General features: G+C 62.1%; 49 protein-coding genes. 32 read left to right on the plus strand and 17 right to left on the minus strand.

Features of this window, described 5'->3' with window-relative positions:
* Positions 1-76: 76 nt before the first annotated feature.
* Positions 77-994 (plus strand): SPFH domain-containing protein, encoded by a 918-nt coding sequence (locus tag ACQY6C_RS01215; protein WP_427963788.1) that lies wholly within the window; start codon positions 77-79, stop codon positions 992-994.
* 4 nt (positions 995-998) lie between these two features.
* The gene (locus ACQY6C_RS01220) at positions 999-1199 is read left to right on the plus strand and encodes an Arc family DNA-binding protein (protein ID WP_427963790.1); all 201 of its coding nucleotides are present in this window, start codon (positions 999-1001) and stop codon (positions 1197-1199) included.
* Here ACQY6C_RS01220 and metK read toward each other — a convergent pair.
* The 6 genes from metK to hisS all read right to left on the minus strand — a co-directional run bounded on the left by metK (position 1196) and on the right by hisS (position 8208).
* Complete coding sequence (metK, locus tag ACQY6C_RS01225; protein ID WP_427963792.1) at positions 1196-2425, minus strand: methionine adenosyltransferase; 1230 nt, start codon at positions 2423-2425, stop codon at positions 1196-1198. The two genes, ACQY6C_RS01220 and metK, sit on opposite strands and share 4 nt — an antisense overlap.
* 58 nt (positions 2426-2483) lie before the next feature.
* A complete protein-coding gene (gene lnt, locus ACQY6C_RS01230; protein ID WP_427963794.1) occupies positions 2484-4070 on the minus strand; it encodes an apolipoprotein N-acyltransferase in 1587 nt (528 codons plus the stop codon).
* Between the two features lie 34 nt (positions 4071-4104).
* Positions 4105-4812, minus strand: a complete 708-nt coding sequence (locus tag ACQY6C_RS01235; protein ID WP_427963796.1) for a DUF4167 domain-containing protein — start codon at positions 4810-4812, stop codon at positions 4105-4107.
* A 245-nt stretch (positions 4813-5057) separates the two neighbouring features.
* Complete coding sequence (prmC, locus tag ACQY6C_RS01240) at positions 5058-5879, minus strand: peptide chain release factor N(5)-glutamine methyltransferase (protein WP_427963798.1); 822 nt, start codon at positions 5877-5879, stop codon at positions 5058-5060.
* Complete coding sequence (prfA, locus tag ACQY6C_RS01245) at positions 5876-6943, minus strand: peptide chain release factor 1 (RefSeq protein WP_427963800.1); 1068 nt, start codon at positions 6941-6943, stop codon at positions 5876-5878. Before prfA ends, prmC begins: the two co-directional genes overlap by 4 nt.
* A gap of 2 nt (positions 6944-6945) precedes the next feature.
* Entirely contained in the window at positions 6946-8208 is a 1263-nt protein-coding gene (gene hisS / locus ACQY6C_RS01250) for a histidine--tRNA ligase (protein WP_427963802.1), read from the minus strand.
* Between the two features lie 160 nt (positions 8209-8368).
* Here hisS and ppa point away from each other — a divergent pair, with 160 nt between their 5' ends.
* Positions 8369-8899 carry an inorganic diphosphatase gene (gene ppa / locus ACQY6C_RS01255; protein ID WP_427963804.1) on the plus strand — a complete coding sequence of 177 codons (531 nt, stop codon included), beginning with the start codon at positions 8369-8371 and terminating at the stop codon, positions 8897-8899.
* A gap of 77 nt (positions 8900-8976) precedes the next feature.
* On the opposite strand, the gene ACQY6C_RS01260 is transcribed toward ppa, so the two are convergent.
* Positions 8977-9357, minus strand: coding sequence for a hypothetical protein (locus ACQY6C_RS01260; protein ID WP_427963806.1), 381 nt, complete (start codon positions 9355-9357; stop codon positions 8977-8979).
* Positions 9358-9554: 197 nt separating this feature from the next.
* Between ACQY6C_RS01260 and lptB the strand changes: the two genes are divergently transcribed.
* Both lptB and rpoN read left to right on the plus strand, forming a co-directional pair.
* A complete protein-coding gene (gene lptB, locus ACQY6C_RS01265) occupies positions 9555-10346 on the plus strand; it encodes an LPS export ABC transporter ATP-binding protein (RefSeq protein WP_427963808.1) in 792 nt (263 codons plus the stop codon).
* A 174-nt stretch (positions 10347-10520) separates the two neighbouring features.
* Positions 10521-12017 (plus strand): RNA polymerase factor sigma-54, encoded by a 1497-nt coding sequence (rpoN, locus tag ACQY6C_RS01270; RefSeq protein WP_427963810.1) that lies wholly within the window; start codon positions 10521-10523, stop codon positions 12015-12017.
* A gap of 9 nt (positions 12018-12026) precedes the next feature.
* Here the strand turns inward: rpoN and ACQY6C_RS01275 are convergent, their stop codons facing one another.
* Both ACQY6C_RS01275 and lgt read right to left on the minus strand, forming a co-directional pair.
* Positions 12027-13925, minus strand: a complete 1899-nt coding sequence (locus tag ACQY6C_RS01275; RefSeq protein ID WP_427963812.1) for an SAM-dependent methyltransferase — start codon at positions 13923-13925, stop codon at positions 12027-12029.
* A 62-nt stretch (positions 13926-13987) separates the two neighbouring features.
* Positions 13988-14890: a prolipoprotein diacylglyceryl transferase gene (lgt, locus tag ACQY6C_RS01280; RefSeq protein WP_427963814.1), complete on the minus strand. Its 903-nt coding sequence runs from the start codon at positions 14888-14890 to the stop codon at positions 13988-13990.
* Between the two features lie 163 nt (positions 14891-15053).
* Between lgt and ACQY6C_RS01285 the strand changes: the two genes are divergently transcribed.
* The 3 genes from ACQY6C_RS01285 (at position 15054) to ACQY6C_RS01295 (ending at position 21948) form a co-directional block, all read left to right on the plus strand.
* A complete protein-coding gene (locus ACQY6C_RS01285) occupies positions 15054-16751 on the plus strand; it encodes a class I adenylate-forming enzyme family protein (RefSeq protein WP_427963816.1) in 1698 nt (565 codons plus the stop codon).
* A gap of 23 nt (positions 16752-16774) precedes the next feature.
* Positions 16775-19537, plus strand: coding sequence for a [protein-PII] uridylyltransferase (locus ACQY6C_RS01290; protein ID WP_427963818.1), 2763 nt, complete (start codon positions 16775-16777; stop codon positions 19535-19537).
* Positions 19538-19611: 74 nt separating this feature from the next.
* Positions 19612-21948 carry a TonB-dependent receptor gene (locus tag ACQY6C_RS01295; protein ID WP_427963820.1) on the plus strand — a complete coding sequence of 779 codons (2337 nt, stop codon included), beginning with the start codon at positions 19612-19614 and terminating at the stop codon, positions 21946-21948.
* Between the two features lie 55 nt (positions 21949-22003).
* Here ACQY6C_RS01295 and ACQY6C_RS01300 read toward each other — a convergent pair whose 3' ends face one another.
* The gene (locus ACQY6C_RS01300; RefSeq protein ID WP_427963822.1) at positions 22004-22678 is read right to left on the minus strand and encodes a YggS family pyridoxal phosphate-dependent enzyme; all 675 of its coding nucleotides are present in this window, start codon (positions 22676-22678) and stop codon (positions 22004-22006) included.
* Here ACQY6C_RS01300 and ACQY6C_RS01305 point away from each other — a divergent pair.
* From ACQY6C_RS01305 to ACQY6C_RS01325, 5 genes are all read left to right on the plus strand, one after another.
* Positions 22662-23234 carry a thiamine phosphate synthase gene (locus tag ACQY6C_RS01305; RefSeq protein ID WP_427963824.1) on the plus strand — a complete coding sequence of 191 codons (573 nt, stop codon included), beginning with the start codon at positions 22662-22664 and terminating at the stop codon, positions 23232-23234. The two genes, ACQY6C_RS01300 and ACQY6C_RS01305, sit on opposite strands and share 17 nt — an antisense overlap.
* Before the next feature lie 76 nt (positions 23235-23310).
* Entirely contained in the window at positions 23311-25668 is a 2358-nt protein-coding gene (locus tag ACQY6C_RS01310) for a DNA translocase FtsK (protein WP_427963826.1), read from the plus strand.
* 68 nt (positions 25669-25736) lie between these two features.
* Positions 25737-27488, plus strand: coding sequence for a copper resistance system multicopper oxidase (locus tag ACQY6C_RS01315; RefSeq protein WP_427963828.1), 1752 nt, complete (start codon positions 25737-25739; stop codon positions 27486-27488).
* On the plus strand, positions 27485-28468 hold the full coding sequence (locus ACQY6C_RS01320; RefSeq protein ID WP_427963830.1) for a copper resistance protein B: 984 nt from the start codon (positions 27485-27487) through the stop codon (positions 28466-28468). The genes ACQY6C_RS01315 and ACQY6C_RS01320 overlap by 4 nt, the downstream gene beginning before the upstream one ends.
* 269 nt (positions 28469-28737) lie before the next feature.
* Positions 28738-30090 (plus strand): aldehyde dehydrogenase family protein, encoded by a 1353-nt coding sequence (locus tag ACQY6C_RS01325; protein WP_427963831.1) that lies wholly within the window; start codon positions 28738-28740, stop codon positions 30088-30090.
* Between the two features lie 86 nt (positions 30091-30176).
* Here ACQY6C_RS01325 and ACQY6C_RS01330 read toward each other — a convergent pair whose 3' ends face one another.
* Entirely contained in the window at positions 30177-31220 is a 1044-nt protein-coding gene (locus ACQY6C_RS01330) for a substrate-binding domain-containing protein (protein ID WP_427963833.1), read from the minus strand.
* Positions 31221-31320: 100 nt separating this feature from the next.
* The gene (locus tag ACQY6C_RS01335) at positions 31321-32700 is read right to left on the minus strand and encodes an OprO/OprP family phosphate-selective porin (RefSeq protein WP_427963835.1); all 1380 of its coding nucleotides are present in this window, start codon (positions 32698-32700) and stop codon (positions 31321-31323) included.
* Positions 32701-32896: 196 nt separating this feature from the next.
* Between ACQY6C_RS01335 and ACQY6C_RS01340 the strand changes: the two genes are divergently transcribed.
* The gene (locus ACQY6C_RS01340) at positions 32897-34645 is read left to right on the plus strand and encodes a sensor domain-containing diguanylate cyclase (protein WP_427963837.1); all 1749 of its coding nucleotides are present in this window, start codon (positions 32897-32899) and stop codon (positions 34643-34645) included.
* Between the two features lie 16 nt (positions 34646-34661).
* Here ACQY6C_RS01340 and ACQY6C_RS01345 read toward each other — a convergent pair whose 3' ends face one another.
* Both ACQY6C_RS01345 and ACQY6C_RS01350 read right to left on the minus strand, forming a co-directional pair.
* A complete protein-coding gene (locus ACQY6C_RS01345; RefSeq protein WP_427963838.1) occupies positions 34662-35057 on the minus strand; it encodes an acyl-CoA thioesterase in 396 nt (131 codons plus the stop codon).
* Positions 35054-37189: a S9 family peptidase gene (locus tag ACQY6C_RS01350; RefSeq protein WP_427963993.1), complete on the minus strand. Its 2136-nt coding sequence runs from the start codon at positions 37187-37189 to the stop codon at positions 35054-35056. The genes ACQY6C_RS01345 and ACQY6C_RS01350 overlap by 4 nt, the downstream gene beginning before the upstream one ends.
* Positions 37190-37386: 197 nt before the next feature.
* Between ACQY6C_RS01350 and ACQY6C_RS01355 the strand changes: the two genes are divergently transcribed.
* From ACQY6C_RS01355 to ACQY6C_RS01380, 6 genes are all read left to right on the plus strand, one after another.
* Complete coding sequence (locus tag ACQY6C_RS01355; protein WP_427963995.1) at positions 37387-39219, plus strand: aminopeptidase P family protein; 1833 nt, start codon at positions 37387-37389, stop codon at positions 39217-39219.
* A gap of 68 nt (positions 39220-39287) precedes the next feature.
* A complete protein-coding gene (locus ACQY6C_RS01360; RefSeq protein ID WP_427963997.1) occupies positions 39288-39680 on the plus strand; it encodes a VOC family protein in 393 nt (130 codons plus the stop codon).
* The gene (locus ACQY6C_RS01365) at positions 39677-40072 is read left to right on the plus strand and encodes a cupin (RefSeq protein ID WP_427963840.1); all 396 of its coding nucleotides are present in this window, start codon (positions 39677-39679) and stop codon (positions 40070-40072) included. Before ACQY6C_RS01360 ends, ACQY6C_RS01365 begins: the two co-directional genes overlap by 4 nt.
* Positions 40073-40322: 250 nt before the next feature.
* Positions 40323-41039: a hypothetical protein gene (locus ACQY6C_RS01370; RefSeq protein WP_427963842.1), complete on the plus strand. Its 717-nt coding sequence runs from the start codon at positions 40323-40325 to the stop codon at positions 41037-41039.
* Between the two features lie 49 nt (positions 41040-41088).
* A complete protein-coding gene (locus ACQY6C_RS01375; protein ID WP_427963843.1) occupies positions 41089-41829 on the plus strand; it encodes a response regulator in 741 nt (246 codons plus the stop codon).
* Positions 41830-41831: 2 nt separating this feature from the next.
* Entirely contained in the window at positions 41832-43247 is a 1416-nt protein-coding gene (locus ACQY6C_RS01380; protein ID WP_427963845.1) for a sensor histidine kinase, read from the plus strand.
* Between the two features lie 18 nt (positions 43248-43265).
* On the opposite strand, the gene ACQY6C_RS01385 is transcribed toward ACQY6C_RS01380, so the two are convergent.
* Complete coding sequence (locus tag ACQY6C_RS01385) at positions 43266-44867, minus strand: helicase HerA-like domain-containing protein (protein WP_427963847.1); 1602 nt, start codon at positions 44865-44867, stop codon at positions 43266-43268.
* Between the two features lie 161 nt (positions 44868-45028).
* On the opposite strand from ACQY6C_RS01385, the gene pabB reads away from it, so the two are divergent.
* The 5 genes from pabB to ACQY6C_RS01410 all read left to right on the plus strand — a co-directional run bounded on the left by pabB (position 45029) and on the right by ACQY6C_RS01410 (position 48955).
* A complete protein-coding gene (gene pabB / locus ACQY6C_RS01390; RefSeq protein WP_427963849.1) occupies positions 45029-46843 on the plus strand; it encodes an aminodeoxychorismate synthase component I in 1815 nt (604 codons plus the stop codon).
* On the plus strand, positions 46840-47508 hold the full coding sequence (locus tag ACQY6C_RS01395) for an RluA family pseudouridine synthase (protein WP_427963850.1): 669 nt from the start codon (positions 46840-46842) through the stop codon (positions 47506-47508). Before pabB ends, ACQY6C_RS01395 begins: the two co-directional genes overlap by 4 nt.
* Complete coding sequence (gene arfB / locus ACQY6C_RS01400; protein ID WP_427963852.1) at positions 47501-47917, plus strand: alternative ribosome rescue aminoacyl-tRNA hydrolase ArfB; 417 nt, start codon at positions 47501-47503, stop codon at positions 47915-47917. The genes ACQY6C_RS01395 and arfB overlap by 8 nt, the downstream gene beginning before the upstream one ends.
* A 136-nt stretch (positions 47918-48053) precedes the next feature.
* Complete coding sequence (rpmG, locus tag ACQY6C_RS01405; RefSeq protein WP_315726131.1) at positions 48054-48221, plus strand: 50S ribosomal protein L33; 168 nt, start codon at positions 48054-48056, stop codon at positions 48219-48221.
* 68 nt (positions 48222-48289) lie between these two features.
* Positions 48290-48955: a LolA family protein gene (locus ACQY6C_RS01410; RefSeq protein ID WP_427963854.1), complete on the plus strand. Its 666-nt coding sequence runs from the start codon at positions 48290-48292 to the stop codon at positions 48953-48955.
* 249 nt (positions 48956-49204) lie between these two features.
* Here the strand turns inward: ACQY6C_RS01410 and ACQY6C_RS01415 are convergent, their stop codons facing one another.
* On the minus strand, positions 49205-50632 hold the full coding sequence (locus ACQY6C_RS01415; RefSeq protein ID WP_427963856.1) for an alkaline phosphatase: 1428 nt from the start codon (positions 50630-50632) through the stop codon (positions 49205-49207).
* A 109-nt stretch (positions 50633-50741) separates the two neighbouring features.
* Between ACQY6C_RS01415 and ACQY6C_RS01420 the strand changes: the two genes are divergently transcribed.
* Genes ACQY6C_RS01420 through ACQY6C_RS01430 form a run of 3 tightly spaced genes read left to right on the plus strand, consistent with a single transcriptional unit; the run spans position 50742 to position 53112 of the window.
* Positions 50742-51536, plus strand: coding sequence for an exodeoxyribonuclease III (locus tag ACQY6C_RS01420; RefSeq protein ID WP_427963858.1), 795 nt, complete (start codon positions 50742-50744; stop codon positions 51534-51536).
* A gap of 14 nt (positions 51537-51550) precedes the next feature.
* Positions 51551-52618, plus strand: a complete 1068-nt coding sequence (ribA, locus tag ACQY6C_RS01425) for a GTP cyclohydrolase II (protein WP_427963860.1) — start codon at positions 51551-51553, stop codon at positions 52616-52618.
* On the plus strand, positions 52615-53112 hold the full coding sequence (locus ACQY6C_RS01430) for a GNAT family N-acetyltransferase (RefSeq protein ID WP_427963862.1): 498 nt from the start codon (positions 52615-52617) through the stop codon (positions 53110-53112). Before ribA ends, ACQY6C_RS01430 begins: the two co-directional genes overlap by 4 nt.
* Here ACQY6C_RS01430 and ACQY6C_RS01435 read toward each other — a convergent pair.
* Positions 53109-54092 carry a right-handed parallel beta-helix repeat-containing protein gene (locus ACQY6C_RS01435; protein ID WP_427963999.1) on the minus strand — a complete coding sequence of 328 codons (984 nt, stop codon included), beginning with the start codon at positions 54090-54092 and terminating at the stop codon, positions 53109-53111. The two genes, ACQY6C_RS01430 and ACQY6C_RS01435, sit on opposite strands and share 4 nt — an antisense overlap.
* A 152-nt stretch (positions 54093-54244) precedes the next feature.
* Here ACQY6C_RS01435 and ACQY6C_RS01440 point away from each other — a divergent pair, with 152 nt between their 5' ends.
* The 4 genes from ACQY6C_RS01440 to ACQY6C_RS01455 all read left to right on the plus strand — a co-directional run.
* On the plus strand, positions 54245-54604 hold the full coding sequence (locus ACQY6C_RS01440; RefSeq protein ID WP_427963863.1) for a hypothetical protein: 360 nt from the start codon (positions 54245-54247) through the stop codon (positions 54602-54604).
* 120 nt (positions 54605-54724) lie between these two features.
* Positions 54725-54982 (plus strand): hypothetical protein, encoded by a 258-nt coding sequence (locus ACQY6C_RS01445; RefSeq protein WP_427963865.1) that lies wholly within the window; start codon positions 54725-54727, stop codon positions 54980-54982.
* 42 nt (positions 54983-55024) lie between these two features.
* On the plus strand, positions 55025-56203 hold the full coding sequence (locus tag ACQY6C_RS01450; RefSeq protein ID WP_427963866.1) for an acyl-CoA dehydrogenase family protein: 1179 nt from the start codon (positions 55025-55027) through the stop codon (positions 56201-56203).
* 144 nt (positions 56204-56347) lie between these two features.
* Positions 56348-57589, plus strand: a 1242-nt coding sequence (locus tag ACQY6C_RS01455; protein WP_427963868.1) for a CoA transferase, incomplete at its 3' end; no start/stop codon positions are given.

A 57589-nucleotide genomic window follows, 5' to 3' on the forward strand; every position in this document is an offset into this window, starting at 1 on the left:
AAAGAGGTTGCTCTTGAACCTCGCCCGAGCTTCACTAAATATGATATCATAATTATATCATATAGGAGATTCTCTGATGGATGGTGGCCAATCCGAAATGCGCCGGAGCACCGAGCACAAGGCACAGACGTTCAACGGATATTTCTTTCTGATCGGCCTGCCGATCTTTTGGTTCCTGAGCTACTTGCTGATCGCCAATGCCCTCCCTGGCCTCGACGGCGGCAAAGCAGGCAAGGTTACATTTGCCTTTGTGCTGGTCAGCACGGTTATCCTGAACGTGATCTTCGTCACCGGCTTCTTCATGGTCCAGCCAAACGAGACGCGTGTGATCACGCTGTTTGGCAAGTATTCGGGGACCGAACGAACCGACGGTCTGCGCTGGATATGGCCATGGATGGGCAAGACCAAAGTCTCCGTTCGCGCGCACAACATCCACTCGGAACGGGTGAAGATCAACGATCTGCGCGGCAATCCGGTCGATATCGCCTGCAATGTCGTGTGGCGCGTGCGCGACACGGCGCAAGCGGTGTTCGATGTCGATGACTATCGCGAATTCGTGAATATCCAGATCGAAGCCGGTCTGCGCACCGTGGGCGCGCGCCATCCTTACGACGACATGAGCGAAGACGATCAGACCACGCTGCGCGGAAGCGCTGACGTCATCAATTCGGAATTGCAGGCCGAACTGAATGACAGGCTGGCCGTTGCGGGCATCGTGGTCGACGAGGCAGGGCTGACTCACCTCGCCTATGCTCAGGAGATTGCCGGCGCGATGCTGCGCCGCCAGCAGGCAGACGCGATCATCGCAGCGCGCACGAAGATCGTCCTGGGCGCAGTGAGCATGGTGGAAGACGCGCTGGACAAGCTCAGCAAGGGCGGAACTGTCGAACTTGACGACGAACGCCGTGCCGCCATGGTCTCAAACCTGATGGTTGTGCTGTGCGGCGACCGCGAAGCGCAACCCGTCGTCAATGCCGGAACCCTGTACCAGTAGTCTCATGTCCGCTTCCAATCGCAAAGCCTTCGCATTGCGGCTCGACCCGGCGCTCCACGATGTTGTGGAGCGCCTGGCCGCAAGCGAGCTTCGCTCGGTCAATAGCGAGATTGAGATTCTGTTGCGTGAAGCGCTGGCCAAACGCGGGATCGAGGTTTCACATAGCAAGCGCCCGCGCCGGGGTCGCCCGCCAAAGAAGAATTAACCCACGGCCGCCTTCAGCGCGTCGACCAGGTCGGTGCGTTCCCACGGGAACAGATCGCCTTCCGGTTTGCGACCGAAATGGCCATAGGCCGCGCTGGTGCGATAGATCGGCTTGTTGAGGCCAAGATGCGTGCGGATGCCGCGCGGAGTCAGCCGCACCAGCGATGGCAGCACTTTCTCGAGCTGCGCTTCGGTCACACCCTTGCCGGTGCCATGCAGGTCGACATAGAGCGAGAGCGGTTCCGACACGCCAATGGCATAGGCGATCTGGATCGTGCAGCGACGCGCCAGGCCAGCCGCCACCACGTTCTTGGCGAGATAGCGCGTGATATAGGCCGCGCTGCGATCGACCTTGGTCGGATCCTTGCCGCTGAAGGCGCCGCCGCCATGCGGGGCCGCGCCGCCATAGGTATCGACGATGATCTTGCGGCCGGTCAGACCGGCGTCGCCATCGGGCCCGCCGATCTCGAAACAACCGGTAGGGTTGATGTGATAGACGGTGTTTTCGGTCAGCAGTTCGGCCGGCAGCACATCGGCGATCACGCCTTTCACATAGGCTTCCAGCTCGGCATATCTGGCTGCGTCGCCTTCACCATTGTGGAAGTAGTAACCGGGCGCGTGCTGGGTCGAGACGACGATGGCAGTCGCTTCGACCGGCTTCTCGTTTGCATAGCGCAAGGTCACCTGGCTCTTGGTGTCGGGCTCAAGGAAAGGCGCCGCGCCACTCTTGCGGTCGGCCGCCATGCGCTGAAGAATCTTGTGGCTGTAATCGAGCGTTGCCGGCATCAGGTCGGGCGTCTCGTCGCTGGCATAGCCGAACATGATGCCCTGATCGCCCGCACCTTCATCCTTGTTCGAGCCGTCCTCGCCCGCATCGACGCCCTGCGCGATGTGCACCGACTGACCGTGGAGGTAGTTCTCGAACTCCAGCGTCTCCCAGTGGAAACCGTCCTGCTCGTAGCCGATTTCGCGCACCGTGCGGCGCACGACATCCTCGATTTCCTTGTCTGCCCCGCCGATCCAGGCGCCGTTCTCGTAAACACCCTTGCAGCGGATCTCGCCTGCCAGCACGACACGCTGCGTTGTGGTGAGCGTTTCGCAGGCGACGCGCGCTTCGGGATCCTTCGACAGAAACAGGTCCACAATCGCATCTGAAATCTGGTCCGAAACCTTGTCGGGATGGCCTTCGGAAACGCTTTCCGACGTGAACAGGAATTCGCTGCGCATGGAACCTCTGAAGTTGGAGAACTGGATATAAGGATTTCTTTATGTCTGCATCCGACCCCTAGACGCGGCGGCGCCTCATGGCAACCGCGGATGCAAGCGCCAGCAGCAATGCCCAACCCAGCGGGAGCGCATTGCCGAGCCGGGAGAACAAAGTGGGCGATTTTGCGGGAGGGAGCAGACCATCGATCCGTCCCTCGCGATTTCTCCCGATCGCGCGGCGCACCACGCCATTGGCATCCACCACCGCGCTGACCCCGGTTGTCGTGGCGCGCAACGTCGGAAGGCCTTCCTCGATTGCACGCATCCGCGCCTGACCGAGAAATTGCGGCGATGCCCAGCTGCCGAACCAGCCATCGTTCGAGGGGTTGAATATATAGTCGGGCCGGCTGGCACGATCGACGACTTGCCCGGAGAAGACGATCTCGTAGCAGATCTGCGCACCCGCCTTTCCGAACTCGCCCAGATCCAGCGTGCGCGGACCAGGGCCAGGCAGGTAATCGATCGATCCCGCCACCAGCCGCGAAAGGCCGATCGGTTCGAGCAGGCTACGCATCGGCAGATATTCGCCATAGGGCACCAGATGCGCCTTGGCATAGCTAAGCTGGATGTCGCCCTGACCGTTCATCGCAATCACCGAATTGCGCGCACTGACCGCTCGGCGCACGCCATCCTTCTCGCCAATGTCGAGATTGACCACGCCCGCCAGCAAGCGTGAATCGGCGCCGATGACATTGCCGATCCGCTCACGCGCAAACTTGGGATTCCCGGCCGCAGTCATGCTCGTATAGTAGCGCTGCGGATATCCGTCTTCGAGATAGTCCGGCACCGCGCTTTCAGGCCACAGCACCAGCCGCTTCTCATCCGATCCGGGCACGGTAAGCCGCGCGATACGGGCGAATTGCTCCTCGAATTTCGATGGATCGTTCAGCTCGTCCTGCAGCAACAATGGCTGGATCAAGGCGAAGCGAATCGTGCCTTCGCGTTGCGCGGGCGAAGGCAGCAACATTGCAGCAAAGATCGCGGCCACACAGGCGAATGCGGCAGTCCAGCGCTGTCCCGCCACAAGCCAGCCGAGCAGCGCCGCAAGCAGGATTGCAAGGCCTGACAGCGCATAGGTTCCCAGCCACGGCAGCACCAGCGCAATGCCCGGGCTGCTCCACGGGCCCAGCAGCATCAGTCCAAGCGGCGGCCAGGGGTATCCGGTGAAGAGCCAGCTCCGCAGCCATTCGGTCACGATCCAGCCTGCCGCCAGCGCGGTCCCGAAAGCGAGCGATCCGGCCTTGCGGCCCGCCAGATGCGCGATGAGCGCTGCCAGCGCAGGATAGATTGCAAGATAGACGCACAACAGCGGCACGGCGACCCAGCCGAGTGCAGCGGGCATTTCAGCCTGATAGGTAAAGGCGGTGGCTATCCAGTTGTTCGCCAGCGTCAGATGCGCCCAGCCGAACAGCCAGCCCAGCACGGCGGCGCGGCGCCAGTTGCCAGCTTCGCGCAACAGCGCAATGAAGATCGCCAGCGCTGCGAGGCCGACTGGCCAGAGATGCAGTGGCGGGTAGGCACAGGCTGCGAGCAGGCCCAGTCCGAATGCTGAAAACCGTGGCCACGCCACGATCCGTTGCCAGAGCGGTGCAAGCTGATCGGTCATCCCGCTCGCCATTCCCACTCTGTCTGCTGAACTCTCAGCCTACCGCCTGCAGGCCGTCATCGCCCCTGTTTTCTCCGACAGCGCCTTCTTCGGCAGCGCCTTCGTCGCGCTTGGCCGTCGTACGGCGGCGACGAGGCTTGGGCGCGGGCTCATCATCGTCATCGGTGCTTGCCGCGCTGATCGCTGGCGGAAGCACACCGGCGTCGATCTCGCCTCCGGTATCGTCCGAATTCTCGCGCGGCTTGCGGCGCGAACGTGCGCCATCGGCACGGGCCCGGCGCGGTTTGCGTGTTTCGCCACCATCGGAATCGTCCGAAGCCTGATCGATCGCTTCGCCTTCGGTTCCGGGCGTACCTTCAACCGGGCCATCGCCACGATCGTTGCGGTCATCCCGCCTATTGCGCGGCCGGCGATTGCTGCTGCGACGGCGATCATCGCCATCGTCATAGCTATCTTCGTCGTCATTCGCCTGGTCGCGCTCATCCTGGCGCTTGGCGCGCGCTTCGTCCTGGCGCGCCTTGTTGTCGGCGATCACACGGAAATAGTGGTCGGCAAACTGCAGGTAGTATTCCGCCTGCACGCGATCGCCATTATGCTGCGCGTCCTGAGCAAGCTTCTTGTACTTGTCGAGCAGCTGCGGAGCATTGCCCCGTGCGCGGCTGTCGATACGATTGGCGTTGTTGCCACCGCCCTGATTGCGATTGCCGCGACCGCGGCGACGATTGCTACGATTGTTATTCAAGGAGAGTTCTTCCTCATCCGCGACCGCGCGCGACAAAAATTTGCACTGCGGTCCATAGACCCCTTGTCATGCGTTGCGCCCATGCGGCAACGCTCCCTATCCGCATAATCCAGCAAGCACCCATGTGCCGCCGGTTGATCCGAAAATGCGGAGCTTGGCCAAGTGGTCGCCACACAGAGCAGACCAGAGGCCGCAATCAGAGGTAGACGTCCGAATCGGTTTTGCCAAGTGTTTATGTCAGTTCTTTAGGTCAATACTATTGCGCGGGGCCGATCGGCGAGGTCACGCTGCAATTCGACTTGAAAACCCGATAGTTGTGCGATTTCCGTGACCATCTCGGCCTGGTCCCGCCCAATCTCCAGGACACAGACACCCGTTTCGGTTAGTAAATCACGCAGTTGTGGAATAATAATACGATAATCGTCGAGGCCCTCCGGCCCGGCGAAAAGCGCCGTAGGTGGCTCGAAGTCGCGCACATCCGGGTCGAGTTTTGCACCGCTTTCGACATAGGGCGGGTTGGCGATGATGAGCTCGAAGCGCCCCAGCCCCTCGGCCCAGCCTTCCTCGCGCCAGTTGTGCCGCAGGATTCGCGCCCGGCCCGCAAGTCCCAACCGCGCAGCATTGGCGGCAGCAACGGGAAGCGCGGCGAGCGAGGCATCGATGCCTACGCCGGTAAGGCCTGTCCGCTCCGCCAGCAGGGTGAGCAGCAGCGCGCCGGAACCCGTGCCGAGATCGAGCACACGCCCTTCCTGCGGGGCATGATCGAGCGCGACCTGCACCACGCTCTCGCTGTCCGGGCGCGGGATCAATACACCGGGATCGACCAGGAAGCTGCGGCCGAAGAACTCCGCTTCGCCGAGGATATAGGCAATTGGTTCGTGGTGCGCGCGCCGCTCCACCAGCGCGGCGAATTCGGCGGGCTCTTCCGCATCCATATGGCGCAGCAGCATGTCCGAACGGCCCACACCCAGTGCATGGGCCATCAGCAGTTCGGCATCGAGCCGCGCCGTATCGCTGGTCTCCGAAAGCCGCGCCGTGGCCTCGCGCAAGGCCTGCGCCACGCTCATTCGCTAAGCGCCGCCAATCGCTTGGCTTCGTCCTCGGCGATGAGCGCGTTGACCAGTTCGCTGAGGCCGGGCCCGGCGAGTACCTCGTCAAGCTTGTGCAGGGTCAATCCGATGCGGTGATCGGTCACGCGGCCCTGCGGAAAATTGTAGGTGCGGATGCGTTCTGAACGGTCGCCCGATCCAACCATGGCCTTGCGCGCTTCTGCCTCGGCCCCCTGCGCTTCGTCGCGCATCTTCTCGTAGAGCCGCGCGCGCAGAACCTGCATCGCCTTGGCGCGGTTCTTGTGCTGGCTGCGCTCGTCCTGCTGGGTCACCACGATCCCGCTGGGAAGATGCGTGATGCGCACTGCGGAATCGGTGGTGTTGACGTGCTGTCCGCCCGCTCCGCTCGCGCGGTAGATGTCGATCTTGAGGTCCTTGTCCTCGATCTGCACATCGACTTCGCTGGGCTCCGGCAGCACCGCGACGGTGGCTGCCGAAGTATGGATGCGCCCGCCACTTTCAGTCACGGGCACACGCTGCACGCGGTGGACGCCGCTTTCGAACTTGAGCTTGGCGAAGACACCTTGCCCGGCGACGTTGGCGACCACTTCCTTGAAGCCGCCGACTTCGCTTGCGTTCATGCTGACCGGCTCGACCTTCCAGCCCTGCTCCGCCGCATAGCGCTCATACATGCGGTAGAGATCGCCTGCGAAAAGCGCCGCTTCGTCGCCGCCGGTACCGGCGCGGATTTCGAGCATGGCGGGGCGCGCATCGGCAGCATCCTTGGGCAACATCGCGATGGCGAGCTTGCGCTCCGCCTCGGGCAGCTTCTCGCGGATCGCCGCAAGCTCCTCTTCCGCCATCGCCTTCATTTCGGGGTCGGAGAGCATCTCCTCCAGTCCCGCAGTTTCCTCGCGCATGGCCTTGATCTCGGCCGCGACCTTGGCGACGGGCTCAAGCTCGGCATAGTCGCGGCTTGCCTGGACGAAGGCCTCGCCCTCGAGCGTACCCGAAGCCATACGCGCTTCAAGCTCGGCGAAGCGATGGGTGATCTGGTCAAGGCGTTCGGCGGGTATTTGCATTTTTAACCGAGAGTCCGAGCCGCGAAGATCTCAGTCGCATCAGCTTCACGATCAAAATCCTGCGCGATCGCGCTGAAATTATTAGAATTCGCTCCATCACGGACGTCGAGCGAGATCAGTATAGCTGGTTCGGCTTTACGAGCCTTGTCGTATCGCTTTCGCGGGCTTCCACTTGCGAAGAGCTCTGTCGAGAATCCCGCCCGGCGGAAAATGGCTGCCATTTCGGCTGCCTCATCTTCTCTGTCGGCGTTCTCAGCTGCAATCGCGACTTCGAGTTTCTCAGCGCCGCTTCCTTCGCAAAGCATCGCCAGCCGTTCGATCCCGGCGGCCCAGCCGACCGCAGGCGTAGGCGCGCCGCCGAGCGATTCCATCAGCCCGTCATAGCGCCCGCCGCCGAGCACCGTGCTCTGGCTGCCGAGCTTGCCCGCTGCCTCCGAGCCCTCGTCAGGGATGAACTCGAATGCAGTATGACGGTAATAGTCGAGCCCGCGCACCAGGCTTTCGGCGCGTTGCCATTTCACCCCGGCAGCATCCAGACCAGACGTCACCGCGTCAAAGAACGCGCGCGCCTCATCCGACAGGAAGGCGTCGATCTTGGGCGCGCCCGCCACATGCCCGCGGTCGCGCGGGTCCTTGCTGTCGAGGATGCGAAGCGGGTTCTTCTCCAGCCGTTCCTGAGAATCCTCGGATAGCTCGCCCTTCACCGCGCGGAAGTGTTCCACCAGCGCGGCGCGCCAGGCATCGCGGCTTTCGGCATCACCCAGCGTGTTGAGGTGCAAAGTCACACCCTCGATCCCCAGCTCCTTCAAGAGCTGATCGGCCATGGCGAGCAGTTCGACATCGGCCTGCGGTTCCGCCGCACCGATAATCTCGGCATCGATCTGGTGGAACTGGCGATAGCGGCCCTTCTGCGGCCGTTCGTAACGAAACAGGGGCCCATGCGTGGCGAGTTTCAGCGGCGCATGCTGCTGCCAGCCATTGGTGAGATAGGCACGGGCAATCCCGGCGGTGAACTCAGGGCGAAGCGTCAGGCTTTCCCCACCGCGATCCTCGAAGGAATACATTTCCTTCGAGACCACGTCGGTCGTCTCGCCGATCGCGCGGCTGAACACCTCGGTCTTTTCGAACACCGGCATTTCCGCCCGGCGGAAGCGATACAGCTTGCGCACACGCTCGAAGGTCTCGACCACGAAAGCGAAAGCCTCGGCATCGGGCCCGAAAATATCCTGCGTGCCGCGAATGGCCTTGGGAGTGTTCTTGCTCATGGGATGCGGCGATTAGGCGAGTGCGGCGTAACCCGCAATATGCTCGCTTTAGACCAATTGGTGGTTGGCCAATGGCGGTCATCCCGCTAGGGCGCGGGGAAATTCACAATGTGTCGCCGGTCCGGGGGAGAGGAGCCGGCGCACCGAAGCGAGAAAAGACATGCAAATCGACAAGATCCCCGCAGGCAGCAATCCCCCCGACGACCTCAATGTCATTATCGAAGTCCCGGCTGGCGGCGAGCCGGTGAAATACGAGTTCGACAAGGAATCGGGCGCGCTGTTCGTCGACCGCATCCTGCACACGCCGATGCGCTATCCCGCCAACTACGGCTTCGTGCCGCATACGCTGTCACCCGATGGCGATCCGCTCGACGCTTTGGTGATTGCGCGCAGCCCCTTCATCCCCGGCTGCGTTGTCCGTGCGCGCCCCATCGGCGTGCTCAATCTCGAGGATGAGCATGGCGGCGACGAGAAGCTCATCTGCGTGCCCGTCGACACGACGTTCCCCTATTATTCCGATGTCGGCGAGACGAAGGATCTGCCTTCGATCATCTTCCAGCAGATCGAGCACTTCTTCACTCACTACAAGGATCTGGAAGCCGAAAAGTGGGTGCGGATCGGCAAATGGGGCGACCGCGAGGAAGCGCGGCAGATCGTCGTGGAAGCTATCGAACGCTACAAGGCGAATTAGAGTCCATCGGATAGAGGGCGCGCTAGCGCCCTTCGCCCGAACTCCAGTCAATCAGGTGTGGCCTGCGCCCGAAGCGTTCAGGCCATAACCGCTATCAGCTTGAACAGGCCCGTAAGGATGATGGGCAGGCCGATCGCCAGGCTCCACAGCATTGTTATGTCGCGGCGGAAGCTCACCAGATAGGCAGGATCGGCGGCCTGCTCGTCAGACAACCAGTCCCAGCGCTTCTCGAACCAGCGGCACGCCGGGATGATACCGGCCACCAGGACGATCAGGGCAAAATAGGGCAGGATCGAGGAGAAACCGCTCTTGAGCGCGTGCACCGTCACAAAGATCTGCAGCGCAGTATAAACCAGCAACGCGTAGGCGACATGGTCGCTCGCCGATTTACGCCAATCACGCGTACGCGATTTGTCTGCGTTCCCGTGCGTCTCGCGACGTGGCAGGACTTCGCCCATCAAGTTTCCCCTCGATTCCCTCTCCGGAAACGGAGTATTTCACTTGTGCGCGCTGGTGACAAGGGGCGTAACTATATTGCGCAGGCAGGCAAGGCCGGGCCGATCCTAAGTGCCCCAATGCTGCACCATGCAGGAATCCTGCCAATTTGCGACGAACGGGGCTTTTCTGCGCTGCAAGGGCTGCTAGAACCGCGCGCATGAGCGATGCCCAGACAGTGACGCAACCTTCGACGCATTCCCATATCGATGCCACCGCACCGCTGCCCCATGGCGGGCTGGAGGTGATCTCGATTGCCAAGAGCTACGACAAGCGCAGCGTGCTGTCGGACATCTCCTTGACGGTCGACAAGGGGGAAGTCCTCGGCCTGCTCGGCCCCAATGGCGCGGGCAAGACGACCTGCTTCTATTCGATCATGGGGCTGGTGCGCCCCGATGCGGGGCGGATCCTGATGGACGGCGAGGATGTGACCCACCTGCCGATGTATCGCCGCGCGATCCTGGGCCTGGGCTATCTGCCGCAGGAAACCAGCATCTTTCGCGGAATGACGGTGGAACAGAACATCAACTGCGTGCTGGAAATGGTCGAGCCCGACCCTGAGACGCGCGCGCAAGAGCTCGAGCGATTGCTGGAAGAATTCCATATCGAACGGCTGCGCAATTCGCCCGCCATGGCGCTTTCGGGCGGCGAACGGCGACGCTGCGAGATCGCCCGCGCGCTGGCGGCGAAACCTTCAATCATGCTGCTGGACGAGCCCTTCGCCGGGATCGACCCGCTCTCCATCAGCGATATCCGCGATCTGGTTAAAGACCTCAAGAAGCGCGGCATCGGTGTTCTGATTACCGATCACAATGTACGCGAGACGCTCGATATCGTGGACCGCGCCTGCATCATCTATGGTGGCCAGGTACTTTTCGCCGGGACGCCGCATGATCTGGTCGCGGACGAGAATGTCCGTCGACTGTACCTAGGCGAGGGATTCACGCTGTGATTTTCCGGCGGGTGGATATGTGATGCTGTGGGGCGGATCTCGGTCCGCCGGGCTCGGCACCGGCCCGCTCCCCCTCCCAACCACCCACGGGATTATCCTGTCGGGCGGCTGGGAGGAGGAGCAGGCTGGCATCGCCCTTCCCGGGTCGCGAAGCGACCCAAAGGAAGCGAACTGATGGCACTCGGTCCCAGGCTGGATCTTCGCCAGTCGCAGTCACTGGTGATTACGCCGCAGCTGCAGCAGGCGATCAAGCTGCTGGCGCTGTCCAATCTCGAGATTGAGACCTTTATTGGTGAAGCTCTGGAAGCGAATCCGCTGCTTGAAGCCGGCGAACAGGCGCGCGAAGACGCCAGTGACGCCGAGCCAACCGGTTCACTCGGCGAAAATGCGACAAGCGACGAGTCGATGGCGCTCGGCCAGGGCGAAAGCGACGCTCCGCTCGACATTGATCCCGATGCACTCGACCGTGACCGCGATACGGGCGACAGCACGCAATCAGCAGGCGCGGGAGCGGGCGAATGGGGCGCCGCCAGCGCCTCCGTCTCCGGCGAGGACTGGCCCGATATCGAAAGCCAGGGTGCGGGCGGGCAAACGTTGGCCGAACATCTTGGGGAACAGGTTGGCGCCATGGCCTACAGCCCAGGCGAGGCCTTCATCGCGCGCCATATCATCGGCCTGCTCGACGAGGCCGGTTATCTTCCGGTCGATCTGCGCGCCATCGCCGCCGAACTGGGCGCACAGATTGGCGAAGTCGAAGACGCACTCGAACTGGTCCAGTCGCTCGACCCGACCGGGGTCGGCGCGCGCAGCCTGGGGGAATGCCTGGCACTGCAGGCACGCGAAGCGAACCGCTACGATCCCTGCATGGCCCGCCTGATTGACAATCTGGAACTGGTCGCGCGCGGCGATCTTTCGCGGCTCAAGCGCATGTGCGGAGTGGATGAGGAAGACTTCGCCGACATGCTTACCGAACTGCGCGGATATGACCCCAAACCGGGCCTCGCCTTCAGCCGCGATGCCGCGAGCGCGGTGGTACCTGACATCTTGCTCAGCGAAGGAAGGAAAGGCGGCTGGGACCTTTCGCTCAATGAAGACACGCTGCCGCGGCTGGTGGTCAACCGCAGCTATTACCTAGAACTGAGCGCGGGTTCGCCGGGCAAGGAAGCGCAGAGCTGGCTCAAGGAAAAGCTGGCCGACGCCAACTGGCTCATAAAGGCGCTAGACCAGCGGCAAAAGACCATCCTCAAGACCGCAGCCGAGATCGTGAAGCGGCAGGAAGGATTCTTCCGTCACGGTGTCTCGGAACTTAAGCCACTGACCTTGCGCGAAGTGGCCGAAGCGATCGACATGCACGAGAGCACGGTCAGTCGCGTCACCAGCAACAAATATCTGCACTGCGACCGCGGAACATTCGAGCTGAAATACTTCTTCACCAGCGGCGTGGGATCATCTGACGGCGAAGGCGCATCGTCCGAAGCGATCAAGGCGCGGATAAAGGCGCTGGTCGATGCCGAAGATGCGAAGAAGGTGCTGTCGGACCAGAAGCTGGTCGATCTGCTCAAGGACGAAGGCTTCGATCTCGCCCGGCGCACCGTTGCCAAATATCGCGAGGCGATCGGCATTGGCAGCAGCGCCCAGCGCCGGCGCCAGAAGAAGCTGCAAAACTACTAGACTGGCACCCTAATCGTCGAATCCGACGCCCATGGGCCATTCGGGCGAGGCAATCCCCATCACCTTGAACAGCAGGCCCATCTGGTCCTCTGCAATCAGCCGGTTGAGCTGCCGGTCGATCACGTCCTTCTTGTCGGGCGAGCGGCGCTGCAAGGCTTCGGTGCGCGTCTCGATACCCAGCGCCGTCAGCCAGTCGCCCTGCATCTCGACACCCATGACCCTGGCGCCCTGCCGCTCGACCACCTTGCCGAGCATTTCGAAATCGACATGCGCAGTGATATCGGATTCGCCTGGCGCATCGAAAATGTCGATCTTCTTGTGCGCGCGGATCGCCTGGATGGTCGAGCCCGAGCGCAGTTCGCGCGGGCCATAATCGATCACCAGGCCGGCACCGCCCTGCGCCACCAGCCGATCAGACAGGTCGGAGATGATGGCGGCTGAGGCGGGGCTGCTTTCAACCATCGTGCCTTGCCGCGCGGTGCGCCAGCTTGAAGGGACGATCGAATCCATCGGCTTGTCGCCGCCCACGAATACGAAGCGATCTCCGTCAAGCCCGATCATCCGTTCATGCCAGCCCTGCGCAGAACGGATCAACTGGTGGATCGGAAGCGCATCGAAGAACTCGTTCGCGACCAGCAGCAGCGGGCCGTCGGTGGGCAAGGAGGTGACATCGTCATGATGGATCGCGTCGGGCACCGCCTTCAGCTGAGCCTCGCGCAAGGTCGGCGAGGCTTCGACGAAATGGACCTGCGGCATGAGTTCGTAGCGCGCGGCGGTGCGCAGCGCGTCCTGCGCCAGCGTGCCACGGCCCGGGCCGAGTTCGACGAAATAGACAGGGTCCGGCCTGCCCGCCTTGACCCAGACATCCGCCATCCACAGCCCGATCAGTTCGCCGAACATCTGGCTGACCTCGGGCGCAGTGATGAAGTCCCCTTCCTCGCCCAGTGGGTCGCGGGTGGAATAATAGAGCGCGTTGCTCTCGGCCATGAACTGCGCGAGCGATATCGGCCCCGTCTCGCGGATCAAGCGGCGGAACCGCTTGACAGGATCCTCGACCGGCTTGGGCGGCGGAGCCGGCTTTGGCTCGGGTTTCTTAGCTTCGGTTTTCTTAGCTTCGGACTGCTTGGGTTCAGGCTGTTTGAGTTCGGGCTTGGCAGGCTCCGGTTCTGCAGCCGCGGCAGGCTTGGCTTCCGGTTTTTTGGATTCCTGCCTGGGAGGCTCTACCTTTTCAGCCTTGGCCTTTTCGGGTTCCGGCTTTGAAGGCTCGGACTTCTTGGCTTCGACATCTTTCGGCTGCGCCTTGGCGGCTTCGCTCTTCTCGCCCTGCGCCTGCTTCGCGTCCGGCCGGGGCGGCGCATCCTTCTCGACCGCCACCCCTTTTGGTTCTGCCTTGGGTGCTGCCGGTTTCTTGGCCTCGACCTGCTTGGGTTCGGGCTTCTTCGCCTCAGGCGCCTTAGGCTGCTCCGGCTTCTTCGCGTCAGCCTTCTTCGCCGCGGCGGCCTTCACCTGCGGCTTGGCAGGCTCGACCTTGGCGGCTTCGGCTTTCTTCGGCGCCTCTTTGGAGGAATCCGGTTTTTTGGCCTCGACCTTTTTGACTTCAACCGGCTTGGGTTCCGGCTTTGGAGTTGCCGGTTTGGGCGGCTCAGCCTTCTTGGCCGCAGGTTTGGGAGGCTCCGGCCTTGGTTCCGGCTTTGGAGATTCGGGCTTCTTGGACGCAGGCTTGGCGGCCTCTGTCGCAGGAGGTGCACCGGGCTTGGCCCCGTCCTTCTTGGGTTCGGCCTTCTTGGGTTCTGCTATTGCCGGCGCAGGCGCTTTCGCCTCGACCACCTTCGCTTGCGGCTTCGCAGGCGCAGGCTTCTTGGCCTCCGCCGGTTTCTTGTCCGCCGTCTTGGCGGCAGCAACCTTCACCTCCGGCTCATCGACCTCGGGATCGATGAGCTTCAGGCGCGATCTTGCGCGCTGGTTGTCGTTCAGTCCGCCGTCGCGATTCGCTCGCCCGTTCCGAGCGGCTTTCTCAGCACTGCGTAGATCGTGACAATTAATCCAAGTATTATCAGCGGTATTGTGAGCCATTGCCCCATCGATAACCCTGTTTCTGCCGCGAACTCTGCCAATTGTGCATCGGGTTCGCGGAAAAATTCGTTAACAAACCGGGCAGCGGCGATGCCCAGCGTGAATATCCCGACCAGCAATCCGGGACGATAGCGCGCCCGCGTCTTCCAGAACAGCGGGATCAGGACAACTGCCAGCAGCAATCCTTCCAGGCCCGCCTGGTACAGCTGGCTGGGATGGCGCGGAAGGTCGCCTGCGCCGGGAAAGACCATTGCCCAGGCTACGTCGGTGGGCCGCCCCCACAGCTCGCCATTGATGAAATTGGCCAACCGCCCCAGCATCATGCCTACCGGCACGTTTACCGCGATATAATCGCACACCCGCAGGAAATTGAGCTTGCCGCGCCAGGTGACCCAGGCGATTGCCGCCAGGACGCCCATCACGCCGCCGTGAAAGCTCATCCCGCCATCCCACAGCCGCAGCAAACGCCAGCTAACGAAGCCGGGGCCATCGAAACTGGTGAACAGGCTGGGTTCGCCCGTTTCGCCGCCGGTATAGAACAAGGCGTATCCGATTCGCCCGCCGAGAATCACGCCAAGTGTGCAATAAAAAAACAGATCATCCACATGTCGTTGAGCCATCGGAGCGCCCGGAGACTTGATCATTTTCGACACGTGCCAATAGGCAAAAATGACGCCGCCAAGGTACGCGAGCGAATAAAACCGTAGCGTAAAGAAGCCCAGATCAATGCCCGGCCTCAGGCCCAGATTTTCCCAATAAATCGGCTCTGTGACGCCTGAATTGGCGAGTAGTGACAGCACGAAGCGAACCCCTTAATGGTAATGCGCGCCGCGCCGGCACGCTTGTCGCGCGGCTTTTGGCACAGCAGGGGATTTGGGGAAAGCCTGCGAAACCGGCGAGCCGCGTCATTCCTGAAAAGGGAAGGCGTGAGCGCCTATTGTGATGGAGAGGAGATGGCAATCCATGCCAACCGAGCTCGATAAAGCCCTTGATGCGATCATGGACAAGCTCACCGAGGCCGGCGGACCGGCCGAAACAATCATGATCGATCGCGGCGGCGTTGACATGCCGGCGCTCAAGAACGCCCCGCCCAGCCTGATCCACTATTTCGAACATTACTGCAGCGAACATGCCGATGCCTGTTTCCTGGTCGATGGCGATGTGCGGCTGAGCTTTGCCGAAAGCTGGGATGCGGCGCGCCATGTCGCAGCCGGGCTGGTGAAGGATCACGGGGTCGAGCGCGGAGATCGCGTGGGTATTGCGGCCCGCAATTCGGCCAACTGGATCGTCGCCTATATGGGCGTCCTCATCGCCGGCGGTTGCGCGACCCTGCTCAACGGATTTTCCAGTGGCGAAGAGCTCGCCGATCAAATCGAATTGGTCGGCTGCAAACTGCTGCTCGCCGATGCACAGCGGGCCAAGCGGCTTGACGGGCAAAGCCACGGCGCCAGGATCGTTCTGTTCGATCACTGCAACGATCCTGCCGATGGGCTCGGCGCAATATGGGGCGATCCGGCCTCGGCCAGTTTCCCCGAAATCGGGCCGGACGACTATGCAACCATACTTTACACCTCAGGCTCGACCGGCAAATCCAAAGGCGCGTGGTCCGATCACCGCGGGGTGGTCCACGGCGCACTGAGCTATGCGATGCAATCGCTGATGGCTTTCACCTATCTCGACAGCAGCGGTGACGCGCCGACCACGCAAGCCTGCGCTCTGGTCGCAGTGCCGCTGTTCCACGTTACCGGTGAAGTGCCGGTGTTCCTCCAGAGCTTCGCGCTTGGGCGCAAGCTGGTGCTGATGCCGCGCTGGGATGCGGGCGAAGCATTGCGGCTGATGGACAAGGAGAAGGTCAGCTATTTCGCGGGCGTGCCGCTGATGAGTTACGAGATTGCGACCCATCCCGATCGCGCGAAATACGACATCAGCTCATGCTCGGGCTTTGCCGCAGGTGGCGCCCCGCGCCCGCCCGAACATGTCACCAAGATCAAGGAAGCCTTTCCAGATGGCTTCCCGTTGCTCGGTTATGGCCTGACTGAAACCAATGGCGTGGGTTGCGCGAACTTCAATGAGAACTACCTCGCCAAGCCGTCGAGCACCGGCAAGCCCAGCCGTCCGCTGGTCGATCTCGCCATCCTCGACGACGATGGCAACAAATTGGAGCAAGGCAAGACCGGCGAAATCTGCTTCCGCACGGTGTGCAATTTCATCGGCTATTGGAATAACGACGAGGCAACTGCCGAAGCCTACACCCGGGATCGCTATTTCCGGACCGGCGATCTGGGCTACATCGATGAAGACGGCTATCTGTTCATCGTCGACCGCAAGAAGGACATCATCATTCGCGGCGGCGAGAACATAACCTGCATCGAAGTGGAGGAAGCGATCTACGCGCATGATGCGGTGGCGGAATGCTCTGTCTTCGGCCTGCCTGACGAGCGTATGGGCGAAGTGCCGGCCGCGGTCTATCACCTCAAGCAAGGGAGCGATCTGACGCCTGCTGGGCTGCGCGAGTTCCTGTTGACGCGTATCGCCCCCTTCAAGGTGCCGCTGGAACAGCATATTTGTCTTTCGGACAAGTCGTTGCCACGGCTGGGCACGCAAAAGATCGATAAGCGCACAGTTCGCACAATGTTCAGGGATGAGCTGGAAGGAGTCTGAGAAATCAAACTGCGGGATGCAACTTGACCAATTATCGCATTCATAACCAGCGCGCCATCATCGACCGGCGCACACTGAGCGAGCGCATCGTTGCGCTGGCCGAAGAGAGCGGTGCGCAAAAGGCGCGGCCGGAAATCCTTGCGCTGCTCAAGCAGGCGCTCGATTCCGGGCGCGAGGAAATTCGCCGGCGGCTGGAGGAAAAGCCATCGGCCGGGTATGAATGCGTCCACGGGCAGGCGTTCCTGATCGATCAGTTGCTGCGCGTGATCCACGACCACGTGACGGACCACGTCTATCCGGTTGCGAACAGGACCGCTGCCGAACGGCTCGCGATGATCGCCGTCGGGGGATATGGCCGGGCCGAAATGGCGCCGCAGTCCGATGTCGACATTGCCTTCATCACGCCCACCCGCCGGGCGCCCTGGTGCGAGCAGGCAATCGAGGCGATGCTCTATTTCTTCTGGGACCTCGGCCTCAAGGTGGGTCACTCGAGCCGCACGGTCGATGACAGCCTGCGCATGGCGCGCGAGGACCTGACGGTGCGGACCGCGCTGCTAGAAGGGCGTTTCATCTGGGGCGACCGCGGGCTCTACGATGAAATCTCGAAGCGCTTCTGGGACGAAGTGGTCAAGGGCAGCGAGCGGCAGTTTCTGACCGAAAAGCTGGTAGAGCGCGATCAGCGCCACAAGCGCATGGGCGACAGCCGCTATGTCGTCGAGCCCAATATCAAGGACGGCAAGGGCGGGCTGCGCGACCTGCAGACGCTCTATTGGATCGGCAAGTATATCCACAAGGTGCGCAGCGCTGCCGAACTGGTCGATGTCGGGCTACTCACTCATGGCGAATATCGCAGTTTCCGCCGCGCCGAAGGCTTCTTGCTGGCGGTGCGATGCCACCTGCATTTCATCACCGGGCGGGCCGAAGACCGGCTGACCTTCGATATGCAGCGGCGCGTGGCCGAACGGATGAATTTCGCCGACCGTCCCGGCAAGAGCGCGGTCGAGCGCTTCATGCAGTTCTATTTCCTCCAGGCCAAGCGCGTCGGCAGCCTGACCGGCGTGTTCCTGGCGCATATCGAAGACCAGCTTTCGCGCAAGCGCGGGCAGAGGGGGTTCTTCGCCGGTTGGAAACAGAAGGCACGCGAGATCAAGGGCTACAGCGTGTTCGGCGGTCGAATTGCAGCTCCGTCGGGCGACTGGTTCCGCAAGGATCCGGTGCGGTTAATCGAAATCTTCCAGCTGGCCGAAGCCAATGGGCTGGAAATTCACCCCGAAACCATGCGCCAGATCACGCGCGACAGCACGCTGATCAAGGACGATGTGCGCGATGATCCGCGCGCCAATGCCTTGTTTCTGGACCTGCTGGCTGGCCGCAACGACCCCGAAATGGTGCTGCGCTGGATGAACGAAGCGGAAGTGTTCGGCCGCTTCGTGCCCGATTTCGGCCGCGTCAATGCGCAGATGCAGTTCGACATGTACCATCACTACACGGTCGATGAGCACACGATCCGCGCAATCGGCCTGCTCAGCAAGATCGAGAAGGGCGAGCTGGAGCGGGACCATCCGCGCAGCAGCAAGCTGATCCATGAAGTCAGTTCGCGGCGTGCAATCTATGTCGCGGTGCTGCTGCACGATATCGCCAAGGGGCGTGGAGGCGACCATTCGGTGCTGGGCGCGGATGTCGCGAACCAGCTATGCCCGCGTTTCGGGCTCGACGATGCCGAGACCGAACTTGTTGCCTGGCTGGTGCTCAATCATCTCCTGATGAGTTCGACCGCGCAAAAGCGCGATCTCACCGACCCGAAGACAATCGAGGATTTCGTCAGCGAAGTGCAGAGCGTGGAGCGCTTGCGCAATCTGCTTCTCCTGACCGCGGTCGATATTCGTGCGGTCGGCCCCGGAACCTGGAACAGCTGGAAACGCCAATTGCTGGGCGAGCTCTACGATGCCGCGCAGGAACGCTTGCGGCTGGGCCACTTGCGCCACGGGCGCAAGGAGCGGGTCGAAGCGAAGAAGGCGGCGGTGGCCACGCGGATGGACAAGAACGCAGGCTTGATTGCCGAGATCGGTGAGCAGTTTGGTGACGCTTACTGGATCGCCGAGCCGGAAGACGTGATTGCCCTCAACCTGGTCCAGTACCGCGTCGCCCGCGAGATCAAGGACCAGCTTTCGATCCATTGCGAGTATTACGAAGCGCGTGGCGCGACGCTGGTAACGGTGATCGCGGCCGATCACCCCGGCCTGTTCTATCGCATTGCGGGCGGCATCCACCTTGCCGGCGCAAACATCATCGACGCGCGCATCCATACATCGCGCAGCGGCTGGGCAGTCGACAATTTCCTGGTGCAGGATCCGCTAGGCAATCCGTTCCGCGAAGCGAGCCAGCTCGACCGGCTGAAGAATGCAATCGGCGATGCGCTTGCCAACCGGATCGAGCTGGTGCCCAAGCTGGCGCAGCGCCCTCTGCCGCGCAACCGCGCGGGTGCCTTCGATGTCGCGCCGCGTGTCAATTTCGACAACACGGCATCAAATCGTTTCACTGTGATCGAGGTCAATGCGCGCGACAGGTCCGCCCTGCTTAACCGCCTCGCAAGGGCATTGTTCGAAGCCAAGCTTATGGTCCATTCGGCGCATATTACCGCCTATGGAGAAAGCGCGGCCGATACATTCTACGTAACTGATCTTACAGGAGGAAAAATTAGTGGAGAGTCCAGGCTGAACGAGATTCGCAAGCGGCTGCTTGAAGCTGCAAGCGATCACCGTCAAAAACAGCTTGAGGATGCATAGAGCAAGTCTATTATCAAATCTGATAACATAATGTCACGGTTGTTGCCGTGGCAAAGGATGGAGGAGAAACGTCAATGACAAAGAGATTCACATCACAGCGAACCCTTGCGCTGCTGCTATCCAGCTGCGCATTGGCGCCTGTTGCTGCGCATGCGCAGGATGCAGGGGATGATACGCCGACCGAAGAGTTTGAGGATCAGCGGAGCGCGATTGGTTCCTTGAACACCATCGTGGTGACAGGAACGAAGACGCAGAATGCGGAAGACGTTCAGGATGTGCCACTGGCGGTCACGGCGTTCAACTCGCAAAGCCTGGAAGCGCTGAAGGTACGCGACGTCCAGTCGCTGACCTATTCGGCCCCCAACGTCTCGCTCGACCAGATCGGCACCAGCCGCGGCACTGCGAACTTCTCGATCCGCGGCCTCGGCATCAACAGCTCGATCCCCTCGATCGATCCAACCGTGGGTGTGTTTGTCGACGGTGTGTACCTCGGCTTCAACGGCGGTGTCGTGTTCGACCTGTTCGACCTCGACAGCGTGGAAATCCTGCGCGGTCCGCAGGGCGTTCTGTTCGGCCGCAACGTGACGGGCGGCGCGGTGCTGATCAACACTGGCAACCCGACCGAGTATCTGACCGGCAAGTTCCGCGCAGCGGTTGACGGGCCGTTCCTCGACGGTGGCCGCGGCGGCGCCAACTACACGATCAGTGGCGTCGTTTCCGGCCCGCTGGTGGAAGATACGCTGCTGTTCAAGCTGGGCGCCTATTACAACAAGGACAAAGGCTACTTCACCAACCTGTTCGACGGTTCGAACCAGGGCCGCGCCGAGACCAAGATCCTGCGCGGCGCGCTGGAAGGGCGCTTCGGCGACCTGACACTGACCGGCAAGCTCGACTATTTCGAAAGCGATGGTGACGGGCCGGCAGGCCAGAACCGCGGCCTGTTCCCGCGCGACACGTTCAAGCTGTCGATCGACGAGCGCGGCAATTACGACAACAAGATCTGGACCGGCTCGCTCAAGGCCGAACTGGACATCGGGGCCGGCACGCTGACCAATATCTTCGGCTATCGCGACTACGAAGCGACGACGCTGGGGGATATCGACTCGCTGCCGTTTTTCGGATTCCATTCCAACACCGAAACGGCGCAGGATCAGATCTCAAACGAGCTGCGTTATGCTGTCTCGACCGACGCATTCGATCTGACCGTGGGCGCGTTCTACTTCGATCAGTCGATCGCCTATACCGAAGTGCGTGATCTGCCTCCGCTTTCTCCGCTGACCTTCTATGGCGGCGGCAGTCAGGACCACCAGGTGCTCGGCCTGTTCGCTTCAGGCCAATACCATCTCACCGATGCACTATCGGTTATCGCCGGTATCCGCTGGAGCCGAGAGAAAAAGGACGCTGGCGTAACCTATGTTCGCCCGCGCCCCGAATGCTCGGTTGTGGGAGGCACCTGCCCGACCAGCGGTCTGAATCCGTTTAGCCAGGACCCGTTCAACTTCTTCGCTGCCGAGAACAATGGCTTCGAAGACAAACATTCGTGGAAGAACTGGTCTCCCAAGCTGGGCCTGCAATATGAGTTCGGTCGTGGCCAGGTCTATGCAAGCTGGACGCGCGGCTATCGCAGCGGTGGCTACAACTTCCGTATCACATCTCCTACTGCGTTCGAGGCTGTTGCGTTAGCCAATGGCGAATTCTTCTTTGACGAGGAAAAGGTCGACAATTACGAAATCGGCAGCAAGTTCCAGACCGATGACGGTAGCTTTACGCTGAATTTGGCGGCATACTATACCGACATTGCGAACATGCAGCGCGAAGTGAACCAGTCTTCCGCAACTTCAGGTGTGGTGCAGTCGATCTTCAACACTGCCGATGCCCATATCATTGGTTTCGAAGCGGAATCGCGGATGCGCGTGTCGGACTCGCTGCTGTTCACGGCCAACATCGGGATCATCGACGACAGCTATGACAAGCTGTTATTCGATATTTCCGGCGATGGCATGATCGACGATGCCGACAAGGCACTGCGCCTTCCGCGTGTGCCCGAAGTCACCTTCGGCTTTGGCTTCATCCACGAGTGGGACCTCGGATCGAGTGACATCGTGACCCGGGCGAACTTCCAGTATCGTGACAAGTTCGCCTACACGGACAACAACTTCGGCTGGATCCAGGACATCTCGAATCTCGATGTCAACGTGACCTGGAACACACCTCTCGATGGGCTGGCATTCTCGCTCTACGGCAAGAACCTGCTCGACGGAGTCCAGGCTGGCGGCGACTCGCAATTGCCCTTCGGCGGACCGCTGGGCAACGGCGTGAACCGGCCGTTTGACTTCTACCCGGCTGCGGGCACGCTCTCGCCGCTTTCGAAGGGCCGCCAGCTTGGCGTGGAAGCGACTTTCGAGTTCTGATTTTTCGGATATCGAAACAAAAGGAGGGGCGTCCATGCGGGCGCCCCTTCTTCGTTCAGTGCTGCGAATCTCTTTCACCAAACAGCGCTGTGCCTACGCGCACATGCGTCGCGCCGAGCATCGCCGCAGTCTGGTAATCGCCGCTCATACCCATGCTGAGGCCGGAAAGCTCATTATCCGCCGCCAGCTTCGCCAGCAGCGCAAAGAAGGGCGCGGGTTCGATATCGAAAGGCGGGATGCACATCAGCCCGGCGATCGGAATACCGGCCTCGCGCGCCTGCGTTAGCAGCTCGGGCAGAGCCTCCACCGCGCAGCCGCCTTTCTGCTCTTCGCTTCCTACATTGACCTGGATGAAGCACGGCACGCGCTTGCCCAGCTTCTCCATCGCTTTGGCCAGCGCCTTCACCAGGCTGGGCCGGTCGAGCGCATGGATACAGTCGAACAGCGCGACCGCATCCTCGGCCTTGTTCGATTGAAGCTGGCCGATCAGATGCAGTTCGACATCGGGATAGCGCTCCAGCAACGCGGGCCATTTCCCCTGCGCTTCCTGCACGCGGTTCTCGCCGAAGACGCGCTGCCCCTCTTCCAGCAGTGGCACAATCGCTTCGGCGGGATGCGTCTTGCTGACCGCGATCAGCGTCACATCATCGGGCTCGCGGCGCGAAGGTGTGCAGGCGCGCGCGATGTTGGCGCGGACCTCCTGCAGCGGCGTTGTGGCTTCACTGTCCATATCGGCGCGCTATAGCGGGTGTGTGACGCAAGGCCATACCCTCCCGAAGCTGTGGCTTCTTTCCGATGCGCGCAACGATGCGAAGCTTGAATGGGCGCTGGCCACCTTGCCCAAAGGCAACGCCTTCATCTTCCGCCACTACCACCTTGAGGGCGATGCGCGGCGGGCCAGGTTCGATGAATTGAAGGCGATCGCCAGCGCGGCGGGCCACCTCATGATTCTTTCGGGCGATGCCGAGACCGCAGTCGAATGGGGCGCACAGGGGATCTATGGGCCGCCAGGAAAGCTAGGCAAGAGGCCTGGCCTCCTGCGCTTTGCAACCGCGCATGATGCGCGAGAGATCGAACTCGTAAATCGCGCCAAAGCGGACGGCGTGTTTCTATCTCCGGTCTTTCCGACCCGCTCGCATCCGGGCGGAGCTTGTCTGGGTGCGTCCAATTTTCGCGAGATCGCTGCCCGCGCCGAAATGCCCGTTATCGCGCTTGGCGGAATGAATGCCGAGCGTGCGAATGAGCTCGATTGGCCCCGCTGGGCCGCGATCGACGGGTTGAGCTAGGCTTCACCACCCACCGCAGGAATCTTGACCGCGAGTCCGCAAGGATTCATGGTGTGTTCTCACAGGAGGGCGCCCCATGGCGACACGAGCAATGAGCACGAGCAAAAGCCGCGGAAAAACCGACTGGCGGGCAGCGTTCCGCCGCTCGATGCGGCGCGCTGCGCAGATGACGGGCGCCGTCGTGCTGTTCGGCCTGATGATCTTCCTTGCGCTGTCGATCGCAAGTTACACCCAGACCGACCCGAGCGGCTCGACCGCTGCGTCGGGCGAGGACATCCGCAACTGGATGGGCGCTAGCGGCGCCTGGGTGGCAGACAAGGTGCTCGGGGCCTTCGGACTGACCGCAATCCTGCTGCTGCCCTTGCTCTACGTTACCGCGCGCAAGCTGTGGCGGGATGTCGAGCACGAGGATGAGGAAGACACCACCCGCTGGTGGCTGCCGCTAGGCATGCTGCTGCTCGCCATGACGCTGATCGCGACCGTGCTGTCGCTCGCTTTTGAAGGAACGCAGGGCACGCTGCCTGCGCAAATGGGCGGCATTTCGGGCTTGCTCGGCGCTGCTGCGATGGAAGCGGTTGCCACGCGTTTCGGCGAGGATTGGCATGGCTGGGTGATCCTGGGTGGTGCGCTCGCCAGCCTGGCTGGCGGCGTGGCGCTGCTGACCCGCATTTTCGCGATCGACTGGCGCAGCCTGCTGACGCTGCCCGAGTTCATTTCCGACCGTTTCGCCAGCCGTCGCACGATCGACAGCGGTGACAGCGGCCTCGCTCTGGCGCGCAATACGAAGCCTGCAAAGCGCACCAAGCCGGAATCCGAACCGCGACCCGAGCCTGCCCCACGCCGCGCGCCTGAAATCACCGATCCCTCCGCTCCGCCGAAGAAGGCGATCATGCCCAAGGCCAAGCAGCGCGACATGTTCGCCAGCTATGATCTGCCCAGCCTCGACCTGCTCGCCGACGCGCCCGAGAACAACGCGCCCAAACTCGACAAGCTTGCGCTGGAGCGCAATGCCCGCCTGCTCGAAAACGTGCTCGACGATTTCAACGTCAAAGGCGAGATCACTGCCGTGCGCACCGGACCGGTCGTGACCATGTACGAGCTGGAGCCGGCCCCTGGTATCAAAGCCAGCCGCGTGGTCGGCCTGGCGGAAGATATCGCGCGCAACATGTCCGCCATCTCCGCCCGCGTCAGCCCCATTCCGGGCAAGACCGTGATGGGGATCGAGCTGCCCAATACAGACCGGGCCATGGTCAGCTTCAAGGAATTGGCCGCCTGCGAGGCCTTTGCCAATAACAAGGGCAATCTGCCGATAATCCTGGGCAAGGATATCGCGGGCGAGCCCGTCGTGGCGGACCTTGCCGCCATGCCCCACCTGCTGGTCGCGGGCACCACCGGATCGGGTAAATCGGTCGGCCTCAACGCGATCCTGCTGAGCCTGCTCTATCGCTTCACGCCCGCCGAATGCCGGTTGATCCTGATCGACCCCAAGGTGCTTGAGCTCAAGACCTATGACGATATCCCGCATCTGCTGAGCCCGGTGGTGACCGAGCCGCACAAGTCCGTGCGCGCGCTCAAATGGGGCGTCGAGGAGATGGAGCGGCGCTATCGCATGATGAGCAGCGTCAATTCGCGCAACATCAACAGCTTCAACGAGAAGGTCAGTGCGGCCGCCGCCAAGGGCAAGCCGCTGGGCCGCCGCGTGCAGACCGGCTTCGATCCCGAAACGGGCGAGGAAATCTACGAGGAAGAACAGCTCGATTACGAACCGCTGCCGCAGATCGTGCTGATCGTCGACGAGCTGGCCGATTTGATGGTCACTGTCGGCAAGGAAATCGAAGTTCTGATCCAGCGCCTCAGCCAGAAATCGCGCGCCGCCGGCATCCACCTCATCATGGCGACGCAGCGCCCCTCGGTCGATGTCATCACCGGCGTCATCAAGGCGAACCTGCCGACCCGCATCAGCTTCAAGGTCACCAGCCGGATCGACAGTCGCACCATTCTGGGCGAGCAGGGCGCAGAACAGCTGCTGGGCAAGGGCGACATGCTCTACAAGCCCAACACCGGCGCGATGGTGCGCGTGCACGGCCCCTTCGTCAGCGACGAGGAAGTCGAGCATGTGGCGGATTTCTGGCGCGGCCAGGGCAAGCCCGACTATGTCGATGCGGTGACCGAAGAGCCGGAAGATGGCTATTCCGCTTTCGAGGACGAGCTGACCGCCAGCGACAATCCGGAAGAGCGCAAATATCGCCAGGCCTGCCAGATCGTGATCGAGAACCAGAAGGCCTCGGGCTCATGGCTGCAACGCCAGATGGGCGTGGGCTACAACACCGCCGCCAAATGGATCGAGCGGATGGAAAGCGAAGGACTGGTCGGCCCGGCCAACCATGTCGGCCGCCGCGAAATCTTCCGCGACCGCGACGGGAACCCGCTTTGAGTCTTTAGGGCATTGAGTGCGATGCCGACATCGCTTGTCTCAGAGAGAGCAGAGCTTATCTAGCTTTCATGCCCATCAATCGACGCAGGTTCCTCACCGGCAGTTCCATCATGATCGGCACGGCCGGCCTTTCGCGGGCCATGCCCGCCTGGGCGCGCGGTGCGCATGGCGGAATGGCGGCGCGGCGAGGCTGCGATGTGCTTTCGGGCGAGCACCTCACCATGACTGTTGCCGATGCCACGTTGTTGACCGGCAAGCGGCATGGCCCGGCAGTCGCCGTCAATGGGACCATCCCCGGGCCGCTTGTTCGATTGCGCGAAGGCCAGAACCTCGTTGTCGATCTGGTCAACAATTCGTCCGGTGAAACCTCGATCCACTGGCACGGAATGCTTGTACCCTTCCTGATGGACGGCGTGCCAGGCGTGTCGATGGCCGCGGTGAAGCCGGGTGAGACATTCCGCTACGAATTTCCGGTCAGGCAAGCGGGCACCTATTGGTGGCACGCGCATACGTTGCAGGAGCCGATGGGTCACTATGGCCCCATCGTGATCGATCCTGCGACCCCGTCGCCACACGAATACGACCGCGAATATGTCCTGGTGCTCACCGATTGGTCGCCCATGCACCCGCACGCGATCATGCGGAAGCTCAAGCTGGGCGAAGCCTATTTCAACTACAACAAGACGACAGCAACCGATGACTATCCGCTAAGCGGCGCAGATCGGCGGATGTGGGCGCGCATGCGGATGATGCCGACCGACATCGCCGATGTGACGGGGTCGACCTACTCCTACCTCGTCAACGGCCATGGCCCCGACGACGGGCTGGAGCTGGTCTATGAACCGGGCGAGCGCATTCGCCTGCGGATCATCAACGGATCCGCCATGACCTTCTTCAACGTCCGTATCCCCGGCCTTGCGATGACGGTAATTGCCGCTGACGGGCAGGATGTGCAGCCGGTCGAAGTGGACGAATTCCAGATCGGCAATGCCGAAACCTATGACGTGCTGATCGAGCCGAAGGGGGCCGAGGCGTTTGCTTTCGTCGCGGAAGCAATGGACCGTTCAGGCATGGGGCTGGCGATGCTCACCAGCCGGGACGGGGCGAGAGCAGATATTCCCCCGCTCCGCGATCCGCCGCTGCTGACCATGGCCGACATGGGCATGAGCCATAGCGCGATGCAGGGGATGGACCATGGCTCGATGGAGGGCATGGACCACGGTTCGTCGGACGAGATGGAGATGTCCGGCATGAGCATGCGCGACACTTCCTTGCTGCCTGATTTGGTGGAAGCCGGTCCTGGCCTCGACATGGTGGCGATGAACCCGGTCGACCGGATGGATTTCCCCGGGCTAGGCCTCGACAAGGTTGGGCACCGCGTGCTCACCTATCGCCAGCTCATTGCTGCCCGGCCCAATCCCGATCCCCGGCGGCCATCGCGCCTCAAGGAGATTCATCTTACGGGCAATATGGAACGATATATGTGGTCGTTCGACGGTAAGAAGTTTTCCGCCGTCACCGATGATCCGATCCGCTTCGCCTTCAACGAGCGGGTCCGGGTCAGGCTGGTCAACGACACCATGATGGCGCACCCGATCCACCTGCACGGCCATTTCTTCGAGCTGGTCAACGGGCACGAGGGTTTCCAGCCGCTGAAGCACACTTTGATTGTCCAGCCCGGCGGGAGCGCCACATTCGACCTCACCGCAAACGAGCCGGGCGACTGGGCGTTTCACTGCCACCTCATGTACCACATGCATTCGGGCATGTTTCAGGTGGTCACCGTCAGGCCACTTCAGTCGGCGGAAGACCGGCCATGAGAGCGCTGCTCGCTGTACCCGGACTGATCTTGCTGGCCGCCCCTGCTGTCGCGCAAGACCATGGCTCGCACGAAGGCCATGACATGGGTGCGGATCAATCGGAGCAGAAGGAAACTCCTTCCCCGATGCCCGAGATGGATCATGGCACAAGCGATGAAGGCGCGATGGGCCACGGTGCGATGGATCATGGCCCAATGGAACGTTCGGCCATGACGCACGGGGAGGAAGAGGAAATCCCGCAGGCCCCGCCCCCGCCCGAAGCATTTGAAGGACCGGCCCATGCAGCCGATCAGTTCGCCGGTGCCTCGATCATGGCTGCCTCGCGTGCCGATGTCGTGCGCAAGGTCAGCGGAATGCCGCTGTTCTGGTTCCAGGGCGACCGGCTGGAATATCGCGCGCGCCAGGGGAATGACGGCTATCTCTGGAATATCCAGGGCTTCTACGGCGGGGATATCGACAAGTTCTGGTTCAAGAGCGAGGGCGAAGGCAGCTTCGGCGAGAAGCCGGAAAGCGCCGAAGTGCAGGCGCTGTGGAGCCATGCGATCGCCCCCTTCTTCGACCTGCAGGCTGGCGTGCGGCAGGACCTCACCGGTCCGGAGCGAACGCATGCCGCGCTCGGTGTACAAGGGCTTTCGCCCTATCTCTTCGAGATCGATGCCGCCGCCTTCCTCTCGGACAAGGGAAACCTGACGGCGCGGATCGAAGCCGAACTGGACCAGCGCATCACCCAGCGGCTGATCCTGCAGCCGCGGGCCGAGTTGGCCCTGTCCGCGCAGGACATTCCGGAACTCGATATCGGTTCGGGTATCGAAAGGATCGAGCTGGGCCTGAGGTTACGCTACGAGATTGCACGCGAGTTCGCCCCCTATGTCGGGATCGACCAGGAATGGCGGACCGGCAAAAGCGCGGATTATGTGCGGGCCCGCGGCGAAGATCCTGGCGTGACCAATTTCGTGATTGGCGTGCGCTTCTGGTTCTGAGCACGGCGGGGGCGTGACCGGCTGTGGCGGCGGAGGGTTGACGTTCAACGACGATGGTGTTGGCAGGCAGCATTCCGCGCACTCCCAGCGCGGAGGCAGGGCAACGAAGCAGAGCGCAAAGCCCGCACGCACTCGATTGCGCCAAACTTACCTCTCCGGCGCAATCCTTATCGCCGCAGACGCCCTTCGGCCTTGCTTTGGAACGCGCAGGCACGATAACCATTGTTAGAATGCGCCGGATGGGTGCGCAGACCGAGAGAGGACAGACAATGGCCAGTGCCCCCCAGATTTCGCAAAGCGTCCCGGCCGATATGGCGCGGATTTTTGCCGCCCAGAGCGACAATCAATGGAACGTCAAGGCCAGCAGTGCCGAGGAGCGCAAGGCCAGGCTGGCAAAACTGAAAGCCTCGGTCGAAGCCCATGCCGACGATATCGTCGCCGCCGTACAGAAAGATACGCGCAAGCCCGAAGGCGAGATCCGCGTCACCGAAGTCCTCAACGTGATCGCCAATATCCAGCGTAATATCGACAATCTCGACGAGTGGATGAAACCGGCCGAGGTCGCCACTTCGCTCGATCCCAATGACAAGGCGATGATCGTGCATGAAGCGCGCGGCGTGTGCCTGATCCTCGGTCCGTGGAATTTTCCGCTCGGCCTCACCTTCGGCCCGCTCGCGGCAGCCGTGGCGGCGGGCAATTGCTGCATGGTCAAGCTGACCGATCTTTGCCCGGCAACCGCCAGCATAGCCAGGACGATCGTGGAGGAAGTGTTCGACGAGAACGAAGTGGCCCTGTTCGAAGGCGATGTGAGCGTGGCAGAGGCGCTGCTGGAGCTGCCCTTCAATCATATCTTCTTCACCGGAAGCACCCGCGTGGGCAAGATCGTGATGGCCGCCGCGGCCAAGCATCTCGCTACGGTTACACTTGAGCTGGGCGGCAAATCGCCGGTGATTATCGATGAAGGCGCGGATGTCGCGAAGATCGGTGCAGCGCTGGCCGGGGCCAAGCAGTTCAATGGCGGGCAGGCCTGCATCTGCCCGGACTATGTCTTTGTGCCCGGAAGCCAGAAGGATGATCTGGTCGAAGCCTTCAGGAGCAACGTCCGGCAAAACCTCTACAGTGACGACGGCTCGATCAAGACAGAGGCGATTGCGCAGGTCGTCAACGAAAGCAATTTCAAACGCGTGAAATCGCTGTTCGACGACGCGGTGGCCAAAGGTGCGACGGTGGCCGTGGGCGGCACTTTCGAGGAAGACAGCCGCACCGTCCATCCAACGATGCTGACAGATGTCACGCCGCAAATGTCGATCCTGCAGGAAGAGATCTTCGCTCCGCTTCTGCCGGTCATGACCTATGATAATCTCGATCAGGCGATCGGCTATATCGAGGCCCGCGACAAACCGCTGGCGCTCTACATCTTCAGTCCTGACCAGGAGCACATCGACAAGATTCTGAACCGCACCTCGTCAGGCGGCGTCACCGTCAACGGCGTCTTCTCGCATTACCTCGAAAACAACCTTCCGTTCGGCGGCGTCAACCAGAGCGGCATGGGCAGCTATCACGGCTATTTCGGCTTCAAGGCCTTCAGCCACGAGCGCGCAGTCTATATGCACCAGGCCTGATCGCGCGCGTTACCAACACCCCAACGAAATAGCGCCGCCCCGCCTTGCGACGGAGCGGCGCCACTCGCTGAAGCTGGTGGGTGGGGTTACTTCAGCTCGTCGGCCGTAAGCGTGGTAAGGTTCTTCACCTTTTCCGCATTGGCGGCCTGGACATCGTCAGGGGAGGCGACGAGGCCGATCTTGGCCAGCGGGCCGTCCTTGCCCCAGCTCTTGGCCCATTCGGCCAGATAACCGTCGAGGCCCGGGATGGCCTGCATGTGGGCCTTCTTCACATAGACGAAGAGCGGGCGCGCACCCGGATAGGCGAAGCTTGAGATATTCTCATAGGTTGCAGGAACGCCATTGATCGGCAGATCCTGCAGCTTGTCTTCATTCTCTTCGAGATAGGAATAGCCGAACACGCCGACCGCCTTGGGGTTGGCGGCGATCTTCTGCACGATCAGATTGTCCTGTTCGCCCTGGTCGACATAGCCACCATCCGAACGCACTTCGGTGCAGACGGCCTTGAACTTGTCTTCGTCGCTTTCCTTGAGCGCCTTCATCTCGTCGCTGGTTTTGCAACCTGCTTCAAGGATCAGTTCCTTGAGCGCGTCGCGCGTGCCGGAGGTAGAGGGCGGGCCATAGACCAGGATCGGCTCGGCAGGCAGCGAAGAATCGACGTCGGCCCAGGTCTTGCTGGTCTGCTCGCCGCCATAGGGGTGTGCCGCGAGTGCTTCATAGATGATCTTCGGCGAAAGGTTCATCATGATGCCGCCCTTGGCCGAAGCAAAGGCAATGCCGTCAAGGCCGACCTGCAGTTCGACGATGTCGGTCACGCCATTAGCGGCGCAGGACTCGAACTCCGAGAGCTTCATGCGGCGCGAGGCATTGGTCATGTCGGGCGTGTCGGCGCCGACGCCAGAGCAGAATAGCTTGATGCCGCCGCCCGAGCCGGTCGATTCGATCAGCGGCGACTTGGAGCCGGGGTTCGAGCGGGCATAGCTTTCAGCCACCGCCTTGGCGAAGGGGAACACGGTCGAAGAGCCGACTGCGCGGATCGAATCGCGTGCGCCGCCGCCCGGGTTTTCACCACATGCAGAGAGCGCCAGGGCCGAAATGGCCGCGAGGCAGGAAAGTTTGGAAATACGCATGAGACTTACCTTTGCTTGAAGTACTCTGAAAACTCGAATTGCCGGTCCGATAGGTGCCGTATGTGACGTCTATGTGACGTTTCTGCGATAGACCGCCCTATCAGAAATCGACCTGCGCCCGCACGCCGAAGGAGTCGACGCTGTAGGAGGTGTCGCCACTGCCGGTGGGATAGACCGCATCGTCATAGGACATCTTGCCGTAGTTCATCATGAAGCGGGTGTAGGCTGTCGGCGTCCAGATCAGCGAAACGCCGTAACCGTTCTGCTTGCCGCCGATGATGTCGGCATCGTTGAGGTCGAGATAGTCGTAACGCAAATTGACCTGCACCGCACCCATGCCGCCCTTGCCGACAGGATTGGCCGGCTTCACCCGGTCGAATGTGCCGCCCTTATAGCCGCGCTTGTCGCCGCCGGTGAGGAAGTAGCCGACTTCGGCATAACCGCCGAAGAATGTGGGGTCCGAAAGCCCGGCCGGACGGCTGGCCTTCTGCCAATAACCTTCGGCAGCCGCGTGGAACGGGCCGGAGATGGCCGCAGCTTCAACGCCAAGGCCAAGCTCGCTGTCGGCAGCGAAATGCCCGGTGTTGATGAAGCGCTCGCCGGTAAAATGGACGAAGGGCCGCTGGCGATAGCGCAGCGAAGTACCAGCTTCATAATCGGTGTAGTGGATCGAGCCGCCCATGTGGAGCTGCGTGCCGCCCATCTTGGGCATGAACACCACGCGGCCATCGGCGCTCCAGTTCTTGTTCGAAAGATCGTCGATATTGTCGGTGAACAGCCCGCCCTGCACCAGCACATCGCCCTTGTGGTACTGGAGCGAGGCACCGACGCGGCGCTCGAAATCGAACGCATCGGTGAATGCCGCGCGCTCCATGAACGAGATGAAGCGGCTGCTGGTGAGTTCTTCCAGGCCCTGGAAATTGTTGTGCTGGCCAACCGCGACCTTCACCGGGCCATCCTTGTAAGTCAGGATCGCATCGGTGATTTCAGTCGAATTGCCGGCGAAATCGAGCTCGAACTTGTAGCCGAAGCCGCCAGGAATATCGCCTTCGACGCCGAGGCGCGCGCGACGCACTTCATTACCGAATCCATCGCTACGGCCAGTAGAAGAAGGCGCCGATGTCGTACCAGCGTCATATTGCAAGCGCCCGCGCGGCTTGAAGCTCCATCCACCCTCGCCTTCGAACTTCGGCGCGCCTTTCCAGCTCACCTTCGGCGCGGAGGATTTCGCCGCTGCGGCGGTTTCATTTGCAGCCGCAGCGGCCTCGCTTGCGGCAGCTGCCGCCGTATTGGCCGCCTGGGCCTGCGCCTCAGCCTCTGCAAGATCGCTTTCCAGCGAATCGATTCGAGCCGCCATTTCAGCCATTTGCGCGCGCATCTGCGCTATGGCTTCGCGCATTTCGGCTTCGTCCTGCGCATAGGCGGGTTGAGAGAATGAGATGGCCGTTGCCAGAGCAATCGCCGATGCCTGAAGTCTCACTGGTTTCGATCCTTTGTTTGACCAATTTCTGGCGCGCCTATGACTGCCAAGTGACAGTTTGATGACGCTCACACCGGTCTTGGTGGACAGCATGTGGACAAATTGCGCCCGCGCGAGTTTTCGCATCCGAGCAAGCCCTTGGACAAACGCAGGAAATCGGGCCTCCATTAACCCGCGCGAAGGGCTTGTCCCCTAAATGAGCGACATGCGGAGGAGTTTCATTCAATTCTGCCTGGCCATTCGCGCCGTGCTGGCGGCGCTTGGGCTCACGCTTCTGCTGCCCGCTGCGGCGGCGGCCCAACCGCTGCAATCCAGCCCCTGTTTCGTCAATCAGGTGTTCGAGAGCGAGGCCGCGCTCGAACGGGCTTACAAGTCGCAGAGCCGGTGGGATTGCTCCAAGCAGAAGGAAGAAAGGGCGGGCGGCGACTGGTCGCTCCGCTTCGATGTGGCTCAAAGCCCAATTGTGCCGCAAGTGCTCAATACGCGGCTCGGCTATTTCGAACGGCTGCGAATTGCCGTTCGCAACGACAAGGGGAAATGGTCGATCGAAGGCTTTGGCCTGGAGGATGCGAAGTCCACCTTTGGCGAGCCGATGATCGAATTTCCCGTTCCGCAAGTTTCGGGAAAGCCGGTGGCGGTCATCGCAAGCTTTACCGGCAATGGGCACGGCTCAACGCTCAGCCGCGCCATGCTGCTCGACAAGCCGCAGGGGCTCAGCGAATCCACGCTGATCCAGTTCATGTCGCTGGCTGCCCTGATCGGTATGATGCTGGTTCCAATAGCGCTCGATGCGATCTTCTACCGCGCCCAGCGGCGATCTTTCCTTGCCTGGCACATCGTACTGACCCTCAGTTTCGCGGGGATGATCGTAACCCGGTCAGGGATTATCAACCTGATCGCCGAGGTGCCGCCTGACATCTGGCGTGTCATGCTCATCATGGCCACAGGTGTAATGGCGGCCACAGCGCTGATGTTTCTGCGTAGCTATATCGAGCCGGATCGATTGTCGCGCAGGCTGAGGGCTGCGATCCCGATTGTTGCGATCTGGACCATATTGCTCAGCGCCGTGCATGCAGCGTCACTCGAGGTTCTGCGCCCATTGGGCGGCAATTTTCACAGTCTCGGGATGATTCCGGCCTTTGCAGTGATCCTGGCCTTGATGGTCGATGCCTGCCGGAAACGCAGCCGTGCAGTCATCTTCGTGCTGATCGGCTGGGCTCCGATCCTGCTTGCCTCCTTCATCCAGATCAGCACGCAAATACTGCCCTTCGCGCTGCAGAACGACGCCTTGCCCCTGTTCTATATCGGCATCCTGTCAGAAGGCATCGCGACCGCCATGGGCGTTGCCGACCGCTTTTTCGCCCTTCGGCGCGAGCGCGACGACGCAATCTCCGAAGCGAAGGAGCTGGGCCGCCTTTCGGAACGCGACGGGCTGACGGGTCTCTACAATCGCCGCACGCTGGAGGGCCGGTTCGATGATTTGCGCCAACAGGGCTTCGACACGATGGCGCTGCTCGATCTCGACCGGTTCAAGCAAATCAACGACCGCTTCGGCCACCGGACCGGCGACGCGGTTCTGGTGGCGTGTGCCAAGGTCTTCAACAGTGGCCGCCGCCGCGATTCCATCGCTGCCCGATTGGGCGGGGAGGAATTCATGATCCTTACCCGCGGCCGGCGAGGGTTGCAGTTGGCGGAGAAGTTCCGCCAGGCGATACCGGTGCGGGTCGCCGCCGAAGTGGAGGGCCTCGACTGTCCGGTCACCGCCAGCATGGGCGTGATTTCGATCCCCAGCGAAGGTCTGCAGGGGATGGATTTTGCAGAGCTTTATGCCCGTGCGGACACGCTGCTCTACGAAGCCAAGAAGGCGGGGCGCAATCGCACCGTGCATGAACGTATCATGCGCTTCGACACGCCGGAATCGGCCCGATCAGTCGAAGCCGCCTGAGCGACGAGCCTTCGCGCTAGTCCTGGAACGGGGCGATCACTTCCGGACGCACGCGCACCAGCCGCTGCGTTGCGCGGTCAAGCATGGCCCAGGTCGTGCGGGCCGAAACGATGACCTTGCCTGTGTCGTTGCGGAAATCGACGCGCCGGTCAGACTTCGCGCCCTGCGCCGGCCCATCGATCCAGGTCTCGCCCGTCACGCTTTCGCCTTCGGAGATATTTCCGCGGTAATCGATCTCGTGCCGGATCACGACCCAGAAGAACTGCGCATTATCGTCAGGGCGGGCAGCAGCCTCCCAATGGGCGGTGGCAATATCCTGGATCCACTGCACCCAGACGGTGTTGTTGACATGCCCGAGCTCATCGATGTGCCCGGGCAATGCCATGAAGCTGCGAGTGTATCGGTTGCTCAATCCGCGCCCTCATCCTTTGCAAGCCCCATCTGCCACAGGATGAAGGCCACCTCTTCCGCCGTTTCATAGAGCGAGTTCCAGCGGCCCGACTTGCCGCCGTGACCTGCACCCATATTGGTCTTGAGCAGTAGTTCGTTGCCATCTGTCTTCAGCTCGCGCAGCTTGGCGACCCACTTGGCCGGCTCCCAATAGGTGACGCGCGGGTCGTTGAGCCCGGCAGTTACCAGCATCGGCGGATAGTCCTGCGCCACCACCTGATCGTAAGGCGAATAGCTCAGCATATAGGCAAAGGCCTGCTTGTCAGTGATGGGATTGCCCCATTCCTGCCATTCGCCCGGCGTCAGCGGCAGATCCTCGTCGAGCATGGTGTTGAGCACATCGACAAAGGGCACATGCGCCACAATTGCGCCCCACATCTCGGGCGCCTGGTTGACGATGGCGCCCATCAGTTCGCCGCCTGCCGAACCGCCGCTCGCAGTCACCTTGCCTTCGGAAGTGTAGCCCATCGCCGCAAGGCCCTTCGCCGCGTCGACGAAATCGTTGAAGGTGTTGCGCCGCTCGAATGCCTTGCCCTGCAGATACCAGCGGCGGCCCAGATCATCGCCCCCGCGAATATGCGCGATGGCATAGGCGAAACCGCGATCGATCAGGCTCAGCCGCGTGGTCGAAAAGCCCGGCGGTACGGCATAGCCATAGGCGCCATAGGCATAGAGATGGAGCGGACCGCCAGCCCCGCCATTTATCGTGTCGCGATCCTTGCGCATGACCACACTGACTGGGACCATGGTGCCGTCGCGCGCTTCCACCGTCACCCGCTCGGTGGTGTAGAGCGAGGGATCGTAGCCGCTCGGGATCTCCTGCTGCTTGAGCAATTCCAGATCGCCGGAAGCCAGGTGGTAGTCATAAACCGAATCCGGCGTGACCATACTCTCGTAGGAAAGCCGCAACTTCGACACATCATATTCGGGATTGTTGGAAAGCCCGGCTGTATAGCTCGCTTCCGGGAAGGCGATCGGCTTCGCTTCGCCCGGCTTTTCGTAGGAGCGGATCTGCACCTGGTCGAGCCCGTCGAGCCGCCCTTCGGTAACGAAGAAGTCCTTGAACAGCTCGAAACCGGTCAGGTAGAAATCATCCGATCCCGCCAACACGGTTTCCCACTCACCCGGCTTGTCGATTGTCGCCTTGGCGAGGCGGAAATTGATGTGTTCGTCATTGGTCCAGACGAACACTTCGGCGTCGCGAATATCGACCGAATATTCCACACCCTTGCGGCGCGGCCTGACCAGGATCTGCTCGCCGGTCGGATCGTCCGCCCGCACCAGCCGCACTTCGCTCGTCTCGTTATCTCCGGTGGCGATCACCAGCCAGTCGTCCTGCGCCGACAGGCCGGAGCCGACGCGGAATGTCTCGTCATCCTCGTGGTAGATCTCGACATCCTCGCTCAACGGCGTGCCGAGTGTATGCAGCCGGACATTGTCGACCCGCCAGTTCTCGGTCGCCTTGCCGTATGCGATCCTGGTGTCGCCCGCGACCCAGACCAGGCCGGACAGCGTTTCGGGGATCTCATCCTCCAGCAAATCGCCGGTTTCGAGATCCTTGATCCGCGCCGTGAAGCGCTCCGATCCGTTGGTGTCGGTCGAATAGGCGAGATAGCGCCCGTTCTGGCTCACCGACATCGCGCCAAGGCGGAAGTAGTCGAGGCGCTCCGCCAATGCATTTTCGTCAAGGATCAGCACCGCATCGCCGCCCGCGGCAGGCTTGCGGTAATACTTGCGATACTGCGCGCCTTCCTCGAACTCGGACCAGTAGATCCAGTCGCCATCCTTTTGCGGGACCGAGCTGTCATCTTCCTTGATGCGGCCCTTCATTTCTTCGAACAGCTTGTCGGTCAGCGCCTTGTGCGGTGCCATGCGCGCTTCGAACCAGGCGTTTTCCGCCTTCAGATATTCGAGCACGTCTGCGTCATCCACCTTGGGGTAGGATTCGTCTTTCAGCCAGTGGTAGGGATCGCTGATCGTGATCCCGTGGTGAGTAAAACTGTAGTCGCGCCGCTCAGCCGAGGGCGGGGAGGTCGGTGCCTCTTGTGTCACTTGTGTCTTGTCCTTGTCCGTGTTCGCGGCTTGCGCTGCCATGGGCACGATGACGAAGCAAGCGGCAAGCGCCGCCAATGACAGTTTCCGGATTTCCAAGTCGAATGCTCCTCGTTGGCTTCAGGCATGGTTGCCGCCACGGGTGGCGCGGCAACCAATTGGCTCCTATGTTGGTTTCGATAGAAAGCAGTTTGCCCATTGGGCAAGCGAGAATGTCCAGGACACCAGGATTCGACCAGATGTTGATGCAGACCCATGAAGCCCGGCTGGCCGCTCTGCGCCAGGAACTGAAAGCACGCGAATTGGACGGCTTCGTCGTTCCGATTTCCGATGAGCATATGAGCGAATATGTCGGCGCCTATGCCCAAAGGCTGGCATGGCTGACAGGCTTCGGCGGGTCAGCCGGCAGCGCAGTGGTGCTGACAGACACATCACAGGGAACCGGGGCCGCGATCTTCGTCGATGGCCGCTATACCGTTCAGGTGCGCGATCAGGTGGACGAGAAGCTGTTCGAATACCGCTCCGTCCCGAAGGACACGATTGGCGGCTGGCTGGCCGAACATGCCGGGAAAAGCGCGCGGATCGGCTATGACCCATGGCTGCACACGCAGAAATGGGTGGATCAGGTCAGCAAGCAGACCGCGCGCAAGGGCGCCAAACTCGTGCCGGTCGAGAGCAATCCGCTTGACGCCGTGTGGCAGGACCGCCCCGAACCCTCCTCTGCACCCGCGCTGATCCAGTCAGACGAGTATGCCGGGCGCTCGTCGGCCGAGAAACGCTCCGAAATCGGCGAATGGCTCAAGGCAGAAGGGCATGACGCAGCGGTGATCTCAGCGCTCGATTCGATCGCCTGGCTGCTCAACATTCGCGGCAGCGATGTCGATCGCACGCCAGTCGCACTGAGCTATCTCATTGCCCATGACGACGGCACGGCGGAGCTGTTCATCGCGCCGGAAAAGGTCACGCCTGAATTGACCCAGCACTTAGGAAATGCCGTGACTCTGCGCGACCGCGCCGGATTTCCCGACGCGCTGGCAGGGTTGAAGGGCAAGAGCATATCGGTCGATCCCGATTACGGCGTCGCAGCTATCGGCCAACTCCTGGAAGGGGCGGGCGCGAATGTCTGCTTCAATCGCGATCCCACCATCCTGCCCAAGGCCATCAAAAACAAGGTCGAGCAGCAGGGGCACCGCGATGCGCAGGCGCGCGATGGGGCAGCCGTTTCGCGCTTCCTCCACTGGCTCGAACGCGAAGCGCCTGCGGGCGAGATCGACGAACTGACCGCGGCTGCGAAGCTGCGCGCTTTCCGCGAGGAACATGGCGATCTGCGCGATCTTTCCTTCGATACGATCTCGGCCGCCGGGCCGCACGCTGCCCTGCCGCATTATCGCGTGGACGAGGACAGCAATCTCACCATCCCGCCGGGCAGCATCTATCTGGTCGATTCGGGTGGCCAATACCCCAGCGGCACGACGGACATCACCCGCACCGTTTGGGTGGGAACACCCGATGGTTCGGCGCAGCCCAGCGCGGAGATGAAGGACCGCTACACCCGCGTTCTCAAGGGCCATATCGCGATTTCCCGCGCTATCTTTCCGCAAGGCACGGCGGGCAGCCAGCTCGACGCCTTCGCACGCCAGTTCCTGTGGGCAGCCGGGGTCGACTATGCGCATGGCACTGGCCATGGGGTCGGCAGCTTCCTTTCGGTCCATGAGGGACCGCAGAGGATCGCCAAATCCGCTGGCGGGCAGGCGGGGACAGACCAGGAGCTGTTTGCCGGCATGATTCTCTCCAACGAGCCGGGCTATTACAAGCAGGGCGCGTTCGGAATCCGGATCGAAAATCTGGAACTGGTCGAGCCGCGCGAAGTCGAAGGCGCCGAGGGCGAATACCTGGGATTCGAGACCCTCACTTTCGTGCCGATCGATCGCAAGCTGGTCGAGAAAAGCCTGCTGACACCCGAAGAGCTTCAGTGGTGGAGCGACTATCACAAGCGGGTGTTCGATATCCTCTCGCCACAGCTCGTAGGCGACGATCTCGCCTGGCTCGAGCGGGAGTGCCAACCGCTCTGATTTGGCTTGCCGCCCGAACTTTGTTCACGTAATGTTCCGCCCATAGCGATTCGCAAAGGAGACGAATGATGATCGGTTACGTGACCCTTGGAACCAACGACCTGCCCCGTGCGGCAGCCTTCTATGACGCCATCGCCAAGGAGATGGGATATGGAAGGATGATGGATTTCGACACTTTCATCGCATGGGGCGCGTGGGACGGGCCGGCCGGGATCGCAGCGACAAAACCGTTCGACGGTGAGGCGGCGACGGTCGGCAATGGCACGATGGTGGCTCTGCAGGCAAAAGACACCGACCAGGTGAAGCGGATCTACGATATTGCAATGGCCAATGGCGGCAGCGACGAAGGCGAACCGGGGCCGCGCGGCGAGCCGGACGAGAACGGCAACACCTTCTATGCCGGCTATTTCCGCGATCCCGATGGCAACAAGCTCAACGCCTTCTGCATGGTGCAGGGGTGAGCGCGCGCAAGCTCGCCAGTGATTTCATTCATCTGGGGCTTGGCGCAACTGCCGAGCCCCAACCCCCCTTCACCGGAATCGAATGGTACGAAGCCTATGGCGAACGTCATGGCTCCGATGGAGCGGAAGGACGGTTGGTAGCCCTGCATAGCTTCACTGAAGATTGGCCAAGCTGGGAAGTCCATCCCAATGGTTCGGAAGTGGTGATCTGCACTTCAGGGCAAATGCTGCTGACGCAGGAATATCCCGATGGGCATTTAGAGCAAATTACGCTTCGATCGGGTGAATATGCCATCAACCCTCCGGGCGTATGGCATACCGCCGATATCGAGCACGAAGCGACAGCCATTTTCATCACCAGCGGTGAAGGGACGCAGAACCGTCCGCGCTAGGCCGCGTGGACAAGATTGAGTTCCAGATCGGGCGATTCATGCGGTTCTGCTTTCGCTTGAATGAACCGGAACTCTCGCCCGATACAAATTGCGACATTTCTCCTGCATCGCAGCATATTCCTGCGACAGAGAAGGCCTAGAAAGGCCTGACGAGTTGCGGCGGTGCGCCGGTCGATTCCCAAGACCCTCCCCCCCCCTGAACGGCCGGTGCACCCCGCAGCTCAAGAACATCTCAGTCTTCGGGAGTAGAATGATGCGCAAACTCACCCTTACCCTTTCCGCCGCCGTCCTCGCGATGGCAGGCGCCGGCACCGCCCTCGCAACCCACCATCGCGGTGAGCACAATCCCGATGGCGACGGCGCCGTGACATTGGCGGAAATGCAGGCACACAGCGCCGAAATGTTCAGCAAGATGGATGTCGATGGCAATGGCGTGATCGACGAAGCCGATCGCGCGGCACGCCATGCCCAACACTTTGCCGCCGCCGATACGGACGGCGATGGCGAATTGTCGCAATCGGAGATGGAAGCAGCGCATGAGTCGCGGATGGCGAAGCGCATGGAACGGCGCGAGGCCCGTCACGAAGCTCGCTTCGCGCGGCTCGATACCGATGGCAGCGGCGGCATTTCGCAAGAGGAACTTGCAGCCGGCCACGCGGCGCGCATGGAGCGCCACGGTAAAACGGGCGGTGAAATGCACGGCGATCACCACGCCGGATCGAAGGATGGCCACATGGGCGCAAGGCACAGCGAACATGGCAATCGAGGCCACGGCCCGATGATGATGCTCAAGCGCGCCGATGCCGATGGAGACAAGGCCGTGACCCGCGCCGAGTTCGACGCTGCGGTGGCGGCTCACTTCGCCAAGATGGATTCCGACGGTGACGGCACGGCTACCGCTGCCGAACGCAAGGCCGCACATGAAGCGATGAAGGCGCGCTGGAAAGAGCGGCGCGAATCCGAATAGTGCGGCTTCCGGTTGAGCAGTGGGCGCTGGTGCGGCAAGGCATGTATCCATGAGCGATAACACGCCCACCACCCTGCTTCTCGTCGATGACGAACCGACACTGCGAGAGCCCCTGGCCGAATATCTTTCCGGTCAGGGGTTCGCCGTGCATGAGGCCGAAAGCGCCGCCGCGGCTCGCAGCCGCCTGCTTGAAATCCACCCTGACCTGATCCTGCTCGATGTCATGATGCCCGGCGAAGACGGATTGTCGCTGACCAGGCATCTGGTCGAAACGCGCGGCACTCCGGTGATCCTGCTCACCGCGCGGGGTGAAGCGACCGACCGGATCGTGGGTCTCGAGATGGGGGCTGATGATTATGTGGTGAAACCGTTCGAGCCGCGCGAATTGGTTGCACGGATCAAAACGGTGCTACGGCGCGTGCAATCAGGCGCTCCGGTCTCGGCAGGCGACAATCTGAATTACCAGTTCGAGGAGTGGCAGCTCGATCCTCTCAAACAGAAACTTACCGATCCCGATGGAGCGGCTGTTCCGATCTCCACCGCCGAGTTCCGCATGCTGCGCGCATTTCTCGACCATCCGCGCGAGGTGCTCGATCGCGATCGCCTGCTCGACATGGTACAAGGCCGCGAAGCGCACCTGTTCGACCGTGCAGTCGACAACCAGGTCAGCCGGTTGCGCCGCAAGATCGAAGCGGACAGCCGCAACCCGCAATTGATCCTCACCGTTCGCGGCGGCGGTTATCGCCTGGCTGCGGATGTCCGCCGCATAAAATCGGAACCCGGAAATTGAGGATGCCGGTCCCTCGCAGCCTGTTGGGCCAGGTGATGCTGGTGCTCGGGCTCGGGCTACTGCTTGGGCAGGCGGTTTCGGGCGTCCTGTTGTTTCGCGCTGCCGAACAGCGGCGAGAGGCCGAACTCGTCAGCACGATGGGCTTCCGGCTCGTCGCGGCCCTTGAGGGGCGGGGTCGCGAAAACGGAGCAGCGAAGCGCAGTCGCCTCAAGCTCGATCACGAAGAGCAAGGCGAGTTCGGTCGAAGGAGCTATATGCACAGGCTCCGCCTGGGGCTTGAGACAAGCGATATTTCGCCGCTCAAGCCGGGCGAAAAACATCTGGCCGAATATGAAGAAGACCTGCGCGCACTCTTCGCGCGCCAGGGCGTAGAAGTTGGCGAACTTGTCGTTACCAGGCGCCTGGCGGGCCAGGATGCGTTTCTCGCCTCTCGCCCGCGCCTCCGCGAAAGAATGTACGGACACGACTGGCATGATCGCGCGATCCTGGTCGCGGGGGTTGAGCGCCCTGATGGCGGATGGAGCGTGGCGCGCCTGCCGGAGCCGAGGCCCCCGCGCGGGGTCATGGGCTCGATCGCGCTCCAGACGAGTGTCATCTTCGCCGTCCTTGTGGCACTGATCTTTCCGCTGATGCGGCGGATCACCCGGCCACTGGCGCGCCTGACCGAACGGCTCGGAGATTTTTCGCGCAATCCGGGTGAAACCGTTACGCTCGAAGAAAGCGGACCAGCGGATATGCGGCGATTGATTGCCGCGCATAACGCCATGGAAGCGCGCATCGCCGCCATGCTCGACGAGAAGGACGTGATGCTGGGGGCGATCGGGCACGACCTGAAGACGCCGCTCGCGGCGCTGCGCGTGCGGATCGAAAACGTTCCCGATGCGACCCAGCGCGCACGCATGGCGGAAAGCATCGAGGACATAACGCATACGCTCGACGATATTCTCAATCTGGCGCGGGTCGGCCGATCGAGCGACCCGCTGGAAAAGACCGAACTTTCGGCTCTCGTCGCTTCAGTGGTCGAGGAATATGAGGACATGGGCGATCCGGTCGAGCTGCGCGAAACCATGCGCATCGCGGTTCCCCTTCGCGCAACCTGGCTGCGGCGCGCGGTGCGCAATCTGATCGGCAATGCGCTGCGCTATGGCGAAAAGGCGCAGGTCGATGTGCTGCGCGAAGGCGACTATGCCGTGATACGGATCGAAGACGAAGGGCCGGGCATCCCTGAGAACGAGCTATCGGCCATGCTGGAACCCTTTGCCCGCGGCGAAGCGAGCCGCAACCGCGCCACAGGGGGGGCGGGGCTGGGCCTGACGCTGGCCCGGGCCATCGCCGAGCAGCATGGCGGCGAATTAACGCTCCAGAACCGCGAAGAAGGCGGTTTGCGAGCAGAACTGAGGATACCCGCCGCCGGCTAGCGTATCGGGGCCAGCGCCCTAGCGCATCAGCCCGCCGATCAGATTGCGGACGAACCGGCCCGCAACCGGCCCGGCCAGATCAGTCGCGATCGAACCGAGGCCAGAGGTGGCAGCTGTCTTCATCGGATTGGCTCGCGATTTCTTGCCCAGTACTGCGGCAGCGGCGACCGAGGCGGCGGAACCTGCCGCTGCTGCGACAGCCCGATCCTTGGCCTTGCCGAACATGTCCCAGACCGATTTGGTCTTGCGGCTTCGCTTGCGGACTTCCTCTTCGCCCTGTTCCGCGACTTCCTCGGCAGTTGCAGCAGCGTCAGCCGCCTTGGCCGCCAGCACTTCTTCTGCGCTTTCGCGGTCGATGCGCTCATCATATTTGCCATCATGAGGACTGACCGACTGGATGATTGCGCGCTCCTTTGCCGTGACCGGCCCAAGCCGGCTACGCGGCGGCTTGATCAGCGTGCGCTGCACCACGGTGGGCGCGCCATCTTCGTCCAGCGTCGAAACCAGCGCCTCGCCAACCTTGAGCTCGGTGATTGCCGCTTCGACGTCGAGATCGGGATTGATGCGGAAGGTTTCCGCCGCCGCCTTTATCGCGCGCTGATCGCGCGGGGTGAAGGCGCGCAACGCATGCTGGACGCGGTTGCCGAGTTGCCCGGCCACTTCTTCGGGGATGTCGATCGGGTTTTGCGTCACGAAAAACACGCCCACACCTTTCGAGCGGATCAATCGCACGACCTGCTCGATCTTGTCTTCCAGCGCCTTGGGCGCGTCATCGAACAGCAAATGCGCTTCGTCGAAGAAGAACACCAGAGTCGGCTTCTCGGGGTCGCCCACTTCGGGCAGGCTTTCGAACAGTTCGGCCAGCAGCCATAGCAGGAAAGTGGCGTAGAGCTTGGGGCTACGCATCAGCTTGTCGGCGGCCAGCACGTTGACGATACCGCGCCCCTGCTCGTCCAGCTTCAGGAAGTCGTCGATCTCAAGCGCCGGCTCGCCAAAGAACAGGTCCGCACCCTGGCTTTCGAAGCTCAACAGCTGGCGCTGGATCGCGCCGACCGATTGCCGCGAGACATTGCCATATTTGCCGGAAAGTTCCTTCGCGTTGTCCGACGCCCAGGCGAGTACGGCCTGCAAATCCTCGAAATCGAGGATCAGAAGCGGCTTGCCGCCATTCATCACGCCTTCGTCCGCCGCCTTGAAGACGATTTGCAACACGCCTTCCTGCGTATCGTTGAGGTCCAGCAGACGCGAAAGCAGCAGCGGCCCCATCTCGGAGACTGTGGTGCGAATCGGATGACCCTGTTCGCCATAGAGGTCCCAGAAGACCACGGGATTATCGGAATAGGCATAATCGTCCATGCCCAGTTCCCGTGCCCGCCCTTCCAGCTTGTCGGCATGTTTGAATGTGGGCGAACCGGGCATTGCGATGCCCGACAAATCGCCTTTCACATCGGCCACGAACACCGGAACGCCATTGGCGGAGAAACTTTCCGCCAGTCCTTGCAGGCTCACCGTCTTGCCGGTGCCGGTCGCGCCCGCAATCAATCCGTGGCGGTTGGCACGCGACAGGTCGAGATACTGATTCTCGCCATTGCTGGCGAGGCCGAGGAATATCTGGCTCATGGGTAAATAATGCTCCCGGATGCTTGGCGACTGTCTGGCGCAGGCCCGACACGCCGGTCAAGGCCGCACTTGCGCCGGCCGCCGCTCATCCAAGTCATTGAACGAGGGCGAAAGCCAAGACCCGGCTTCCATTCGCGCGCAGGGACACTATGGCAGGATCAATGGGTCAGAGTGTTCCCTTCATCCTCCTTGACGATGCGCGCGATAATGGCGCTGCGCCCGCGCATATCTACGAAGCCCCGCGCGAGATCTTCGTCGCGCGGAGGGCAGAAGACGTGCTTGCAACGCTTGAGGCGGCCGATGCCGCACGGCTGGAAAGCGGCGGATTCCTTGCCGGCTATATCGCCTATGAGGCCGGGCTCGCGCTTGAAACCAGGTTGCAGCCGCTCGCCGATGCGCGCAGCGGCGGAGCAGGCCCGCTGGTATGGCTGGGCCTGTTTGATAGCGTGGAAGAAATCGCGTCCGCCGATGTGCCGGGCTGGCTTGCCGAACGCGCGCAGGGCGAGGCCTCGCTTGGCCCTCTCACGCCGCAGCTTTCGACCGGAGGCTATCTCTCTGCCTTCGAGCGCTTGCAGGAAGCAATTCATGCAGGTGACATCTACCAGGCCAATCTGACCTACCCGCTTGCCGGTTCCTATCGCGGCGATCCGCTGGCGCTCTATGCCGGGCTGCGTTCGTCCGCAGGTTCCGGCTATGGCGGGGTGCTGTTCGACGGTTCGCACTATTTGCTGAGCCTTAGCCCCGAGCTGTTCGTCTCGCTCAAGGAGCGCGATGCGAGGGTGAAGCCGATGAAGGGCACAAGGCCGCGCAGCGAGGATGTTGCGACGGACACGGCGCTCGCAGAGGAACTCGGCCGATCGGTCAAGGACAAGGCCGAAAATCTGATGATCGTTGACCTGATGCGCAACGATCTCAGCCGCGTGGCGGAAGCGGGCAGCGTAGAGGTCGATGCGCTGTTCGCCATCGAAAGCTATCCCACCGTGCACCAGATGGTCTCGACCGTTCGGGCCAGGCTGCAGGAAGGGAATGGAGCGGTCGACCTGATCCGGGCGATCTTCCCCTGTGGTTCGATCACAGGCGCGCCCAAGATCCGTGCGATGGAACTGATTGACGAGGTCGAACGTGACGCGCGCGGCCCCTATTGCGGCGCGCTGGGACGGATCGATGCCAATGGAGATGCAGCCTTCAACGTCGCAATCCGCACTCTGCGACTTACGCCGATCGAGAATGCGCAAGGCAGCGCGGTTCTGGGTGTGGGCGGCGCCATCGTCGCCGACAGCGATGCCATGGCCGAGCGGCGTGAATGCGAGATCAAGGCCGGATTTGCTCGCGCCAGTTCGCCCGAACACCCCATTCCGGCCTTCGACCTGATCGAAACCATGCTGTTCGAGCCCGAAAGCGGGATCGACCTGCTGGAAATGCACCTTGAACGGATCAAGGCGAGCGCGGCGGACCTCGGCTTCGCCTTCGATCGCCATGCCGCGCGCAACAAGATCCAGGCGCTGTGCTTCGATCTGGAGCAGCGCAGCAAGATCCGGCTGCTGGCTTCGCGCGGCGGGGCATTGGCGCTGGAAGCGGTCACCCTTGCCGGACCGCCTCGACAGCCGATGCGCTGCATCGCATTGCCTCTGCCGGTCGATCCGGGTGACTGGCGGCTGCGCCACAAGACCAGTGACCGCGCCTTCTACGAGGAAGCGCTCGCTGTGGCGCGCGGCGAGGGGGCTGACGAAGCTGTGCTGGTGCGCGATGACGGTTTGGTAACAGAGGGCAGCATTTCCAACATATTCCTGCGCGCAGAGGATGGTGTCTTGCTCACTCCCCCCGCCGCGCTCGGGCTTCTGCCGGGCGTTTTGCGCCGTTCGCTGATCGAAAGCGGTGCGGCGCGCGAGGCAAAGCTGACACTGGATGATCTGGCTGGCGGTTTCCTGCTCGGCAATGCCGTGCGAGGGCTGGTTGAGGCGGAGCTGACCCCATGATCGACATTCTCTACGAAGACGGCGAAGCGCTGGTGATCGACAAGCCCGCCGGTTTGCCGATCGAACGCCCGCGCAAGGGCGGGCCGTCGCTCGAGGATCATCTCGAAGCGCTCAAGCTGGGATTCCAGCGCGCGCCCATGCCGGTCCACCGGCTCGACACCGATACCAGCGGCTGCCTGCTGCTGGCGCGCAATCCGAAGGCGCTGAAGCGCTTCAACCGCGCATTTGAAGATCGCCTGGTCGAAAAGTCCTATCTCGCGATCCTCGATGGCCTGCCTGAAGGTGACAGCGGAACGATCGAACTGGCGCTGTCCAAGATCAGCTCGAAAGAAAAGGGCTGGCGCATGATCGCGGCGAAGAAAGGCAAGCCTGCGATTACGCATTGGGAGCAGGTTGGGCTCGTAGGCGAACGCGCCGTGATCCGCTTCCGCCCGGAAACTGGGCGCACGCATCAATTGCGCATCCACGCGCTGGCGGGACTTGGCTATCCGCTGCTGGGCGATCCGGTCTACGGCAGCGGCAAGGGTGCCAAGCGGACCATGCTCCATGCCGAAAGCCTGCGAATAGTGCGCGAAGGCAAGCCCGACATATTTGCCGAAGCTCCACTTCCCGCCGATTTCCGCGCGCTGGGCGTGAGCGAAGCCCCCGCTGCATCCGATGGATGACACGCTCATCGCGCGTGCCCACGCTCTGGCCGAAGAAAGCTTCCTCGCCGGGAGCGGGCCGGGTGGCCAAAACGCCAACAAGGTAGCGACCGAGGTTCAGCTTCGCGTCAACGTCTACAAGCTGCGCCTGCCACCGCCAGTCTTCGCGCGGTTGCGCCAGATCGCAGGCAGCAAGCTGACTGCGGGCGGCGATCTGCTGATCACCGCGAAGGAGCACCGCACACAGGAAGCCAACCGGGCCGAAGCCCGCGAGAAGTTGGCGCAATTGCTGGAAGACGCCCACCGCACACCGAAAAAGCGCGCCAGGACCCGCCTCAACCGCGTCGGCAAGGTTCAGCGGCTCAAGGCCAAGAAGGCGCGCGGCGAAGTGAAGGCCAATCGCGGCAAGGTCTCCCGCAACGACTGGTAGACTTAATCTGGGCGCGGCAATGCTTGACTTTCGGCCGCGATTCGCCCAATGGGCGGCCCGTTGGGGCGGTGCTGCGCGCGCCGCCTGTTGTATTTTTGGCTCTGCAAGGGCCCAGCAAACAGTTTAGGACACCGCCATGGCGAAGCCCGCAACCGTCAAGATCAAGCTCGTCTCGACCGCCGATACGGGTTTCTATTACGTGACGAAGAAGAACCCCCGGAACATCACCGAGAAGATGAGCTTCCGCAAATATGACCCGGTCGTGCGCAAGCACGTCGAGTTCAAGGAAGCCAAGATCAAGTGATCTTGCTGAACGGCCACGCGGCCTGAAGTTCAGTGACAGTTCAAGCCTGCGTGGCTAACACGCCCGGCATGAACATCTTGCATTCCATCGTCAAACGCCCGCTCCGCGCCGCATTGGCCGGTGCGCTGGTGCTTGGCCTGCCTGCCGCCGCGCTCACTGCCCCCGCTACCCCGGCTGTTGCCGCACAGGGCGACCTTGACCGCGCAGTCGGCGCTCTGCGCGCTATAGCGACCATGCAGGCCGATTTCACCCAGACCGACAGGCAAGGCCAGACCGCGCGCGGCGTGATGACGCTGAAGCGGCCAGGCAAGATCCGTTTCGAATATGAAAAGAGCGTGCCGCTGCTGGTCGTATCGAATGGCAGATCGCTTTATCTGATCGATTACGAAGTCGACCAGGTCCAGCGCTGGCCGATCAAGAACTCGCCGCTCGGCGTGCTGCTCGACCCCAATCGCGATATCGCCCGATATGGCAAGCTGGTTTCGACCGGCAATCCCGACGTGGTGAGCATCGAGGTGCGAGACCCCAAACGGCCCGAGTTCGGCATGATCACGATGATCTTCGTTCGCAGCGCCACGGCGCCGGGCGGATTGCAGCTGACCAATTGGGTGGCGCTCGATTCGCAGAACAACCGAACCACCGTCAGACTGCGCAATCATCGCTATGGAGTCGCCGTCGCTGACAGCACGTTCAGGTTCAAGGATCCGCGCAAATCGTCTCGTCGTCCAAGGTGAACGGCTTGACCGCGTCCGGTTGTAGGAATGCGACAAATTGCGGGCGCTCGTTCATTTACAGGAAAGCCTCAAAAGCGTAATTTGCAAATCCAAGGTGATCGAAGGCGGGTTTCCCCCCTGTTGCCCTGATCTTCACCCGGATCGCCTTGGCCAAGCGTGACGAACGCTCAAAAGGAACCCTCGTGCCAATGCCCCCGGCGCGAGGGTTTTTTTGTTGGGTCCAGAGCCAGGCCCGGTCCTACATCCCTCTTACCAGCCGAAGGCCTTGCGCATGATGTCGTAGATCAGGTTCTGCTCGATCACGCCACGCACGCGCTCAGCACCCGGTCCGTTGCCATAGAGCGCGACGTCCTCGCCGCCATGCGTCTCGCTGCCGGTCGGGACCAGCGCCTGCTGATGCGCATGAATGCCGGTTTCAGGATCGGGGCGCTCACCAGCGATTGCGCCAGGGCCATTCATATAGCCCAGGGTCGTATAGGGTTTCCCGTCCTTCGCCAGTGTGGGGCCGCCTGAGGAACCGGCATGTTCATCGTCACCTTCACCCGGCGGTACGACCAGGCCGAGGATCGGATTGCCTCGCTTGGGATAGCCAGCCATCGTGAACACATGGCTGTGATCGGCGGTGACCAGAATCATGGTGTCGGCCGGATCGGTGTGGTCCAATGCATATTGGATCGCACGCGCGAACTCGACCGTCTCTTCCAGCGCATAGCCTGCCTGACCGGCATGGTGGGCATGATCAATCCGCCCACCTTCGACCATCAGATAATATCCGTCCGGGTCGCGCGACAGGCGCTTGATCGCCTCTGCGGTCATTTCAGTCAGCGTCGGTTCGCTGCTGGTGGCCTTCCGGTCGGCCATGTAGCTCAAATGGCTGGGCGTGAAGAGGCCTAGCACAGGCTTGTCGAGCGGCGCAGCAGCCAGCTCGGCCTGCGATTCGACGAAAGCGCCCCCCGTGCGCGCACTCCACGCGCCGGGCAAATCGGCATCGGCTGCCAGACGCCTGCCGCCCTTTTCCGCTCCAAAGAATGCGCCCCGGCCCCCACCCAAGGCCACGTCGAAATCTGTTTCGACCAGCTGCGCGGCGATATCCTTGCACCCCTTGCCGCGCTGCTCTGGCGGGATCGCCGCATCGGCCTCCCAATCGCGGTCGGGGACATGGGCATAGACGGCAGCAGGCGTTGCATGGGTAATCCGCGCCGTGCTGACCACGCCCAGCGCCAGCCCGTGCTGCAAGGCCTGTTCGCCCAGAGTGGGCAGGTGGTGTTCGAGCGACGCAGCACAATCATCCCGGGGTGCTTCAGGCCCGACTCCGAGCATTCCGATACGGGTCTTGAGCCCGGTATTCATGGCCGAAGCCGTGCCCGCGCTGTCCGGCACCTGCGCATCGGTGTTATAAGTCTTCACCAGCGCGACATTCTCGAACCGCTCGAACGGAAGGACATATTCCTCGCCCGTTTGACCCAGCTTTTGTCCCGCATAGATCCGCGCGGCTGTGATGGTGGAGATGCCCATTCCATCCCCGATGAAGAGAATCACGTTCCTTGCTTTGGCCGGTGCCGCCACTGGTGGGGGCGGAGCACTGGCGACCTCGCCTCCACTTCCGGCGGAGCTGCACGACGCGAGCGGAAAGGCGAGGCAGGCAGCAAGCATGATGGCGGTGCGGGCACGAGCCATTTGAGGGATCTCCTTGATTGTTGGCGCAATCGCTATCGCCTCTTGATGTGACGGGAAAGCGAAACCTGCAGGCTGGACCCGATGCGGCCTGCACCCTAAGTGCCAATGCATGGTCACTATCGCTACATGGAATATCAATTCGGTGCGCTTGCGCCTGCCGATCGTCGCCCGCTTTCTGAAAGAGGAGGCGCCCGACGTATTGTGCCTGCAGGAAATCAAGTGCCAGGAACACCAGTTCCCTTACGAAGCGCTGGCTGAACTCGGTTATGAGCACGCTGCGGTACACGGGCAGAAGGGCTATCACGGTGTGGCTACCGTGAGCCGTATCCCGCTCAAGGAGGTTTCGCGCCACGACTGGCAGGCCAATGGGGAGGCGCGCCATGTCGGTGTTGAGCTGCTCGGCCCGGGCAAGGGCATGGTGCTGGAAAACGTCTATGTCCCTGCGGGTGGAGACGAGCCCGACCGCGAGAAGAATCCGAAATTCGGCCAGAAGCTCGACTTCCTGGCGCGCATGACCAAATGGGCCGGAGCGATCGAGCGCCCCACCATGATCGTGGGCGATTTCAATATCGCGCCGCTGGAGAGCGACGTGTGGAACCACAAGCAATTGCTCAAGGTCGTCAGCCACACACCGATCGAAGTGGAGACGCTGCAGCACTTCAAGGACGCGCATGGCTGGGTGGATATCGGGCGCGAGCATATCCGCGACCCGGAGCGCTATTACAGCTGGTGGAGCTATCGCGCGAAGGATTGGAAGGCCAATGATCGCGGGCGGCGGCTCGACCATATGTGGGCCAGCCCCGATCTCGCAAGGCAGGCCACGGGCCACCGCTTGCGCGAGGACGCGCGCGACTGGGAAAAGCCGAGTGACCATGTCCCGCTGATAACGGAGTTCAGCCTCTGAGCGGCGCACCCGCCTTGTCTACCCCCTCGCCTTCCCGGCGAGTAGCGCAGGCGGTGGATGCCTTGCGCCACGGCTGGCCGCTGGCGTTCGAAGGCGGCCCAGTCCTGCTCCCGGTCGAAACCGCGATTGCGAGCGGCGCGACTTCAGAACGGATGCTGATCTCGGCCGCACGCGCGGCAACGCTCAAGCTCGCCAACCAGCGCGAAGCGGCTGAGCCCCATGCTCCGGTGTTGATCCGTGGCGGGGAGGCTTTCGACCTGCGATTGGCGCGCCCGATTGCCGATCCGGCGCTCGATCTCGCCAACCCGCTCAAGGGACCGTTCAAGGCAGAGCATATCGACTGGCTGGAAGCGGCGAGCGCGGCGATGGAGCTGGCGCGGATTGCCGGGATCCTGCCCGCTTTCCTGGTCGATCCCGAGAACGCAGGCGAAGCGCAGGTGCTCTCGGCAAGCGATCTTGCGGCATGGTCGGATTCAGCCAATCTGCATATCGCCACCCGCGCGCATCTTCCCGTCTCGGCTTGCGACAGCGCCCAGATCGTCGCGTTCCGGAGCGCCGACGACACACGCGAGCATGTCGCGCTCATCATCGGGCAGCAGCGCGGCGATGCGGTGCCGCTGGTCAGGCTGCATTCGGAATGCCTGACCGGCGATATCCTCGGCAGCCTCAAATGCGATTGCGGACCGCAACTTGACGCCGCGCTTGCAGCCATGGCGCAGGAAGCTACGGAGAATGGTGGCTGGGGTGCGCTGCTCTATCTGCGGCAGGAAGGGCGGGGAATCGGACTGGTCAACAAGCTGCGCGCTTATGCCTTGCAGGATCAGGGCTATGACACGGTGGAAGCCAATCAGCGGCTCGGCCTGCCCGACGAAGCGCGCGACTTCGCTACCGCTGCACGAATGCTCGAACTGCTGGGCGTGAACCAGGTCAGACTGATGACCAACAACCCGAAGAAGGTCGCAGCGCTCGAAGCGGCGGGAGTGGTGGTGGCCGAGCGGGTTCCGCACCAGCTACCTGAAAACCCGCATAATGCCCGCTATCTCGCAACCAAACGGGACAAATCGGGTCATTTGCTCGAATGAGCGTGACGATCCGGCCCGAAATGCCGAGCGACGAGGCCGCGATTCACGCGCTGACCGAGGCGGCATTCCGCGACATGCCATTTAGCGACGGAGACGAGCAGGATCTCGTCGACCGGCTGCGCACGGATGGGGATCTGGCACTGTCGCTCGTCGCTGAAAATGCCGGACGCATCGTGGGCCACATCGCTTTTTCGCCTGTGACGATCTCTGACGGCGCCCTGAAATGGTTCGGGCTTGGCCCAATCAGCGTTTGGCCAGAACTTCATGGCCGCGGGATCGGATCGTCCCTGATGCGGCGTGGCATCGCCGACATGCGGGAGCGCGCCGCGCGCGGCCTGGTGCTCCTGGGTGACCCGGCCTATTATGCGCGCTTCGGCTTTTCCGCCGACCGACGGCTCAGCTATCCCGGCCCGCCAGCCGAATATTTCCAGTGCTTGCTGCTTGAAGGCGAGATGCCTCGTGGCAAAGTCAGTTACGCTGCCGCCTTCGGCTAGCGTGCCTCATACCCGGCGATGCCGGGAGCGAGGTCATTCTCTCCGATTTTCAAATCGTGCCCGGTCCAGTCGGCAATGAAGGCAGACGAACGCCGCAAGCCGGGCACGAAGCGCGCCACATTGCCGCTGATCGTCAGCCCATCGGCATCGTGCAGCAGCTCCTCCGCACCCACAGCGATGAAGGCGGAGTAGTTCTCCTTGTCGCGCCCCTGAACGAACCAGTTGCCCTCGATTCGTCCTGTCCCGCCCGCAGGCAGATCGATCATGTAATTGGTCCCGCGGCCGGCCGAATCGTCGAAACTGTTGTCGCGGATTTCGGCGCGGGCCGCGCGCGACTTGAGATAGTGCCCGCCTGTGCCGCGCTCGAAGCGGCTGCGGGTGACGCGCAGCGACCGATAGTCCCCGACATAGATCGAGTGCGCGCAACCAGCGTCATTTTCGCAAGTGCCGAGGCCGGAGAAGGTCGATTTGTCGATGACGATATCGGCTTCCCAATCGCTCCCGGTGAGAATTCCCTGCTGACTGTCCGCAAACCAGCTCTGGCTGACCGACAGATCGCCCTGCTCAAGCCGGATCCCCGCTCCATTGCCATCGGGCACCGCAATCCCGCGAAAGGTGAGACCGGTGATTTCCGCGCCCGCACCGCGCAGCACCAGAGCCGCCTTGCCTTCGCAGGCGACGCCTTCGAGCACCGATTGGCCCGAAATCTGCGCCGCCAGGCGAATGCGCCCCGCCTGCTGGACCGCACACTGCCGATATGTGCCCGGCGCGACCACGATCGTAGCCTGCCCGTCGCCCACGGCATCGAGTGCATCCTGCAGGCGCGCATAGCTGCGTCCGGTTTCCACCACCGTGAACCCCCTGTTCGAGGGCTGTGCCATCGGCGAAGTCGCAGGAACGGCTCCCGCCACGGCGATAGCCGCAACGGTAAAGGTCCATATACGGCGGGGCCTGAACGATCGAAAAGCTCGCTGAATCATCAACCTATCGCTAGCGCAGATCGGCAGGAATGCCAGTTCGTCTCGCTCGGCTGCTCCGAATTGGGACTTGGCGACCGGCAAGCTGCCGTTGTATGCCCCCAGCCGTCCCGGCATGGTCTTGCCGGTTCTCACCATTCTAGGAGGGTCCTGATATGAAGAAGTTTTCCACATTGCTGGCGGTTTCGGCCGCGTCGCTCGCACTTTCCGCCTGCGGCACGGCAGACGATGCTTCGACCGAGGCAACTGCCGACACGGTGGAGATGCCTGCCAACGAAGCGCTTGAAGGCGTGTCGGAAGAGCCGGTGGCAGATGATGCCGCCAATGCGGCTGACGATGCAGCAGCCGAAGACGCTACGGAAGCGCAGGCTGCAACCGCCGAAGCAGCTGGCGAAGCCGCTGCCGACGTGGCTGCACGTGCCGCTGCCGCAGCCGATGCAGTGGGCGACGCTGCCGATTCCGCTGCGAAGGCAGCTGACGCGGCTGGTGATGCGGTGGACGCGGTCACCAATTAAGTGTGATCGCGCCGCCGCCAGTGCGGCTGACGTAAACGGGCCGGTGAATCGGGCGTCCGGGGAAGCTCCGGGCCGATTCACCGGCTTTTTCTTTTCGATGAGCGCGCTATGGTCGATTGCATGCTGCAACCCAAATGCGCTCTCCTCGCTCTGCCTCTTGTGGCGCTCGTGGCCAGTTGCGGCCCGGCCGACAATGATTCGGGTCCGGGGGGCGTCAGCGTGGGCGAAGCGCGCGCGCTCGATGAAGCAGCCGAAATGATCGAACAGCGGCGCTTGCCAGATGAAGCACTGCCTGAAGAATCCGGTTCCGGGTTGGCGGGAGAAGGTCCGCCTTTGCCGCCGGACCAGACGCCTGACACCAATGCCGCCACTCAATAGGCGGGCGGCGCAAAAAACAATCGAGCGAGAGGAATACGCCCCATGGCCGAAATCGGGATGGACCCAGAAGTTTTCGAACAATTCATCGACCAGCTTGAACGCTATGTTCGCGAGCGGCTGATTCCCGCCGAGCGTGACGTGATCGAGAATGACCGCATTCCCGACGACATCCTGACCGAGATGAAGGAGATGGGTCTGTTCGGCCTCTCGATCCCGGAGGAGTATGGTGGCGCCGGGCTCAGCCTCACTCAATATGCCCGAACGGTTCACTGCATGAGCTATGCCGCACCGGCATTCCGTTCGATCTTCTCGATCAACATCGGAATGTTCAACTCGGCTATCAAGAATGGCGGGACCGATGAGCAGAAGGCCGAATGGTGGCCCCGCATCGCTGGAGGTGAAATCGCCTGCTTCGGGCTGACCGAGCCTGGTTCGGGCAGCGATAGCGCCGCGATGCAGACGACGGCAAAGCCCGACCCGAGCGGCAATGGCTGGATCCTCAATGGAACCAAGCGCTACATCACCAATGCGCCGCATGCCGATGTCGGGCTCATCATGGCACGTACCGAAAAAGAGAATCTGCCCAAGAACGCGCATGTCAGCGCCTTCATCGTGCCGATGAACACACCGGGCGTATCGGTCGGCAGCCCGGACAAGAAGATGGGCCAGTCCGGCGCGCAAATCGCGGATGTTATTCTGGAAGACGTGCATGTTCCGGGTGAGGCTCTGCTGGGCGGAGAGACCGGCAAGGGCTTCGTCTTCGCGATGAAAAGCCTCGACAATGGGCGAGTATCGGTCGGCGCGGCTTCGACCGGCTATGCCCGCCGCGCGCTCGACAGTGCACTGCGCTATGCCAATGAGCGCAAGGCCTTCGGTGAGCCGATCGCCAATTTCCAGCTGATCCAGCAGATGCTCGCAGAAAGCGAGACCGAGATCTACGCCGCCGAATGCATGATGGCCGATGTCACCGCGCGCGCCGATCGCGGCGAGAACATCCTGCGCAAGGCCGCTGCGTTCAAGGTTTTCGCATCGGAGATGTGCGGCCGGGTGGTCGACCGCGTAGTGCAGATCTACGGCGGGGCTGGTTACCTCGCAGAATATGACGCCGAGCGCTTCTTCCGCGATGCGCGCATCTACCGCATCTATGAAGGGACGACACAAATCCTGCAGCTCCAGATTGCCAAGCACATGCTGCGCGAATGGACGGCGGAGCACGGTTGATCGATGATCGTGTACGGCGCCACCCCCCTCCCAACCTCCCGATATGATGTCCGTCACGCTATCGGGTGGCTGGGAAGGAGAGAGGGCCGGTGCCGCAAGGAAAGCACGGATGTGCTTTCCGCTCCCTGCAAGGGATCGAAGTAGATGTACCAACTCCTCAGCGACCTCTCGATTGTAGAAGTTTCGAGCTTTGTCGCTTCCCCCACCGTTGGCCTCTATTGCGCGCAGATGGGTGCGGAAGTGATCCGGGTCGACCATGTCGCGGGCGGGCTCGATTACGATCGGTACTTGCTGACGAAGGAAGGCCGCAGCCTGTCGTGGGAGAATCTCAACCGGGCCAAGAAATCGGTCGCGCTCGATCTGCGCACCGGCGAAGGGCGTGAACTTTGCGTCGAACTCGCGCGCGCCACCGGCCAATGCGTCACCAACCTGCCTGAACAAAGTTTCCTCAGCCATGCCGCTATGGCCAGGGGGCGCGAAGACATGATTTCGGTCCGCATTCTGGGCTGGCACGATGGGCGCCAGGCGATGGACTTCACCGTCAATGCCGCCAGCGGCTATCCCATGATGACCGGCCCGGAAGATTGGGACCCGGCAGAGGCTCCCCCGGTCAATCAGCTCATGCCCGCCTGGGATTTCATCACCGGCGCCTATTCGGCCTTTGCTCTGCTCGCCGCGCTGCGCCACCGCGATGCGACGGGCAAGGGCAGCGAAGTGCGTGTGCCGCTGGGCAATGTGGCCATCGGCACTTTCGCCAATTCGGGCGCCATGGCCGAAATGCTCTATCGCGGCGCGAATCGCGAGCGGTTGGGCAATGCCATTTGGGGGGCGTTCGGCCGCGATTTCCGCAGCCGCGATGGCAAGCGCTTCATGGTCGCTGCGCTGACCGCCAAGCAGTGGGATGGGCTGGTTGCAGCCTTTGGTCTGCAGAGGGAGATCACCGCGCTCGAACAGGAGCTGGACGTGCGCTTTGAGGATGGCGACCGGCCACGGTTCGAGAATCGTCACCGCCTGTTTGACCTGTTCCAGGCCGCCGCTGGGCAGCGCGATTATGCAGACCTGGCCCGCAGCATGAGCCAGCACGGCTGCACATTCGAACACTACCGAACGCCATTTGAGGCTGCGACCGACCCGGAACTGGTCGAAAACAACCCGCTATTCGGGCCATCGCCGGCAAATCCCAGCGGATTCAATTATCCCGCAACCCGAAGCTTCGCCGATCTTCCTGGCGAGGATATGGGCGACCCCGCGCCAGCGCCCTATCTTGGTCAGCATAGCGAAGAGATCCTGGCCGAAAGGCTGGGCCTCTCGTCCGGCGAAATCGCGCGGCTGATCGATGCTGGCACTATCGCCACCAGTGACGCGACGAGAGACGCGACCCAAGAC

The sequence above is a fragment of the Altererythrobacter sp. genome (assembly GCF_050299635.1).
GTDB lineage: Bacteria > Pseudomonadota > Alphaproteobacteria > Sphingomonadales > Sphingomonadaceae > Erythrobacter.

What these genes read in the sequence shown, in the direction of transcription:
- ACQY6C_RS01215 (WP_427963788.1), top strand. Translation starts at nt 77, where the DNA reads ATGGATGGTGGCCAATCCGAAATGCGCCGGAGCACCGAGCACAAGGCA.
- ACQY6C_RS01220 (WP_427963790.1), top strand. Translation starts at nt 999, where the DNA reads ATGTCCGCTTCCAATCGCAAAGCCTTCGCATTGCGGCTCGACCCGGCG.
- metK (WP_427963792.1), bottom strand. Translation starts at nt 2,425, where the DNA reads ATGCGCAGCGAATTCCTGTTCACGTCGGAAAGCGTTTCCGAAGGCCAT.
- lnt (WP_427963794.1), bottom strand. Translation starts at nt 4,070, where the DNA reads ATGACCGATCAGCTTGCACCGCTCTGGCAACGGATCGTGGCGTGGCCA.
- prmC (WP_427963798.1), bottom strand. Translation starts at nt 5,879, where the DNA reads ATGAGCGTGGCGCAGGCCTTGCGCGAGGCCACGGCGCGGCTTTCGGAG.
- prfA (WP_427963800.1), bottom strand. Translation starts at nt 6,943, where the DNA reads ATGCAAATACCCGCCGAACGCCTTGACCAGATCACCCATCGCTTCGCC.
- hisS (WP_427963802.1), bottom strand. Translation starts at nt 8,208, where the DNA reads ATGAGCAAGAACACTCCCAAGGCCATTCGCGGCACGCAGGATATTTTC.
- ppa (WP_427963804.1), top strand. Translation starts at nt 8,369, where the DNA reads ATGCAAATCGACAAGATCCCCGCAGGCAGCAATCCCCCCGACGACCTC.
- ACQY6C_RS01260 (WP_427963806.1), bottom strand. Translation starts at nt 9,357, where the DNA reads ATGGGCGAAGTCCTGCCACGTCGCGAGACGCACGGGAACGCAGACAAA.
- lptB (WP_427963808.1), top strand. Translation starts at nt 9,555, where the DNA reads ATGAGCGATGCCCAGACAGTGACGCAACCTTCGACGCATTCCCATATC.
- rpoN (WP_427963810.1), top strand. Translation starts at nt 10,521, where the DNA reads ATGGCACTCGGTCCCAGGCTGGATCTTCGCCAGTCGCAGTCACTGGTG.
- ACQY6C_RS01285 (WP_427963816.1), top strand. Translation starts at nt 15,054, where the DNA reads ATGCCAACCGAGCTCGATAAAGCCCTTGATGCGATCATGGACAAGCTC.
- ACQY6C_RS01295 (WP_427963820.1), top strand. Translation starts at nt 19,612, where the DNA reads ATGACAAAGAGATTCACATCACAGCGAACCCTTGCGCTGCTGCTATCC.
- ACQY6C_RS01300 (WP_427963822.1), bottom strand. Translation starts at nt 22,678, where the DNA reads ATGGACAGTGAAGCCACAACGCCGCTGCAGGAGGTCCGCGCCAACATC.
- ACQY6C_RS01310 (WP_427963826.1), top strand. Translation starts at nt 23,311, where the DNA reads ATGGCGACACGAGCAATGAGCACGAGCAAAAGCCGCGGAAAAACCGAC.
- ACQY6C_RS01315 (WP_427963828.1), top strand. Translation starts at nt 25,737, where the DNA reads ATGCCCATCAATCGACGCAGGTTCCTCACCGGCAGTTCCATCATGATC.
- ACQY6C_RS01320 (WP_427963830.1), top strand. Translation starts at nt 27,485, where the DNA reads ATGAGAGCGCTGCTCGCTGTACCCGGACTGATCTTGCTGGCCGCCCCT.
- ACQY6C_RS01325 (WP_427963831.1), top strand. Translation starts at nt 28,738, where the DNA reads ATGGCCAGTGCCCCCCAGATTTCGCAAAGCGTCCCGGCCGATATGGCG.
- ACQY6C_RS01330 (WP_427963833.1), bottom strand. Translation starts at nt 31,220, where the DNA reads ATGCGTATTTCCAAACTTTCCTGCCTCGCGGCCATTTCGGCCCTGGCG.
- ACQY6C_RS01340 (WP_427963837.1), top strand. Translation starts at nt 32,897, where the DNA reads ATGAGCGACATGCGGAGGAGTTTCATTCAATTCTGCCTGGCCATTCGC.
- ACQY6C_RS01350 (WP_427963993.1), bottom strand. Translation starts at nt 37,189, where the DNA reads ATGGCAGCGCAAGCCGCGAACACGGACAAGGACAAGACACAAGTGACA.
- ACQY6C_RS01355 (WP_427963995.1), top strand. Translation starts at nt 37,387, where the DNA reads ATGTTGATGCAGACCCATGAAGCCCGGCTGGCCGCTCTGCGCCAGGAA.
- ACQY6C_RS01360 (WP_427963997.1), top strand. Translation starts at nt 39,288, where the DNA reads ATGATCGGTTACGTGACCCTTGGAACCAACGACCTGCCCCGTGCGGCA.
- ACQY6C_RS01370 (WP_427963842.1), top strand. Translation starts at nt 40,323, where the DNA reads ATGATGCGCAAACTCACCCTTACCCTTTCCGCCGCCGTCCTCGCGATG.
- ACQY6C_RS01375 (WP_427963843.1), top strand. Translation starts at nt 41,089, where the DNA reads ATGAGCGATAACACGCCCACCACCCTGCTTCTCGTCGATGACGAACCG.
- ACQY6C_RS01380 (WP_427963845.1), top strand. Translation starts at nt 41,832, where the DNA reads ATGCCGGTCCCTCGCAGCCTGTTGGGCCAGGTGATGCTGGTGCTCGGG.
- ACQY6C_RS01385 (WP_427963847.1), bottom strand. Translation starts at nt 44,867, where the DNA reads ATGAGCCAGATATTCCTCGGCCTCGCCAGCAATGGCGAGAATCAGTAT.
- pabB (WP_427963849.1), top strand. Translation starts at nt 45,029, where the DNA reads ATGGGTCAGAGTGTTCCCTTCATCCTCCTTGACGATGCGCGCGATAAT.
- ACQY6C_RS01395 (WP_427963850.1), top strand. Translation starts at nt 46,840, where the DNA reads ATGATCGACATTCTCTACGAAGACGGCGAAGCGCTGGTGATCGACAAG.
- arfB (WP_427963852.1), top strand. Translation starts at nt 47,501, where the DNA reads ATGGATGACACGCTCATCGCGCGTGCCCACGCTCTGGCCGAAGAAAGC.
- rpmG (WP_315726131.1), top strand. Translation starts at nt 48,054, where the DNA reads ATGGCGAAGCCCGCAACCGTCAAGATCAAGCTCGTCTCGACCGCCGAT.
- ACQY6C_RS01410 (WP_427963854.1), top strand. Translation starts at nt 48,290, where the DNA reads ATGAACATCTTGCATTCCATCGTCAAACGCCCGCTCCGCGCCGCATTG.
- ACQY6C_RS01415 (WP_427963856.1), bottom strand. Translation starts at nt 50,632, where the DNA reads ATGGCTCGTGCCCGCACCGCCATCATGCTTGCTGCCTGCCTCGCCTTT.
- ACQY6C_RS01420 (WP_427963858.1), top strand. Translation starts at nt 50,742, where the DNA reads ATGGTCACTATCGCTACATGGAATATCAATTCGGTGCGCTTGCGCCTG.
- ACQY6C_RS01430 (WP_427963862.1), top strand. Translation starts at nt 52,615, where the DNA reads ATGAGCGTGACGATCCGGCCCGAAATGCCGAGCGACGAGGCCGCGATT.
- ACQY6C_RS01435 (WP_427963999.1), bottom strand. Translation starts at nt 54,092, where the DNA reads ATGATTCAGCGAGCTTTTCGATCGTTCAGGCCCCGCCGTATATGGACC.
- ACQY6C_RS01440 (WP_427963863.1), top strand. Translation starts at nt 54,245, where the DNA reads ATGAAGAAGTTTTCCACATTGCTGGCGGTTTCGGCCGCGTCGCTCGCA.
- ACQY6C_RS01445 (WP_427963865.1), top strand. Translation starts at nt 54,725, where the DNA reads ATGCTGCAACCCAAATGCGCTCTCCTCGCTCTGCCTCTTGTGGCGCTC.
- ACQY6C_RS01450 (WP_427963866.1), top strand. Translation starts at nt 55,025, where the DNA reads ATGGCCGAAATCGGGATGGACCCAGAAGTTTTCGAACAATTCATCGAC.